Consider the following 57,671-nt stretch of genomic DNA (forward strand, 5'->3'; position numbering starts at 1 on the left):
TCAGGCCGGTCGGCAGGTAGTCGCGCAGGTACAGCGCCAGCAACAGGTTGGCGCTCCACAGGCCCAGGCCAATCCAGGCGGCCACGCTGATCCAGCGCAGCTGCGGCCAATCGAGGCGCCGCGCCAGGAGGGCGAACGCGGGCGTCGTGACGCAGACGGCGATCAGGTACAGCGCCAGCCAGTGTTCGCCCGCGTGTGCTTGCAGCGCCAGGTTGCCGTCGATCAGGCGCAGCAGCCAGCTGGTGAAGGGCACGAGGATGGCGGCAAACCACAGCAAGCCGCTCCAGGCCAGCAGGGGGCGCGCCACCAGGGCCAGCAGCTCGTCGCCGCCGCGCGCGCGCAGCGCAAGGAAACGGGCGCTGGCAAAGGCGGCGGCGCCCAGCAGCAGGGCGCTGAGGAAGGAGCCGCCGAACAGGTTGGCCGGATGCTGATCCCAGGTCCAGCTGGCGCGGCTGAGCAATATCATGCCGGCCAGGACCTGCACGGCCAGCAGCAGGGCGCGCGGCGCATGCCATTGCTCGCGCCGCGCCAGCACCGCCAGCAGGGCTGCCACTGCCAGCGCGCTGACGGTGAGCAGGTTCAGTTGTGTGATGCTATCGGTGCGCAGCAGGATTTCGCTCCAGATGCCGCCCAGCAACCATGTCGTGGCGGCCGTCAGGAACAGCACGGACAGGCTGCTCATGAACTCAGGATGCAAGTGGCTGGCGTGCCTGCGGAAATTGTAGGCCATTACCAGCGCGGCGGCGGCCAGCAGCACGCAGCCGAGCCAGATGTTGGCCTGCAAGGCCGTCGTCGTGTCGAGTCCCTGCATGGCACCAAGGAAGGCAAGCCAGGCGGCCGCCTGCACCAGCAGGCCGAAGGCCCAGGCCAGGGTCTGGCGCTGGCGCAAGCCGACCCAGACGATGCCCGCGCCTTCCAGCGCCCAGGCGGCGGACGTCCAGCGGCCGTCGAGGGCGAACGGGATGGCCAGGGTGCCGAAGACGATGCCCAGCGCGAGGAAGGCTTCGGCCAGCAGTTTGAAACCTGCGCGGCGCCACAGCGCCACGGCCAGTCCCGTGTAGCACAGGCCGGCAAGCAGCGCGGAAAATGCCAGGCCAAAGTCAAAGTGCCGGACGAGGCCGTATTGCAGGCCCATCGCCGCCAGCGGCGTACCGAAGACCAGGGTGCCATCCACGTAGTGCTTGAGGCGCGGCACCTGGCGCGCGCAGTAGGCGATCGCGATGCCGATATAGAACAGCACGAACAGGATCAAGAACAGTTGCGTCGACAGGTAGTGCTCGGGCGAGTAGCGCAGCAGGCCCCAGGTGGTGGCGACGACAAAGGTAAAGCCAAAGCTCAGCACATTCAGGACGCGCCAGGCGCGTTTCAGGGCGATGGCGAAGACGCCCGCGTTGAGCAGCGCGTAATAGCTGAACAGGCCGATATGGTTGCCGCTGCCCGTCGACACGAGCAGGGGCACGGCAAAGCCGCCGACGATGCCGAAGACGGCCAGCCAGACGGCGTTTTGCAGCACGGCCAGCAAACACGTGAACGCCGTCAGCACGAACAGCACGGCAAACGCCAGGCCGGCCGGGATCAGTTCATACAGGCGGAAGGCGCCAAACGTCACCAGCATCAATATCGCCAGCGCCGTGCCCTGCAGCGGCAGGCTGATGCCTGGACGGCTGAGGCGGATGCGCCAGGCCCAGGCCAGCAGGGCAATATCGGCCAGCGCGATGCCGGCCAGGCGCAGCTCGATGGGCAGCGTGACCTGGGCCGACACGTATTTGAGCAGGAAGCTGACGCCGAGGAAGAGGATCAGCAAGCCCAGCTTGGCGACCAGGTTGCCCGTGAATAGCCAGTTTTTCGCCTTGGCAACGAGGCCGTCCGGGTGCGCGATCCAGGACGGGGTATTCGGGACGGCAGGGGCGGGTCTGGCGGGGGGCGGCGGAGCCGGTTTCGGCGCCACGGGGGCTTCTGCTGCGGAGGCTGTTGCCGGCACTGCTGCCGGCGCGACCTGCGCCACCTCGGCCACCTTGATCGCGGCTGCTTGCGGCACGGAGGCGGGCGTCGGCAAAGGCATCGGCGCCGCCACTGTTACTGGCGCCGCGCTGGCGGGCACGGCGGGTGCAACGGGCACGACGGGCGTAGCCGCAGGCGCTTCGCCCTGGCCTTCCAGCGTCCGCAGGCGCTGCTGGATGCCGTCGACTTCCTTGCGCAGGCGCGCAGTCAGCAATTCCAGATCCGCCACCTTGCGGCGGTACTGCAGCACCAGCACGAAGGCGGTAATCAGCAAGCCAAGGATGAACAGCGTGATCAATCCAAACATGGGGCAGCTTTCCTGAAAGGGCAGGGCGAAGGCGCCCGATGTATGCGCACATTACCTTATTATCAAGAAACAAGCGATTTCTGTTGTGTCAGGGCAAGTGCCAGGAAGTGTGTTCGGCGGCAAGGCAAGCATGGGGCCGGAGCGGGCTTTTCATATTGATGCCAAGCAAGATGTCGACATTCAGATTGTCGTGCGCAAGATAGTGCTGTATTTTAGCAATTCCTTAATTGCCAGTTCCCCATGCCATGAGTCAAAGCAGCCAGTTCTCCTTATTGTCGCAGCGCCGTTTCGGGCCCTTCTTCTGGACCCAGTTCTTTGGCGCCTTCAACGACAATCTGTTCAAGACGGCCTTGATGGTGATCCTCGCCTACGATGCGCTGAGCTGGACCACGCTCGACCCGTCCACCATCACCAACCTGATTCCCGGCCTGTTCATCCTGCCCTACGTCGTGTTTTCAGCCACGGCGGGCCAGCTGGCCGACAAGTTCGAAAAGGCGGGCCTGGCCCGTTTCGTGAAATGGATGGAACTGGCCATCATGGCCGTGGCCGCCGCTGGCTGGATGACGCATACCCTGTGGCTGCTGGTGGCCGCCGTCGTGGGCATGGGCGTGCATTCGACCCTGTTCGGCCCCGTCAAGTATGCCTACCTGCCGCAGCAGCTCAAACCCGAGGAACTGGTTGGCGGCAATGGCCTGATCGAGATGGGCACCTTTGTCGGCATTTTATTGGGCGAAATCCTCGGCGCCGTGTTGATCGTGCACAAGCCGCTGGGCGTGGAACTGGTGGCGGGCGCGACGATTGCCGTGGCCGTCTTCGGCCTTATCGCCAGCTACCGCGTGCCGCGCACGCCGGCGCCCGAGCCGGACTTGAAGGTGAGCCTGAATTTCGTCGCCGAATCCTTCCGCAACCTGAATTTTTCGCGCAAGAACCGGCCCGTCTTCCTGGCCATGCTGGGCAACTCGTGGTTCTGGTTCTATGGCGCCCTGATCCTGGCGCAGTTCCCCGTGTATTCGAAGGATTTCCTGCATGGCGACCACAGCGTGTTCGTGCTGCTGCTGACCGTGTTTTCCGTCGGCATCGGCACGGGTTCCTTGCTGTGCGAGCGCCTGTCCGGCCACAAGATCGAGATCGGCCTGGTGCCGTTCGGTTCCATCGGCCTGTCGCTGTTCGGCATCGACCTGTATTTCGCCAGCAATGCGTATGCGAATACGCAAGTGGTCGATGCGCTGGCCTTTGTCAGCCAGGCCGGCGTGCCGCGCATCTTGCTCGATATCGTCATGATCGGCGTCTTCGGCGGCTTTTTCATCGTGCCCCTGTTCGCCCTGATCCAGACGCGCTGCGACCCCAAGCACATTTCGCGCACGATCGCCGGCATGAATATCCTGAACGCCCTGTTCATGGTGGCGGCGGCCGGCGTGGCCATCGGGCTGCTGGGACAAGGCTTTACGATCCCGCAGCTGTTCCTCGTCACGGCCATTCTGAATGCGCTGGTGGCCGCCTACATCTTCTCGCTGGTGCCGGAATTCCTCATGCGTTTCCTCGCGTGGATACTGATACAGACCGTGCACCGCGTGAAAGTCGTCGATGGCGAGCGCATCCCGACGGAAGGGGCGGCCGTGCTGGTGTGCAACCACGTCAGCTATGTGGACGCCATCGTCATCATGGCGGCCAGTCCCCGTCCCATCCGTTTCGTCATGGATCACCGCATCTTCAAGATGCCGCTGATGGGCTGGATTTTCCGCACGGCCAAGGCGATTCCCATCGCGCCGGCCAAGGAAGATCCTTTCCTCATGGAAAAGGCCTTCATTGATATCGCGCAAGCGCTGCACGAAGGCGAACTGGTGTGCATCTTCCCCGAAGGCAAGCTGACGCGCACGGGTCAGATCAGCGAATTCAAGGGCGGCATCGCGAAGATCGTCGAGCGCAGCAAGGTGCCCGTGATTCCGCTGGCGTTGCGCGGCTTGTGGGGGCATCTGTTGAGCCATCGCAATGGCCATTTGTTCGAGCGCGCCTTCAAGGCGGGCTTGCGCTCGCGCCTGTCGCTGGCCGTGGGCATGCCCGTGGCGCCCGAGGCCGCCACGCCGGAACTGTTGCAGCAAAAGGTGCAGGAATTGCGCGGCAAGTGGAAATAGACGTTATTCCTTTTGCCTAGCGTCGCCTGTCCGCCGCGCGAGGCGCTGTTCCAGCAGGGCGGCGATGGCGGCGAAGTCCACCGGTTTCGTCAGGTGATGGTCGAAACCGGCTTGTTCCGTGCGTGAGCGCGCCTCTCCCCAGCCCGTCAGGGCGATCAGCAGCACCTCGCGCCCCTGCGCACGCTGGCGTATCTGGCGCGCCGCCTCATAACCATCCATGTCCGGCATGCCCAGGTCCATCACGACCAGTTGCGGCCACGACTTGTCGACGGCCGCCAGGGCTTGCGCGCCGCCATACGCGACACTGGCGGCATAGCCCTCGAGCTGGAACAGGCTTTGCAAGGCATCGGCGGCATCGAGGTTGTCGTCCACCACCAGCACTTGCACGGGTTGGCCAGCGCCGCTGGGTGTCTCGCTGCGGGCCGCCGCCGGCGTGGCCGGGGCGGCTGCCTGGGCGTCGCCGGCGCTGGCCGGCAAGGTGACGATGAAGCGGCTGCCGCGGCCGGGGCCGTCGCTGTACGCTTCGATGTTGCCGCCATGCATCTCGGTAAATTGGCGCGCCAGGCTCAGGCCGATGCCCAGGCCGCTGGCCATCTGGCCTTCTACCGTGCGCCCCTGTTCAAACATGGAAAAGATGCGCGGGATGGCGTCCGGCTCGATGCCGATGCCATTGTCTTCGACCGTCACCTGCAGCAAGCCTTGCGCCAGGCGCGCCGTCATGTGGATGTGGCCGCCCTCCGGCGTGAACTTCACGGCATTCGACACGATATTGGCAAAGATCTGCACCACCCTGGCATAGTCGGCGTGCAAGGTCACGGCATGCGGCGGCAACGCCTGCGTGATGCTGATGTGCCGGCTGTCGGCCGCGGGCTGGCACAGTTCGATCACATGGTCGAGTACTTGCTGTAAATCAATGTTTTCTCGCTGCAGCAGTACCTTGCCGCTGGTGATGCGCGCCACGTTGAGCAAGTCATCCACCAGCCGCGTCAGGTGCGTTACCTGGCGCTCGATCACGCCGCTGACCTTGCTGACCTGCTCCGATGCGGGATACAGGTGCTTGAGCAGGGCCACCGAGGTCTTGATGGGCGCCAGCGGATTGCGCAGTTCATGCCCGAGGCTGGCAAGGAATTCGTCCTTGCGCCGCTGCGTCTCGCGCACCTGGTACTGGCGCTGGCGTGCGCGCAGCATGGCGTGGGCCGAGGTGATCAGGGTCAATATGTGTACGGGGCGTTCCAGCAGGGTCAGGTTGCCCAGGGTGGCGACGGCTTGCCGCAAAGGCAGGGAATCGAGGCCCGCGTGCGTCAGCAGGATGATCGGCAAATCGGACCAGTCCGGTTGCTGGCGGGCGTAGGCGTCAAGCACGGCGTACACGCCTGCAGGCAAGGATTCGTCCACCGTCAGTACGCCGCCGGCGCCCAGCGCCAGCTGTTCGGCCAGTTCGCCGGCGGAGCGGCAGGCGTGGCTGGCGATGGCCTCGCCGGCGAGCACCCTGGCGGCCAGGGCGGCGTCCTGGCCGCCAGGCGCGTAGATCAGGATACGCTGCTCCATGGCAACTCCTAGGGGAAGGGCGTGCCGCCGATGGTGGGCAAGCCCGACAGGATGCCGTGAAAGCCGGCCAGGGCCGGGCCGATGCGGATGCCCTGCGGGCTGATCTCGAAGCGGCGGATGCTGCGCTCGTGCGCGCTGCCGCGTTTCTTGAAGACGGAAATGGCTTGCCGCACCTCGCCTTCCGTTTCGTAATAGCGCAGCATGATGACGCCGTCGGCCAGGTAGCTGGCATCGGCCGAGGTCGTCATCGAGGTGCCCAGCATGTTTTGCTGCACGCCGACGAGCAGGGTGGCCACGCCCCGCTGGCCCAGGTAATTGAGCAGTTCATGCAGATAGGTGCTCTGGAAGCGCTCGTCGGGCACGGCATGCATGTAGCCGTTCAGGCTATCGATGACGATGACCTGGGCGCCCCGTTCTGCCGCGTCGACCACGGCCTGGGCGAATTCTCCCGGTGTCAGCTCGGCCGGATCGACTTGCTGCACACTCAACAGGCCGGAATCGAGCGCCGGCTGCAGGCGCATGCCCACGTTGTCGGCCCGGTTCAGCAGCTTGCTGCGCGCTTCCTCGAACAGGAACATGGCGCACGGTTCGCCGCGCGTTATGGCCGCGTGCACGAATTGCGCCGCCAGGGTGGACTTGCCGCTGCCGGCCGGGCCGGAAATGAGCGTGCTCATGCCTTCTTCCAGGCCGCCCCCTGTCATGGTGTCGAGTTCGGGCACGCCGCTCGACAGGCGCCGATGGTCGCCGTCGCGGCGCGTGTCGGCCGCCACCAGGCGGGGAAAGACGACCAGACCGTCATGGGCAATCTTGTAGTCGTGCGTGCCGCTGCGAAACGGCACACCCCGGTATTTCACCACCCGCACGCGGCGCCGGTCATTGCCGTAGGCCTGGTTTTGCAGCTCCAGCGAAATCACGCAGTGGGCCACGCTACGCACCTGCAAGCCGTCGTCCAGCGCGGAACGGTCGTCGATCAGCAGGGTGGTGCAGTGCCGGCTGGCCAGGTATTGTTTCAACGCGACGACCTGGCGCCGGTAGCGCAGGGGGTTTTCCGCCAGCAACTGCAGTTCGGACAGCGAATCGAGCACGAGGCGGACAGGGCGGTGCTTTTCGATGGCGGCGAGGATGCGCTGGTTGGTCGAGGCCAGTTCGATTTCCGACGGGTGGAAGATGGTGTACTGGCGCTCGGGGTCGAGGATATCGTCGCCGGGCGCCACTTCTTCGATGGCGATGCCGGCCAGGTCCCAGCCATGCGACAGGGCCGCACCGCGCAGTTCGATTTCCGATTCGGCCAGGGTGATATACAGCACGGGCACGCCGCTGCGCGCGCCTTCGGCCAGGAATTGCAGCGCCAGGGTGGTCTTGCCCGTGCCCGGTTCGCCTTCGACCAGGTACAGGCGGTCGGCCAGCAAGCCGCCTGTGAGAATGGTGTCGAGGCCGGCAACGCCCGTCGACAGCAGCGGCGGCGCGTCCGGGCCGCTCGCGCCATCGTGCTGCCCTGTGTTTCGCGCCTGTGCCGTCATCGTTGCGCCCCCGCTTTGCCACGCCGTGATCACTATACTAGCGCGTCCGGCGCGGCATGTCTTTTCGATACCATTGGTAAATATTCATCGTGGCCGGGCGGGGGCGCGCAAGGCAGTGTTGCGTACGCGATCACGGTCTCAGCAAAAAACGCATTACCCTGCTACAGTAATCATTCAATCCAACTTTCCCGCTTTGCCGTTTTGCCGCCGCCCGCCCGCTTCCCGTTCGAATTGGCGGGCGTGCCGACGCTGTTGCTGCCTTCATTTCATTGCCTCATTGATAATTCAATTCGCTTGATAGTTACTATGTTTCAATTGTAACGATGCTTGACGATTTTAGAATGATCGTTCATTCTTTGATCTGCGTTAATAAATTTAGTCATTTCTAACGACACTAGCCAGCTTCTTTTTCAGAAAGTCCAAGATGCAACCAACATTTTCCTTGACGTCGCCGCGTACGAGCGGCGCTATTGCCGTTCTGTGCGCCACTGTAATCATGGCCGGCTGCAGTAAAAAACAGGAAGCACCTCACGCGCAGCAAGCGCCACAGGTGGTCGTGTTTACTGTTAATCCGGCCGCGTTGCCGATGAGCGCTGAATTGCCCGGCCGTACGAATGCCTACCAGGTCGCCGATGTGCGCCCGCAAGTCGGCGGCTTGATCCAGAAGCGCCTGTTCGTCGAAGGCAGCGATGTGAAAGCGGGCACGGCCCTGTATCAGATCGACCCCGCCACCTACCAGGCTGCCTATAATTCGGCCAAGGCCGCGCTGTCGAAAGCCAAGGCCAACCTGCTGACGGCCGGTCCGAAAGCCTCGCGCTACAAGGAACTGGTCGCCATCGAAGGCGTGAGCCGCCAGGAATACGACGATGCCGTCGCTGCGTTCGAGCAAGCCAAGGCAGACGTCGAGTCCGCCACTGCGGCGCTGGAAACGGCGAACATCAACCTGAAATACAGCACCGTGACGGCGCCGATCAGCGGCCGCACCAGCCGCTCGACCGTGACGGCCGGCGCGCTGGTCACGGCAGGCCAGGCCGACGCGCTGACCACCGTGCAGCAACTCGATCCCATCTATGTCGACGTGACCCAGTCGAGCACGGACCTGTTGCGCCTGAAGCGCCAGATGGCCGACGGCTCGCTGAAAAAAGTGGGCGAAGGCCAGGCCAAGGTCGACCTGATCTTGCCGGATGGCAGCAAGTACAGCGAACCGGGCAAGCTGCAGTTCGCTGGCGTGACGGTCGATCCGACCACCGGCAACGTGATCTTGCGCGCGCTGTTCCCGAACCCGAAAGGCGAATTGCTGCCAGGCATGTACGTACGTGCCCAGCTGGAAACGGGCGTCGATGAAAAAGCCATCACCGTGCCGCAAGTGGGCGTGACGCGCAACCAGAAGGGCCAGGCAACCGCCTTGATCCTGAACAAGGAAAACAAGGTCGAGCAACGCGTGCTGACCACCAGCGGCACCGTCGGCACCAACTGGCTGGTGACGTCCGGCTTGGCCGCAGGCGATCGCGTGATCGTGGAAGGCTTGCAAAAAGTCAAGCCAGGCGCACCAGCCGTTGCCGTACCGGCCAAGGCCGCTGATGCGCCTGCCGCTGCCGCCTCTGCCGCAGCATCGGCTGCCAGCGCCCACTAATTCAGGAGAATATTAATGGCCCGTTTTTTCATTGACCGCCCGATTTTTGCCTGGGTGGTCGCGATCGTCATCATGCTTGCCGGCGTGATTTCGATCCTCAGCCTGCCGATCGCGCAGTACCCGAGCATTGCTCCGCCGTCGATTTCGATCAGCGGCTCCTATCCTGGCGCCTCCGCCAAGACCGTGGAAGACGCCGTTACCCAGGTCATCGAACAAAAGATGAAGGGTATCGACGGCTTGCGCTACATGGCCTCGTCGAGCGATGCCACTGGCGGCATCAGCATCACGCTGACGTTTACCAGCGGCACCAATCCCGACATCGCCCAGGTGCAGGTACAGAACAAGCTGCAGCTGGCCACGCCACTGCTGCCGACGGCTGTCACGCAGCAAGGCTTGGTCGTGTCGAAAGCGACGAAGAACTTCCTGATGGTGTTCGGCTTCATTTCCGAAAACGGCAAGATGGACCAGACCGACTTGAGCGACTATGTGGCCGCCAACGTCGTCGATCCGCTGAGCCGCGTGCCCGGCGTGGGCGACGTGACACTGTTCGGTTCGCAGTACGCCATGCGTATCTGGCTCAATCCGGCCAAGCTGCAAAGCTTTAACCTGACCCCGGCGGACGTGATCACGGCCGTGCAGGCGCAGAATGCGGAAGTGTCGGCCGGTGAGCTGGGCGGCACGCCGTCCATCAAGGGCCAGCAGCTGAACGCGACCGTGTCGGCGCAAAGCCGTCTGCAAACGGTGGAGCAGTTTGGCGCCATCTTGCTGAAAACCACGACCAACGGCGCCATGGTGTACCTGAAGGACGTGGCCAGCATGGAACTGGGCCGCGAGAACTACAATACCGTGGCCCGCTACAACGGCCATGCGGCAACCGGCGTGGCGATCAAGCTGGCGACGGGCGCCAATGCGCTCGATACGGCCAATGCGGCGAAAGCCATGCTGGGCAACCTGAGCAAGCAATTCCCTGAAGGCATGAGCTACCAGGTGGCGTTCGACACGACCCCGTTCGTGAAACTGTCCATCGAAGAAGTGGTCAAAACCCTGGTCGAAGCGGTGATCCTGGTCTTCCTGGTGATGTATCTGTTCCTGCAGAACTTCCGCGCTACCCTGATCCCGACCATGGCCGTGCCGGTCGTGCTGCTCGGTACCTTCGGCATCCTGAATGCATTCGGTTACTCGATCAATACCCTCACCATGTTCGCCATGGTGCTGGCCATCGGTTTGCTGGTCGATGATGCGATCGTGGTGGTGGAAAACGTCGAGCGCGTGATGAGCGAAGAGGGCTTGTCGCCGCTGGAAGCGACGCGCAAGTCCATGACCCAGATCACGGGCGCGCTGGTCGGTATCGCCATGGTGCTGTCGGCCGTGTTCGTGCCAATGGCCTTCTTTGGCGGTTCGACGGGCGTGATTTACCGCCAGTTCTCGATCACGATCGTCTCGTCGATGGTGCTGTCCGTCGTCGTCGCGCTGGTGTTTACGCCAGCCTTGTGCGCCACCTTGCTGAAACCGGTCGAAAAGGGCCATCACGCGACCAACAAGGGCTTCTTCGGCTGGTTCAACCGCAGCTTCGATAGCAGCAGCAACAAGTACCAGGGCATGGTTGGCGCCATGATTACGCACCGCGCCCGCTCGATGCTGCTGTATGTGCTGTTGCTGGCCGGCCTGGTATTCATCTTCATGCGCTTGCCAACGTCGTTCCTGCCGGAAGAAGACCAGGGCATCCTGTTTACGCAGATTCAATTGCCGACGGGCGCCACGCAAGAGCGCACCCTGAAAGTGATCGAGCAGGTCGAAGACCACTTCATGAACAGCGAGAAAGATAACGTCGCTTCCGTGTTTGCCGTGGCCGGTTTCAGCTTCGGCGGTAACGGCCAGAATACGGGTATCGCCTTCGTGCGCCTGAAAGACTGGTCGCTGCGCAAGGACGTGGCGCAAAAAGCGCCGGCCGTGGCCGGTCGCGCCATGGGCAAGTTGTTGCAGATCAAGGATGCGATGGTGTTTACGTTTGCACCGCCTGCCGTGCTGGAACTGGGTAACGCCACCGGTTTCGACATGCAGCTGCAGGATATCGGCGGTGTCGGCCATGACGCCCTGATGGCGGCGCGTAACCAGTTGCTGGGCATGGCGTCGCAGAATCCGGCCATGGTGGGCGTGCGCCCGAACGGCCAGGAAGATACGCCGCAGTACAAGATCGACATCGACCAGCAGAAAGCGACCGCGCTGGGCCTGCAGATCTCGGAAATCAACCGCGTGCTGAGCGTTGGCTGGGGTAGTTCGTATGTGAACGACTTCCTCGACCGTGGCCGCGTGAAGAAAGTGTTCATCCAGGGTGACGCCAGTTCGCGCATGCTGCCGGAAGACTTGAACAAGTGGTTCGTGCGCAATACCGCTGGCCAGATGGTGCCGTTCTCGGCCTTCGCTACCGGCAAGTGGATTTACGCGTCGCCACGCCTGGAACGCTACAACGGCTTGCCGTCGGTAGAGATCCTGGGTACGCCGGCGCCGGGCCAAAGCACGGGCGCCGCCATGAATGCGATGGAAGAAATGGTCGCCAAGCTGCCGCCAGGCATCGGTTTCAGCTGGACCGGCGTGTCGCTGGAAGAGCGCGAATCCGGTTCGCAGACGCCGCAGCTGTACGCGCTGTCGCTGCTGATCGTGTTCCTGTGCCTGGCCGCGCTGTATGAAAGCTGGTCGATTCCATTCTCCGTGCTGCTGGTGGTACCGCTGGGCGTGATTGGCGCCGTGCTGGGCACCTGGTTCTTCGGCCTGTCGAATGACGTGTACTTCCAGGTGGGCTTGCTCACGGTGGTGGGCCTGTCGGCGAAGAATGCGATTCTGATCGTCGAATTCGCCAAGGAAATGCAGGAATCGGGCATGTCGCTGCTGGACGCGACCTTGCATGCGGTGCGTCTGCGCCTGCGTCCGATCCTGATGACCTCGATTGCCTTCGGCCTGGGCGTGTTGCCACTGGCTATTTCCAGCGGCGCCGGTTCCGGCAGCCAGAACGCCATCGGTATCGGCGTGCTGGGCGGTATGTTGACGGCCACGTTCCTCGGTATCTTCTTCGTGCCGGTGTTCTTCGTGCTGGTGCGCGGCTTCTTCTCGAAGCCGGACGCGCCCGCCACGCCGGCGACGCCTGGCTCGCCAGCCGTCACGCTTTCCAAGGATGCACATTAATATGAAAAAAACGCTACTCTCCATGGCGGCACTGGCCTTGCTGGCCGGTTGCAGCCTGGCTCCCACGTATGAGCGTCCGGCAGCGCCGGCGCCCACGGCGTGGCCGACGGGCCCTTCCTACAAGGCCGACACGGCCGCCGCCGACGCCAAGCCGGTGGCGGACGTCGCCTGGCGCGAGTTCTTTGCCGATGCGCGCCTGCGCCAGGTACTGGAACTGGCGCTGGCCAACAACCGCGACCTGCGCGTCTCGATCCTCAACATCGAGAAGGCGCGCGCCACCTACGGCATCGAACGCGCCGCGCTGATCCCGACCCTGTCGGCGTCCGGCGGCCAGACGGCCAGCCGCGTGCCGAAGAACGCCAGCGCCAACGGCGAAGCGTCCATCAACCGCCAGTACACGGCGAACCTGGGCGTGTCGGCTTACGAGCTGGACTTCTTCGGCCGCGTGCGCAGCCTGTCCGACAGTGCGCTGGAGCAATACCTGGGCACGGAAGAAGCCCGCCGCGCACAGCAGATCAGCCTGGTGGCCGAAGTGGCCAGCACCTATCTGAACCTGGTGGCGGACCAGCAGCGCCTGCGCGTGGCGCAGGACACCCTGAAGAGCCAGCAGTCGTCGTATGACCTGGCCGTGCGCCGCTTCAGTGCCGGTGCGACTTCCGGCCTGGACAAGTACGATGCCCAGACCAGCGTCGAGTCGGCCCGTTCCGACGTGGCCGTTTACACGAGCCAGGTTGCGCTGGATCAAAACGCGCTCGTCCTGCTGGTGGGCGGCCCCGTGCCGGCCGACCTGCTGCCGCAAGGCGAGTTCGGCGCCGTGACGGCCCTGGCGGACATTCCGTCCGGCGTGCCGTCGGACGTGCTGCAACGCCGTCCCGACGTGCTGGCGGCGGAGCGCACCTTGCGCGCTGCCAACGCGAACATCGGCGCGGCGCGCGCGGCGTTCTTCCCGCGCATTTCGCTGACGGCCACGGCCGGCTCGCTGAGCGACAACCTGTCGGGCCTGTTCAAGGCGGGCAGCGGCACGTGGAGTTTCATTCCGCAGATCAGCTTGCCGATCTTCGATGGCGGCGTGAACCGCGCCAACCTCGATATCGCCAAGGTGCAGCGTGAAATTTCCGTGGCGCAATACGAAAAGGCGATCCAGGTCGCCTTCCGCGAAGTGTCCGATGCGCTGGCCCAGCGCGGCACCATCGACGAGCGCCTGCAATCGCAGATTTCGCTGGTCGAGGCGTCGACAAAGAGCTACACCATCCATGACGCGCGCTACAAGCAGGGCGCCGAGTCCTACCTGAACGCCCTGGTGGCCCAGCGCGCGCTGTACACGGCGCAGCAAAGCCTGATCACGGCGCGCCTGGCCAAATCGACCAACCTGGTGACCTTGTACAAGGTGCTGGGCGGCGGTTGGCAGCCTGAGCAGACAGCCGTCGCGGCGGCTGGCGGCGTCCAATAATCACGGGGACGCCGACGCCGGCCTTGCCCGCAAGGGCAGGGCCGGCGCGCTACTGGAAAATCATGAACCAAGTTGAAAAGAAGCATCCGGATCCCGAGCGCGCCAACACGCGGCGCAAGCAGGTGCTCGATGCGGCCGAAAGCTGTTTCAGCCGCCGCGGCTTCCACGGCGCCAGCATGGCCGAGATCTCGAAAGCGGCCGGCATGAGCGCGGGCCATATCTATAATTATTTTGACAGCAAGGATGCGATCATCGCCGCCTTCGTCATGCAGAATACGGAGCGGGTGTCGAACCTGATGCAGGACCTGGCGCAGCGCGAAGACCCGCTGCAGGCCGTGATCGACAATGCGGGCGAGCATGTGCTCGAAGCGCTGGACCCGAAAACGTGGATGATGCCGCTGGAAATTTTTGCCGAAGCATCGCGCAATCCGGCGATCGCCGACATGCTGCAATGCTCGGACCAGCGCTCGCGCCAGTTGTTTCTCTCCATCATCCGCGATGCGCGCATCAAGCGCGGCTTGCCGGCCGATGAAGAGATGCTGGAAGGCCGCCTGAATGCCCTCGTCGCCATTTACCAGGGCTTGCCCGTGCGCTTCATTCACAATCCGGACGTGAAAGTCGAGCCGCTGATCGCAGGCTTCCGCATCGTCCTGACGGCGCTGCTGCTGAACGAATAGGCCGCTTGCCAGGGCCATGCAAAAAAGTTTGCGCAGTTCGATATGAATCATGCGCAAAGCATGGCAAAAACCTAAAAGCCTCTGCTATAATTCCCACCTCGTCGGGGCGTAGCGCAGCCTGGTAGCGTACATGCATGGGGTGCATGGGGTCGGAAGTTCGAATCTTCTCGCCCCGACCATTAGATTCAAGGAGTTACAGCGCAAGCTGTATAGAAACCCAGTACTGTATATTATACGTTTGTATAATATCGGTGCTGGGTTTTTCCGTTTACGTGCCGTATGATTTCTCATCGCTGCATTTCGACGGCTGCTATCGGCTGCAGATTCAATCGGTCAACGCAACACACTGTTCAAATCGTTGAGCCGGTGTTTGGTAGTGTAGCGTCTTCCTGGGGCGCTCGTTGAGTCGTCTGGCTACCGCATCGAGTTGCTCTTGTGAATAAGTAGAAATATCCAGCCCCTTGGGGAAATACTGGCGCAACAGGCCATTGGTATTTTCATTTGAACCGCGCTGCCATGGATTCTGTGGATCGCAGAAGTAGACCTGGATATCGGTGGCCAATGTAAAGCGTTTATGCCCGGCGAGCTCGCTGCCACGATCCCAGGTCAGTGACTTATATAGTTCCTGAGGCAGCCTGCGGGCATTGTCGATCAATGCGTTGACCACCGTTTCGGTATTCTTGGCCGCGACCTTGATCAGCATGACATAGCGCGTCTGGCGCTCAACCAACGTCACGATCTGGCTGTTGTGGCTGCCGCAGAGCAGGTCGCCCTCCCAATGCCCGGGCACTGCTCGATCCGCTGCCGTCGCTGGACGCTCGCTGATCGGCACGGCGTCGACAATTCTGCCGTGGTTGTCCGTCTTTTGGGTGTGATGACGAGAGCGGCGCATGGCACGCGTCCGGCGCAAGTGCTCCAGTAACTCCTTCTTTAGGGCGCCTCGGGCCTGGATATAGAGGCTGCGGTAAATGGTTTCGTGCGACACGTGATACTCCTCGTGGCTCGTGAACAGCTGCTTGAGCCAACCAGCAATCTGCTCCGGCGACCACTGCAATTGGAGCTTGCTGGCAACCATGTTGGCCAGCATGCGGTTCTTCGTCAGCTTACAAGGTTTGGGGCGCCGCGTCTGATCCCAAGCATGCTGATCCGCCTGAGTTGCACGATATGCTTCGCGGCCACCATTGCGCTTGAGTTCCCTGCTGATGGTCGATGGTGCGCGTCCGAGGCGTCTGGCAAGTGCGCGAATGGATACGCCGGTAACGATGGCACGCGATACCTCCTCGCGCTCGGCCAGCGTCAGCGCCAGTCTGGAACGGCATCGCTGCGCTGGCTGTATGCCACCAGATTCAGCCAGAATCCGCTGTATCGACGAGTGATTCCGATTAAACAGCTGGGCTATCATCTGCAGAGAGTCGCCTTGCTTCCAGCGTTCCCACATCAAGGCCTTCTGCGTCTCGGTGTAATAAATGCGTGGTTTCTGTTTCATCTTCAACACTCCTGTAACCTAGGAATTTAGGTTAGAGTGTTGCGACCACCGATTGAATCCGCAGCCATAAGCAGACATTACGACTTTGAACGCAATAGCACCTTCTTCTCACAAAAAGATGCAGTCATTTACCTATAGAGTTGAACTGACCGTTGATAGCGCAGCCTCAGGTCAGACTGAAATCGTAGTGCTATCAGTTGCGGAGGTTCGGACCTTCGTTGCGAAGTCGCTTGTGCCCAATTCCGTACTCATCGTGAGCCATCTAAAGCACAACGCGGACTACGGAAATTTCATCATTTTCCTGAATGCGATCGGGCTGGCATACGTACGGGTACTTGAGCATCGAGGATTTCACGCGGCTAGGCTACAAGCGACAGTATCCGGTACAACAGTTCAGTTTATTGAAGACGGTGATACGTTCGACGTGGACGAAAACTCTACGATTCCGCGCGCTTCTGCAATCGAAGCGTTGAATCATTGGCTTGCGACTGGTGAACGATTTCCGGGTGTTTACTGGGTCGATGAATAATTTATCGGGGAAGGGCCGCTTTGGGGAAGCAGCCATCCAGTGCTGACGGAGGATGGCTGCCAATTGGGAAAGTCTAGTTTTACTCAAGCCAGGGTAATGCCATCGGAATCTCGGAAACATCCGCAATCACTTCCTTGATGTAGATATCCGTTGTCTTGCCTGACGTGTGCACCAGGCGCTTTTGAATGTCGCTGCGGTTCTTGCCGTGCCGCATCGGTGGCCGCCAAGGCCCTGATATCGCGGAATGCCACGTCATTCTGCGTGCCAATGCGCTCCTTTGCGCGATCCCACATCGAACCAGGGCCTGAGCGGGTGTAGGCGCCGTCCTTTTGCGTCGGAAACACGAACTGGCTGATCAGCCCATACTTGATTTTCAATCCACGGGCGCGCGAGATCACTTCGGCAATCTCGGGCGTGACGATAATGTCGACGGCCTTGCCGTTGCTTTTTTGTGTCTTGCTTGGCTTGATCCTGATCCGCTCATCCTCGATCTGAGATTCGTTCAGCATGCGGATATCGATGCCGCGCACCCACAGCAAGTAGGACATATCGATGATGCACGCGAACATCGGGCCGCTGGCCGTCGGGATGCTCAAGCCCGTGCCCTTGCGTTCCTTGCTCATCATGCTGGCTTCGCGTATCGCCTGCACTTGCGCATGCGTGGCCAGCACCTCGCGCCGTCCGGTCCTGTAGTTGGACATGTCGAGTTGCTCGATAGGTAGTCCAGGCGCAGGCCCGGTTCAGCGACGATGAACTTGAACAGTTTAAGCATTCACAGTCCTCCGAGTCGACTCCCAGACACCATGCAGGACTGCCCTTGCGTTCTTTTATTGATGCAGAATTGATATATCCCAAGTTCTTGAACCAATAAGCCGGCAACAATCGCATTTCCTGGCCACATCTTGTCGCAGGCATGACGCGAGGTCCCCGTCGTCAGCGCCGCTATTCACAATGTTCTGCGTATTTCGATGTGTATCGTCGCTTAACGGGAGTCGGTATGCTGGAGCTTCAACCGAAAGATATGCGCGGTTACTTTATGCTGCCCCAGGCGCCTGAAGGGGCTGGCTATTACGTTTATGGAAATGTGGGCGGCCGGCTCAATACCGGCCACCTTGCCCAGTATGCCCACCCCAACCTTATGACTCTTATTCTGTGCATTGAACGTGAGTGGCAAGCTATTGACGAGCGCAAGTTTGGCATCGGTAATATCAGTGTCGCTGGCGGCACCGAATATGATGGCCATGCCACGCACCAGAAGGGGCTTGAAATGGATATTCGGCCGGTCCGGAACGATAAACTGACAGGGCAGGGAGCGCGCTTGACGCGGTTTGATCCTGCCTATGATCGTGATGCAACAACCAGCTTGATCCGGTTATTCGCGCGGCACATGATGGTCCGCGTCATTTACTTTAATGACACGGAAGTGCAAAAGGTGATCGGGGGCGGACGAGTTCGGTCGGCGATGCGGCATGACGATCACTTTCATGTCGAGATCAGGAGGTATGCGTGAATTGCCGCAGAGCGGGGATTCTTGCAGCATGCGCGCTGATTTCGTTGGCACGGTCCGCCGAGATAGACCTGAAAATGGCGGAAGCCAAGGCTCTCAGCGGCCGCTACCAGGTGTACGGCGGCAGTCTTGCCGAGATGCTGCCGCCGACACCAAACGACCGCCATGTCTCATTCCGGTTCAAGGGGCAGGCTGCCCGCGACCTGTTCAATGGTATCGGGCCTGACGTGCGGCGCGAGCTTGCCTGTAGCGGCGACCCTGATTTCCGCGAGCGGCGCAGGGGGCATCTTCTTTGCGTCCACAACAAGGACAACGGTTACGCGTGCCTGCTTGGGCTCGATCTGCGTACTGGCAAAAGTGAGGCTGGTGGAATTTGCTAGTCGCGCTTGCAATCCAGTGACTTGCCTGGCTTGCCAACGGCAGGCCGGGCATCGCTGCAAGCTGCAGCGACATGGCTGCTCCGCTAGCCAGTCCGCGTTTTCGCCATTCTGTCCCCCGATTTTCGTTCCCTGTCGCGTAGTCAACCTGGCAATACGGCTTTGGCCTATGATGTGCTGGCACATGCACGTGTGAAGTTTCCCTTCATTCATCAACCATGAGGTGTCCATGATTCGCTATGTCCTGCCTGTCCTGTTGTTCGCCAGCGCACTGCCGGCGCACGCCCAAGCTCCTGTCAATGACACGCCGCTGATCGAGCGGGCCAAGCTGTTTGGCAATCCCAGCAAGTCCGGCGGGCGCATCAGCCCGGATGGCAAGTGGCTGTCGTGGATCGCGCCGCGCGACGGCGTGCTCAATGTGTGGGTGGCGCCGGCCAGCAATCCGGCGCAGGCGCGTCCGCTGACGGAAGAAAAGGTGCGGCCCATCCGCAGCAGCTTCTGGTCGCCCGATTCGAAAACCCTGCTGTTCATCCAGGACAAGGGCGGCGATGAAAACTTCCTGCTGTACGGCGTGAATGTCGTGAGCGGCAAGCAGGTCGGTTACACGCCGTTCGAGAAGACCCGCGTGCGCGTGATCCAGATCAGCAGCAAGGTGAAGGACCGCATTTTGATCGGCATCAATAACCGCGATGCGCGCTGGCACGACGTGTACAGCCTGGACCTGGCCAGCGGCAAGCTGACCCTGGTGCTGCAGAACGATGGCTATGGCGGCTATGTGGCCGATGAGCTGCTCAACGTGCGCATCGCCAGCAAGGCGCGCGCCGATGGCGGCATGCAGTATTTCCGCATCACGGACGGCAAGGCCGAGAGCACGCCGCTGGCCGAGGTCGGCCTGGAAGATGCGCAGACGACGTCGCCGCTGGGCTTTACGGTCGACGGCAAGACCTTGTACTGGACCGATTCGCGTGGCCGCAATACTTCGGCGCTGCTGGCGCAGGACGTGGCCAGCGGCAAGACCACGGTGGTGGCGCAAGACCCGCGCGCCGATATTTCCGATGCCCTGTACGACACGCGCACAGGCAAGGTGCAGGCGTATTCCGTCGACTATCTGCAGCACGAATACCTGCCGCTGACGGATGACCTGAAGGCCGACCTGGCCTTCCTGAAGAAGCATGCCAAGGGCCAGTTCAACGTGACGTCGCGCACGGACGCCGATGACAAATGGCTGGTGGGTGTCGATGCCGTCACGGCGCCGGCATCGAGCTGGCTGTACGACCGCAAGAGCAAAAAGCTCACGCAGCTGTACGTGACGCGGCCCGAGCTGGAAGGCGCGCCATTGGTGCCCATGTATCCGCAGCAAATCAAGGCGCGCGACGGCCTGACCCTGGTGTCCTATCTGACCTTGCCGCAGGCATCGAAGGCGGGGGCTGGCGGCGTGCCGTCGCAGGCGGTGCCGATGGTCCTGCTGGTGCATGGCGGCCCGTGGGCGCGCGATACCTATGGCTATAACAGCTACCATCAATGGCTGGCCAACCGCGGCTATGCGGTGCTGTCCGTGAATTACCGGGGCTCGACGGGCTTCGGCAAGCAATTCATCTCGGCCGGCGACCTGCAGTGGGGCCGCAAGATGCATGACGACTTGCTCGACGCCGTGCAATGGGCGGTGAAGAGCGGCGTGACGACGGCCGACAAGGTGGCCATCATGGGCGGCTCGTATGGCGGCTACGCCACCCTGGCCGGCATGGCGTTCACGCCGACGACGTTTGCCTGCGGCGTCGACATCGTCGGCCCGTCGAACCTGTTCACCCTGCTGCAAACCATTCCGCCGTACTGGGAAGCGGGCAAGCAGCAGTTCTACAAGCGCATGGGCGACCCGACCACGGAAGAGGGCAAGGCGCTGCTGAAGGAACGCTCGCCGCTGAACTTTGCGCAAAATATCCAGCGCCCGCTGCTGATTGGCCAGGGCGCGAACGACCCGCGCGTCAACGTGGCTGAATCGGACCAGATCGTGGCGGCCATGGCGGCGAAGAATATCCCCGTCACGTACGTGCTGTTCCCTGACGAAGGGCATGGCTTTGCCCGGCCCGTGAACAACATCGCCTTCAATGCGGTGACGGAAAACTTCCTGGGACAATGCCTGGCGGGCCGCGCCGAGCCGATCGGCGCCACGCTGAAGGCGTCCACCGCGCAGGTCAAGCATGGCGCCGGGTTTGCGCCGGGGCTGGAAGAGGCGATGCGGTAGGCGGAGAATGCCGCGTGGCAGGCACACACAGGCGGCCGGGACGGATGTCCTTGGCCGCCTGTGTGCCGCCGAGTGCGGTGGTGACGGCGTTCATGTCAAAAACTGTGTAAAAGCAGCAATGCTTCCATTAGAATAAATCATTGCTTCAATCACACAGCCCATGAAATGGAATGCCTGCAATGATGAATGTATTGACCCTGGAACACTTTGCCGCGCGCGTCAACGACACGTTTATCGCGGTCGGCGACGGGAATGCCGCTTTCATCCTGAAGGAGGCGCGCCCGTTGCCGTCGGCCACGCTGGAAGGCCTGTTGCGGGCGCCGTTCAGCTTGTTATTCCATAACAGTTCCCCCATCCTCTTCAGCCAGAAAATCTTTCAGCTGCAGCATGATGCGTTTGGCGAGGTGGGTATCTTCCTGGTGCCGGTGGCGCGTGACAACCACGGCTTTCTGTATCAGGCCGTGTTCAACTGAGTATGCCGCTGATGCGGGGCAGGCAGGGCCAGGCGGGAGTCCGATGGCGCCGCCTGCCCGGGGCGTTCAAGCCTCAATCAAACGCGGGAAACTCGCCTTGCAGGGCGATGCAGAAATTTACCGCCAGCAGGGGCTGCCGGTTTTCATGCGCCTGGCCGCCACCCGCGCTGCCGATGGTCAGTGGCGACAAGGTGACGTTCGGCGTTGCCGCGGGCACGAACGCGTTCGTGCCCGTGATGCTGGTCAGGCCATCGCCATTTTGCGGCACGTTGCGCTGCAGGGTGGCATTGGTCTGGCGGCTCAAGGTCAGTTGATGGGTGTGGTTGGGAATCTCCGTGATATTCAGCTGGACGGTATTGCTGCCGAACGTTTCGCCCATCACACGCTGCGTCAAGCCTGGCCCCTGGCCCTGGCTGCAGGGCGCGCGTCCGGTGAAGTTGGGCAACTGGAAGGTGTTGACCCCATCGCCGCCATATTGCGTGCCGATTAATGAAAACAGGGCGCTGAATTGCCTGATCTGCAGGGTGGCGCCATTACAGCTTGCCCACCCGGCAGGTGTGAAATTGAAGCCAAAGACTTGTATTTCGCCAAGATATGGTGATGTCACGGTAGGTTCTCCTGATCGATTTTATGGGCTGCGCTTGCGTGCTGGCTGTTATTGTTGGGATGGGTAAATACCTGCCCATGCGATGCAAAACGAGGCGGTCAGGGTAGGCATGGTGTTGTCATGCGGCAAGCTGCTGCCGGCAGTCCCCGTTGCTGCAGGCGCCATGTCATAGGTCGTGAGGCCAGCCAGGCTGCTCGTGTACATCTTGTCGTTATTGACCGGTGCCGCCAGCTGTGCGCTGGTCCCTGGCGTGTTGCTCGTCGCCAGTGTGCTGATCGCACTGAAGACGTGCGTATGCGCAGGCATCTGGGTCGGCAGCAAGGTCACCGTTTCGCTGCCCCCCTTCTGCCCCATGACCCGGGGTGTCAGGCTAGGGCCGGTGCCCTGATGCAAGGGCACCTGGCCGCGCAGGTCGGGTACACCGAATGTATTGACGCCGTCGCCGCCATAGGTGGTGCCCAGCAGGGTATATAGCACCTCGTTATTGGCGATGGACTTCAGGCTGCCGTCGCAGGCAAACCAGCCTTGCGGTATGCGGGGAAAGGAAAACAGGCGGATCTCGCCGACATAAGGTGTAGTCATGACTTTGCTCCGTGGGAAGTGGCTGGCATGTTAGTTGCGCGATGGGAAGACGCCGTTCAGGGCGATATTGAAATTGAGTACCTGGAAGGGCTGCATATTGTTATGCGGCAGGCTGCCGCCTGTCTGGGCCAGGACCAGGTTGTTCAAGGGCACTTGCGGGCCTGCCGTGCCATAGATGGCTTCCGTGCCGCTGCCGCCATACAGGGTGTTGGTCGGATTCTTGGTGGTGCCTGGCGTGGTCAGCGCATTGGCCGCGTGCGTATGCGGTGGAATCTGACTCAGTGTCAAAGTGATAGCTTCCGCGCCGTTACGGGCGCCGACCTGGTAGGGGACGGGTTGCCAGGAAGCGTCCACCGAACTGCCCGAGCCGACAGGGGTGCTGCCTTGTAGATTTGGCAATGCAAAGTTGGTCGTGCCGTTCCCCCCGTAAAAGGTACCCAACAGGGCAAACAGTGCCTGATTCTGCGTAATTGGCAGCAATTGCCCGTTACATGCTGCAAATCCACGCGGTGCAAACGCAAATCCGCTCATCATGATTTGTCCCAAATACACTTCAGCCATCATCGTTCTCCCGCTGTTGGAATGTTATTGAATGTTAAAGGAATAATATTTTCCATTTGCAATCAATATTGTTTTTTGAAAAACCCTTTTTGTTATAGTTACTTTATTGAAATCTCGAGGTAGCATACGTTGTCGTATGGCAAGCGTCAACATCTGTTGGCCCTCTGGAAGAGCCCTGAATGGGGATCGCTTGCAGCCTGAATCCATGGTTCTTTTTGTCCAAAAAACTCTGTATTGGAGAAATCATGTTGCGTATTTGCAACGATATCGTCGCCCGTCCGGCACATTTTTTGTTCCTTGCTTTTGTCGCAGGAATTCGAGGGCCGGCAGCGGCTCGCCGGGTAGACCTGGCATCAGCGTTTGGCCGTTTCCTGCATTGCTGCGTTACGCTATGCTTGCTGATGCTGGCGCTTGGCGCAGGCCCGGCGCAGGCAGCCAACGGCGATCCGAGCACGAAATGTATTCCCAATCAGAGGAGTTTTACCGTCGCATCAGGCGACTCCTATGTCATCGATTTGTCGCTGTGTAGCTCATTTGGCCTGACGGACAATGGCGCGACTGCCTTGCACGGCACGATTACTGGTCTCGTCAATAACGGTACCGGTATTGCGACCTATATCAATAATGGCGACGGAGCGCTGTCCGACAGCTTTGTCCTGTGGGATGAAGACAGCAAGGCGGTGACTTTTACGGTGACCGTCCTGCCCCCTGCGGCTGCCTTCACCGTGACACCGGGCAGCATATCGGCGCCCGTGATCGGCGTGGCGTACAGCCAGGCGATGTCGTCGACCGGCGGTGTCGCGCCTTACAACTACGCGCTGGTCTCTGGTGCGTTGCCACCTGGCATCACTGTGTCGTCGACCGGCGTGATTTCCGGCACCGTGACGGCGACCGGCGCCTATGTGTTCGGCATCAAGGTGACCGACTCGACCTCAGGCACGCCGCTGACCGTCACCAAGAATTACTCCGTGTCGATCGCCGTGCCCACCCTGTCCATCACGCCCACGGTGCTGGCGGCAGGCGGATTGTCGGTGCCCTACAGCCAGCAGATGTCGACCGCGAACGGCACCGGGCCCTTTGCGTATGTGGTGGAATCGGGCAGCCTGCCGGCGGGCCTCACCCTGTCGGGCAGCGGCTTGCTCTCGGGCACGCCCGGTGCCTTGGGCACCTACAACTTTGTGATGAAATCGACGGACAGCACGGGCGGCAATGGACCATACAACACGTCCAGAAGCTATTCCCTGGTGATCAACGCCCAGCCGCCGCCTACGATCACCGGTGTGTCGCCTGCGCTCGGTCCGGTTAGCGGCGGCACGGCCGTCACCATTACCGGTACCGGCTTTACCGGCGCAACGGCGCTCAAATTCGGCAGCAACAATGGCCTCAGCGTTACCGTGCTCAATTCCACGACCATCACCGCCACGTCGCCAGCCGGCACCGGTGTCGTGAACGTATTCGTCACGACGCCAGGCGGCACCAACGCCGCCGATCCGTCAAACCAGTTCACCTATGTTCCGGCACCAGCGATCACCAGTATTTCGCCGACGGCGGGCCCAGGCGGTGGCGGCACCACGGTCACCATCAACGGCTCGAACTTTACCGGCGCGACGGCGGTGACCTTCGGCGCGACGGCGGCGACCGGCTACACGGTCAACAGCGCCACGCAGATCACGGCGACGGCGCCAGCCGGCACGGGCACGGTGGATGTGCGCGTCACGACAGCCGGCGGCACCAGCGCCACCAGCGCGAACGACCAGTACACCTTTGTGGCGTTGCCGACAGTGACGAGCATTTCGCCCACTGCGGGGCCGGCAGGCGGCGGCGCCACGGTCGTCATCAGTGGCACGAACTTTTCCACCACGACGGCGGTGACCTTCGGCGCCACGGCGGCGACCGGCTACACGGTCAACAGCGCCACGCAGATCACGGCGACGGCGCCAGCCGGCACGGGCACGGTGGACGTGCGCGTCACGACGGTCGGCGGTACCAGCGCCACCAGCGCTGCGGACCAATTCACCTACGTGGCAGCACCGGTGGTGAGCAGCATTTCGCCCACGGCCGGTCCCGTCGTGGGGGGGAGCACGGTCACCATCAGCGGCACGAATTTCAGTGGCGCGACGGCGGTGCGATTCGGCGCTACTGCCGCCATCGGCTTTACGGTCAACAGCGCCACGCAGATCACGGCGACGGCGCCAGCCGGCACGGGCACGGTGGATGTGCGCGTGACCACGTCGGGCGGCACCAGCGCCACCAGCGCGGCCGATCAATTTACCTACGTGGCGGTGCCGACGGTGACGAGCCTGTCGCCTACTGCTGGCCCCATCGCAGGCGGTAGCACGGTCACCGTCAGCGGCACGAATTTCAGTGGCGCGACGGCGGTGACGTTCGGTGGCACGGCAGCCATCGGCTTTACCGTCAACAGCGCCACGCAGATCACGGCCACGGCGCCAGCCGGTTCCGGCACGGTGGACGTGCGCATCACCTCCATCGGCGGTACCAGCGCCACCAGCGCGGCGGACCAATTTACGTACGTGGCAGTACCGGTGGTGAGCAGCATTTCGCCCACGGCCGGCCCGGCTGCCGGCGGCACCACGGTCACCATCAGCGGCACGAATTTCAGTGGCGCGACGGCGGTGACCTTCGGCGCCACGGCAGCGACGGGCTTTACGGTCAATAGCGCCACGCAGATCACGGCGACGGCGCCAGCCGGCGCGGGCACGGTGGACGTGCGCATCACCACCGTCGGCGGCACCAGCGCCACCAGCGCGGCGGACCAATTTACGTACGTGGCGGCACCGGTGGTGAGCAGTATTTCGCCCACCTCCGGCCCGGCTGCTGGCGGTACCACGGTCACCATCAGCGGCACGAATCTCAGTGGCGCGACGGCGGTGACGTTCGGTGGAGCGGCCGCCTCCGGCTTTACCGTCAACAGCGCCACGCAGATCACGGCGACGGCGCCAGCCGGCACGGGCACGGTGGACGTGCGCATCACCACCGCCGGTGGCACGAGCGCCACCAGCGTGAATGACCAGTTCACGTATGTGGGTGCACCGGTGGTGAGCAGCATTTCGCCCACGGCCGGTCCCGCCGCGGGGGGGAGCACGGTCACCATCAGCGGCACGAATTTCAGTGGCGCGACGGCGGTGACGTTCGGCGGCACGGCAGCGGCGGGCTTTACCGTCAACAGCGCCACGCAGATCACGGCGACGGCGCCAGCCGGCACGGGCACGGTGGACGTGCGCGTCACCACCATCGGCGGCACGAGCGCCACCAGCGCGGCGGACCAATTTACGTACGTGGCAGCATCGGCGGTGAGCAGCATTTCGCCCACCTCCGGCCCGGTCACTGGCGGCACCTCGGTCACTGTCAGCGGCACGAATTTCAGTGGCGCGACGGCGGTGACGTTCGGCGGCACGGCAGCGGTGGGCTTTACGGTCAACAGCGCCACGCAGATCACGGCGACGGCGCCAGCCGGCACGGGCACGGTGGACGTGCGCATCACCACCACCGGTGGCACCAGCGCCACCAGCGCGAACGACCAGTTCACGTATGTGGGGGCGCCGGTGGTGAGCGGTATTTCCCCGGCCTCCGGTCCAACGACGGGCGGCAGCAGTGTCGTTATCAGCGGCGCGGGCCTTGGCGGCGCGACGGCAGTGACGTTTGGCGGTGCGGCGGCGACGAGTTTCACCGTCAATAGCGCCACGCAGATCACGGCCACGGCGCCAGCTGGTGCCGGCACGGTGGACGTGCGCGTCACCACTGTCGGTGGCACGAGCGCCACCAGCGCGGCGGACCAGTTCACGTATGTGGTGGCGCCGGCAGTCAGCGGCATTTCACCTGCCTTCGGCCCCATCGCCGGCGGCACCAGCGTGGTCATCACCGGTACCGGCTTTACAGGTGCCACGGCAGTGCGATTCGGCGGCGCCAATGCCGGCAGCTTTGTCGTCAACGGCGCCACGCAGATCACGGCCACGAGTCCATCGGGCAGCCTGGGCGTGGTGGACGTGAAGGTGACCACGGTTGGCGGCACCAGCGCCAGCGGCGCGGCGGACCAATTTACGTATATCCCGACCGGTGTCATCACGTTTGCGACACCGACCGCGGCATCCGTTCCATTGGGCAATAACTTCAGCAATGCGGCGACCTCCAGCCTGACGGGCGGCAGTTATGGCGCCTTGAGCTATACCAGCTCGAACGCGGGCGTGGCGACTGTCAGCGGCACCGGCGTCATCACTCCGGTCAGCGCCGGCACCAGCACCATCACCGCGACGCAAGCCGCGGTCGCCGGGGTGAATGCCCAGGCAACGCAAACGTATACCTTGACCGTGACCTCGGCCATCGGCGTCACCCCGGCCAGCTTGCCGGGGGCAACCGTTGCCACCGCGTACAGCCAGCAACTGACGGCCAGCGGCGGTGTCGGTCCGTACACGTTCGCGATAACGGGCAGCCTGCCTGCCGGCATGAGCTCGAACGCCAGCGGCGTCTTGAGCGGCACGCCCACGGCGGCTGGCGATTTTGCGCTGGTGGTGCAAGTGACGGATTCGCGTCAATTCACGGGGACGAAGAGCTACACACTGTCCGTCGCTTCGGCGGTTCTGGCGCTGAACCCAGCCAGCTTGCCCAATCCGACGGCGGAAGCAGCCTACAGCACGACCCTGACGGGGACGGGCGGCACGGCGCCGTACAGCTATGCCGTGGTGGGCACCTTGCCCGTGGGCCTGAGCCTGAATACGGCTACGGGCGTACTGTCCGGCACGACGAATGCGGCGGGCAGTTTCCCGTTCAGCATCAAGGTCACCGACAGCAGCACGGGCGTGGGGGCACCATTCAGCCTCAGCAAAAACTACACGCTGACGGTAGCTGCGCCCACCCTGACCCTGACGCCGGCCAGTTTGGCGGCGATCCGCGCGGGCGACGCGTATAGCCAGCCATTCACGGCGGCCGGCGGTGTTGCGCCTTACGTGTACTCCCTGAGCAGCGGCGCCTTGCCGGCCGGCCTGGCGCTCGATGCGGCGACCGGCATCGTCAGCGGCACGCCGACCGTGGCGGGCAGCTTCGCCTTCACCTTGCAGGCGAAGGACGCGCACCAGTTCACGGTGCAGCAAGCGCTGACCCTGCAGGTGAACCAGGCGCCGCCACCGGTGCCCAATGAAACGGCGACCACCTCGGCCAACCAGGAAGTGAGCCTGACCATCGCTTCCACGGATGGCAGCCCGATCACGGACGTGACCATCGTCACGCCGCCGCAGCACGGGCGCGTTACGGTGGTCTCGAGCGGTGCCTCGGCGCGCATGGCGCGCGCCGTCGCCGGTGCGAGTTTCAAGGTGACGTATGTGCCGAATGCCAACTACTTCGGTCCGGACAGCTTCAGCTACACGGCGACGGGTCCAGGCGGCACCTCCGCGCCGGCCACGGTCAGCGTGACGGTGGCGCCGCAACCGGTGCCGGTGCCTGTCGCCAAGACGGCGACGGTATTGGCCGGCACGCCGGTGACCCTGCAGGTGACGCAGGGCGCCACCGGCGGCCCGTTCACGGCCGTGGCCATCACTACGCAGCCGGCCAGCGGCACGGCAGTCGTCAATGGCATGGACATCGTCTACACGCCGGGCATCAACACCAGCGGCGACATCAGCATCGGCTACACCGTGTCGAACGTGTTCGGCACCTCGGCACCGGTGAAAGCGACCATCAGCGTCAATCCGATGCCGCAGGTGGCCAGCCAGAGCGCCACGGTGGTGGCCGGCCTGACGGTGACGGTCGACCTGACGGCGGGCGCCACGGGCGGCCCGTTCACGGCGGCCAATGTGCTGAGCGTGGCGCCGGCCGAGGCGGGCAAGGTGGTGGTGCGCGACGTGGGCACGGCCGGCAAGCCGTCGTACCAGCTGAGCTTTGCAGCTTCGGGCAAGTTTGCCGGCGCGGCCGTCGTCAGCTACACCCTGAGCAATGCCTTTGCCACCTCGAAGCCGGGCGTGGTCAACGTGACCGTGACGGCGCGGCGCGACCCGTCGCTCGATCCGGAAGTGATCGGCTTGCAAGCGGCGCAAGCCGATGCGGCGCGGCGCTTCGCCACGGCGCAGCTGTCGAACTTCACGCAGCGCCTGGAAAGCCTGCATGGCGATGGCTGGGGACGGTCGAACTTTGGCCTGAGCCTGACGCCGCCGAACGACAGCGGCAATCCGACGGCAGCGCTGGCGCGCTGGCAAGAGCAGGAAGCGGACCGCGTGTTCGGCACGGCCGTGAAACCGTTCATGCGCAAGGCGTCCCTGCGCCAGCCCGATGCCGGTTTCAGCAGCGATAAGGCGGTGGGCGGCACGGATGTCAGCCAGGCAACGAATGGCTTGCCGGACATGCCGCAGAAGCCGGACACGCAGAAACAGGCGCTGTCGCTGTGGCTCGGTGGCGCGGTCGATTTCGGCCAGCACTATGTGAATGGCCGCGACACGGGCTTCCGCTTCCGCACGAATGGCGTGAGCGTGGGCGGCGATTACCGTTTGAGCGACCTGGCGACCCTGGGCGTGGGTGCCGGTTTCAGCCATGACCGCAGCGACGTGGGCCAGAACGGCAGCCGCAGCACGGCCGACAGCGCCGTGGCGGCCGTGTATGGCAGCCTGCGTCCGAGCAAGGGCGTCTTCCTTGACGGCGTGCTCGGCTATGGCACCCTGCAATACGACGCGTCGCGCTACTTGACCGATGGCAGTGGTTTCGCCACGGGCGAACGCGACGGCAAGCAAGTGTTCGGCGCGTTGGTGGGCGGTATCGAGATGCGCCAGGAAACCTGGATGTGGTCGCCGTATGGCCGCGTGGAACTGATGTCGGCCAAGCTCGATCCGTACACGGAGAAGGCGGCGGGCATCAACGCCCTGAGCTACTTCAAGCAGACGGTGCGTTCGCGCATCGGCGCGCTGGGTGTGCGGGCCGAGGGTATCTATGTCGGTGGTTTGGGCACGTGGTTCCCGCGCGCGCGGCTCGAGTACCGCCACCAGTTCCAGGGCGCCGATGATGCGCGCCTGGCGTATGCCGACCTGGTGGCCGACGGTCCCGTGTACGTGATCCGTACAGTGCCGCAGCAGACGGGCAACTGGACGGCGGGCCTGGGCGTCAAGCTGCTGCTGTCGAACGGCATGACCATCACTCTGGACTACAACAGCAATCTGAATATCGATAGCGGACGTACCCAGTCGGTGATGTTCGGTATCGCCATGCCGCTCAAGTAATCAGTCAGCCTTCAGGCTAGCCCTGATCGCCGGCCCGGAGTCCATCCGGTCCGGCGATTTTTTTTGTCACAGCGACCAAGGATGGTCTTCTGCGCCGGCGACGATGCCGCCCAGCACGGACTGGTCGCGTTCCGCGTGGCTCTGGCGCAGGAATACGGGCAGGTCGGCAGCCAGGCGGGCGAAACGGGCATCGCGGCACAGGGGGCCAGCGCCCAGCGCCCGCGTGGCCAGGTGCAAGACCAGGGTGGCGGCATCTTCCGTTGCCAGGCGCAGGCGCAGGGCCAGTCCCATGGCGTCGCGTTGCGGGTGCAGGTCGATGTCGGCGGCGCCTTCGCGCAGCAGGGCGCCGGTGGCGCGCAAGACGCAATCGATTTGTCCCAGCTGCGCCAGGCGGACGGGGTCGGGGGCGGCGTGTTGCGCGCGCGCATGCAGGTGGCTGGCGACGGCGCAGGCCGCGCCATACCAGGCGGCCGCGATGCCCGCACTGCCATGCCAGTAGCCGGGCCGCTGCAGATAGGCACCCGGCGCGCCCACGGGAAAGGCGCGCGCGGCAGAAAAAGTCACGTCGACGCTGGCGCAGGCATGCATGCCAACGGCTTGCCAGCCTTCGTCCGTGACGTGCACGCCGGGCTGCGACAGGGTCACCGAGGCCAGGCAAGCCTGGCCAGCGTCGTTCCAGCAGCTGACCAAAGCATGGCTGAGGCCCTTCGCCCCGGCACACCAGGCCTTGCGTCCGTCGAGCACATGGCGGCCCTCGGCCGTTTGCCGCAAGCGGACGCGCGCGCCCGGCAGGTCCGCGCACCAGACGCCCCAGCTGCTGCCGGCCGGCATGCCGGAGCCGCCGATTTCCGCCAGGATGGCGAGCGCATCGGTATGGCCTTCATACAGCTTGAGCAGGGAGAGGTCGACGGCGGCGATGGCGGCCAGCATTTGCCAGCGCTGCAGGGTGGCGCCGTGGCCGGGCAGGGGCAGCTGGTCCAGTCCCGCGTCGCGCAAGCGCCGCAAGCCTTCGATGGGGTGGAAAGCGCTGTCCTGGGGCTGCAGCAGGGCGTCCAGTGCAGCGTGGGAGGGCAGGGGAAAGGCATGGTGTGACATGGCAAGCTCCTGTTTTTCTACAGGATAGCTTTTTATTTTTGCAATGTCTGTTTGATTTTACACAGACTCCTGCTCACGCTTGCGAGTCCATGAAGCGGCGGGCGAGAAGATGCACCGTGGCAAGTGCAGGGCCGGGCGGCCCTGCAGCTGATCACGCGCTTATTTTTTCACGTAGTGCACGTCCAGGACATACACGCCCTTTTCCGGGTCCAGCACCACCGAGTACAGGTCGTTGCCGCGCAAGGACAGGCCGCCGGGGACGCTCAGCGCCGCGTGCATGCCCTCATCCCACATGCACGATTCGCCATTGTCCACCTTGACGCACCATTGCTGTTTGCCATCGCGCAATACATATTGCACGGTGGCGCCGCTGCGCTGGAAGGTATAGGCCGGCACCGACGAGGTGAACTTGTCGACGCGCAAGTTCGTTGCCGCGGCATTTTCCGCCAGCTTGATCGGCATGTCGGCTGTACCGTCCGGCTTGCCGGTGATTTTCGCGCTCATGCCGTCCGTCGCGACCACGGGGCCGGTGCAATCGGCCTTGAAGTAGGTTTCGCCGGTCGGCGTCAGTTCCAACGAACCGCTGTCGTCGCTCTTGAGCGCGACGACGAGCACTTGCCGGTCGTGATCGTCGCACGCCGATTGCCACGTGCCAAGATATGCGGCCAGTGGCGAGGTGGAACCGGAATCGCCGGCAAGCTGCTGCGCCGAACTACCCCCACCGCCGCCACCGCAGCCGGTCAGGAGTGCCGCGGCCGAGCCGACCAATACTGCCAATAATTTTTTCATTCAGAGTCCTTTTTATCCGGCAGCGGTGCGTGCCGTCAACGCGGCCTGATTATAGGATTATTAATAGGAAGGAATTCTCACCGAATCTATCGCTGACTTGATTTGGATCATGTCGCGGCAATGCGCTGAAATGGTTTGCGGGAATGAAGGGAGGATGTGGTGTAACTGGTGCGCATTGCGCCGCTCACGCGACGCAATGGCTGATTGCTGACTGATTTATTGTTTTACATAGTGCATATCGAGCACATAAGCACCGTCTTTTTGCATCACGGTAAACAATTCATTACCGCGCAAATAAAAGCCGCCGTTGTCACTTACTGCCTGTTGTATGCCGGTATCCGGGATGTCCGTGGTGTCGCCACTGCCATCGGTGATGCGCCAATTGGGTTTGCCATTGACCAGCACCGTGGTGACGGCCGGGCCCGTAATCTGGATGGTGTGGGCTGGCAGCGACGATACGACCTTGTCGATGCGGATGTCCGTGGCAGGGCTGTCCGCCGTCAGTTTGAGCTGGATATTGCCTGCGCCATCCGGCGTCGCGGTAATCTTTTCACTCGTGGTTTCCGTAAATTGCACGGGGCCGCTGCAATCGGCAGTGCTGAAGGTTTCATCGTAGGTCGATATTTCCAGGGCGCCGCTGCCATCGTTCTTGAGGGCGACGACGAGGCGCTGGCGGAAAGAGTCGTTACATGCGGGAGTCCAGGTGCCAACATAGGCGGCCAGGGCGGGAGGAGGCGGAGGTGCGACCACCACTGGAGGGGGCGCTACCACCACTGGCGGGACCGCTACGTCTGCATTGCCGTTAGCACTACCATTAGCACTACTGTTTCCGCCGCCACCGCAACCAGTCAATACCACTGTGCCCGATACCATTAATAAAGCCAATACTTTTTTCATCCGTGATTCCTGTAAATCTTCAACCGGCTGGAAGCGTGCCGTATACGCGGCGATATTATAAAGTACATGCGTATCTTATTTTTGTGAAATTTGAAATTGGCCGCAATGCCGGTATTGAAAATGGTCATCGGATAAATTCCGGCAGGAGCGGTAGAACATTCTCCTGGTGCTGATGCGGCGGGAAATAAAGGAAGGTAATCTGAAGTGCGGCCATTCAATGGCACCGAGGAGAAACAGGCGGGTGCCGCGCCGAATCCGGCGCGAGGCAGGTATTGAGTTGGCCGTTTATAAAATTCGTGCCGGCGCCTGAATCTGGCGCCGGCCGCCGCCGGAAAGGTCCGGCTTAAAACTCTTCCCAGTCATCGCCTGCCGGCGCCTTGGCTGGCGCATGCTGTGCTGCTTGCGGCTTGGCAACACTCAGGCGTTTGGCTGGCGCGGCGGTCTTGGGCGTCACGGCGCGCGGCGCTGCTGGCGCTGCAGCCGGCGTTGCTGTCGACGTTGCCTGGCGCGCCTGCTCGCCCAGCTTGAACACGCTGACCACCTCGGCCAGATGGCTGGCCTGGTCTTGCAGGCTTTCGGCGGCCGCCGCCGCTTCCTCGACGAGGGCCGCGTTTTGCTGCGTCACGCCATCCATCTGCGCCAGCGCCTGGTTGACCTGGGCGATGCCGTCGCTTTGCTCGGTGGTGGCGACGCTGATGTCGGCCATGATGGCGGTGACCTTGCGCACGCTGTCGACCACTTGCTCCATGGTGGCGCCCGCTTCATCGACGAGCTTGCTGCCGGCGGCCACCTTGCCCACGGAATCGTCGATCAGCAGCTTGATTTCCTTGGCCGCCGCGGCGGAGCGCTGCGCCAGGTTGCGCACTTCCGTGGCGACGACGGCGAAACCGCGCCCCTGTTCGCCCGCGCGCGCCGCTTCCACGGCCGCGTTCAGCGCCAGGATATTCGTCTGGAAGGCGATGCCGTCGATGACGCTGATGATGTCGACGATCTTGTTTGACGAGTCATTGATCGACGTCATGGTTTCTATGACTTTGCCGACCACTTCGCCGCTCTTCTGTGCCACACTCGATGCGGAAGCAGCCAGTTGATTCGCCTGGCGCGCATGGTCGGCATTTTCCTTGACGGTGCCCGTCAGTTCTTCCACGGAGGCGGCCGTTTCTTCCAGCGAGCTGGCTTGCTGTTCCGTGCGGGCCGACAGGTCGTTATTGCCTTGCGCAATTTCCGCGCTGGCGCGTGCCACGTTGTCGGCACTGGCTTGCACTTGCAGCAGCACGGCGTGGATCTTTTCCACGAAGGCGTTGAAACCCTTGCCGATGACGGCCAGCTCGTCGGTGCCCTTGACTTCCAGCTTGACGCGCAGGTCGGCGTCGCCGCTGGACAGGTCCGTCATGGTGCGGCCCAGGGTGCGCAGGGGGCGTGTCAGCTGGTTGACGACGAGAATCAAAATGCCGGCCGTGGCTGCCGCGCACAGCAGGGCGACGATCAGCGTGTAGACCATCAGGTCGCGCGCCGAGGCGGTGGCCACGCTTTTCGGGAAATTCAATTCCACGCTCCACGGCGCGATGTCGGGGTGGATCTGCAGCGGCTGCAGTAAATGGATGTAGCCCTTGTCATCCTCGTATTCATACGCCTGGCCCTGGCGCACCTTTTCCAGGCCGGCGGCCGGCACGTCGTCCGCCTTCTTGCCCAGCCGTGCAGGCTCGGGGTGGCTGGCGTACAGGCCGCCGTTCGAGATCAGGGCCAGCTTGCCGCCCTCGATCACTTTCAGGTCGGCGAGGATTTTCGCCAGGCGCGTGAGCATGAAGTCGGCGCTGGCCGTGCCCTTGAAGCTGCCGTCGATCATGATGGGCGCCACCAGCGAAGCCATCAGCACATCCTTGCCGTCCACGGGGTAGATATATGGTTCCGTAAAGTAAGTCTTGCCGGTGCGCTTGGGCACGTCGTACCAGTCGTTGGCGCCCGCTTTCGGGTCGAAGACGATGGGCTCGACTTGCAGCTTGCCGCCGGCCCCACGCGTCCAGTAGGGCATGAAGCGGCCGCTGGCGTCGTAGTTCGGTTTCTGGTTGGCAAACTCCGCATCCTTGCCGTCGAGTGCGTTCGGCTCCCACGTCACGGCCGAGCCCAGCAAGTCTTCCGAGCTGGTCAACGTCGCCTTGGTCAGTTCATTGATCTGGTCGCGCTGCAGGGGCAAATTCGCGCCCTTGGTGCCGCGCATGGCGCCGGCCAGGCTGGACACGCTCGACAGGTTGCTGGCGATGCGCGCCTGCAGCGCACCGGCCACTTCGCGTGCCGACGTGCGCGCCAGGTCCAGCGCGGCTGCTTCGGCGCTGGCGCTGCTCTTGTAGCCGATCACGGCCGCCGTGACGCCGAGGCTGAGGACGGCGAGCGCGGTGGCGGCGACGCAGATTTTACTGTTCAGTGATAGTTGCATGAGGCTGTTCCTTGATGGGGAGGGGTATCGGTGTCTCGGGCGTCGCGGGTAGCGCGCCTAGAAAGTCTTGCTGACGGCCAGCACGAAGGTGGCCGCGGCCGGGTTCGAGGTGTCGAACTGGCCGGCCGCATTCGGGATGCCCAGCGTGTAATGGTCATAGGCGTCGGTGGCGCCCCAGGCGCGCGTCACGGCGCCGCTCAGGCTCCAGCCGCCGTCGAAGGCCCGCGTGACGCCCACCTTGGCATCGCGCCAGTTCCACATGGCATTGCCCGTGCCCGCCACGCGGCCATTGCCGGCGTGCAGGTTCAAGGTCCAGGCATTGCCCAGGTCGACATTCGCGCCCACGTCCAGGTAGCCCGTGCCGCGCGCATGCGTGATGCCGAAGAAGTCGCGCGTGACGGTATGGTTGTATTTGGCGTACAGCATGCGGTAGGTCAGGCCCAGCGACAGTTCGCCGTAGTCGTACCTGACGCCTGTGGCGCGGTACACGGCGCCGGGATACTTGTAGTAATACGCGAGCACGCTGTAGCCCAGCTCGCCCACCGCGCCGCCGTAGCCGCCGTACAGGTCCCATTCGACGCTTGCATCCTGGATATAGCGGTCGCTGACGGTGGAAGCCCAGGTGCCCAGCGACCAGCCGCTCGGGTGCGCGTAGTCGACGCCCGCCTGCAGGGCCGGCTTGCCCCATGTCTGGCGGAAGCCGCGCGAAATGTATTGCGAAGTGAGGCTGGCATTGGCGCTGAAGGTGGCGCCAGTGTTGTCCGTGGTCTGGGCTCGCACGGGCAGGGCGGCCGCCAGCAGGAAGGCGCAGCCCAGCAAGGATGATCCGGGGAAATGGTGGTGCGATGGCATGGCAGTCAGCTCCGTATTTGCCGGCAGCGGCCGTCCAGGCGCGTTGCCCTGATGGTTGCAATAAAAATGCGGAATGGACTTTTGTGAAGGCAAGGCGAGGCCGTTTGCATGTTCGCCTGAACATGCACACATTCTCACCAAACGTAACTGAAAGGATAGGGGCTAGGGCTAGTGGAAGTCAATAAAGTTGCGCTACGGAAATCGTAAGTTGTTGTTTCCTGGCACTTTTTCATGCTCCTGTCACATTTCCGGCCTGCCCCGGCTGGCTGCCTGTTGCAAGCTGGCCAGCAAGCCTGGCAGGGCCGCATGCAAGGCTTGCAGGCTGTCGGCGTCCAGCCCGGCCTGCATTTCCACCCGGCCCGAGGGCTGGCCCCAGACGACCTGTGCGCTGAGCCGGGCGCCGGCGTCGAGTCCCGTGACGCTGACCAGCAGCGCGACTTCTTCCGGGGCATCCTCGGGCACGTCCGCGAGCAGGCAGGAAATGCCGAAATGATAATCCTGGAAGGCGCTCGCCGTGCCGCTGGAAAAGGCGAAGACGGAAGCGAGCACCTGCGGCGCGGCGGCCGCAAGCGATGGCAGGGCGGCGCGAAACAGGGGCAGCAAGTCGTTTTCCAGCTGCAGTACCAGCGGATGAGTGTGGCTAAGGACGGTCATGGGCGGACGAAAGGAGTGGCGGCGCGCGATGGTAGCAGTTTTTGCGGCCGCCATGCTCCTGTACTGGTCCTACCAGTGGCCTCAATCGTCATCGCTGGTGACGCGCGTGCGCACGAAATCGATGTGGCCTTGCATGGCCGTGCGCGCCTCTTCGGGCTGGCTGGCGCAGATGGCCTCGCACAGGGTGCGGTGCTGCGACAGCAGTTGCAGCGAAGTGGCCTCGTCCTGCTGGCGCAAGCCCGTGCCATTGATGGTGATATGTTCGCGCAGCATGCCGATGATGCTGGTGTGCAAGTGCAGGAACATGGTGTTGTGCGACGCTTGCGCGATGACTTCATGCAGGCGCGCATCGGCCTGCGCCTCGCCGTGCTTGTCGTCGCTGGCGCGCGCCTGCTCCAGCTCGGCCAGCAGGGCCATGATCTGCGCGCGCTCGTCCACGCTGGCCCGCTGCGCCGCAAAGTAGGCCGTCGCCCCTTCCAGCACGCGGCGAAATTCCAGGATGTCGTCGCGCAGGGCGGGGTGGTCGGCCACCAGCTGGCTCCACGGCGACGCCATGCCCGTGCGCAGCTGATCCGTCACGAACACGCCGGCGCCGCGCCGGCTGCGCACCAGGCCCCGCGCCGCCAGCCGCTGCACCGCTTCGCGCACGGTGTTGCGCGAGACGGCATATTGCTGCGCCAGCAGGCGTTCGGCCGGCAATTGCGCGCCCGCCGGCAAGCTGCCGTCCAGCAGGGCGGTTTCCAGCCTGCGCATCACCATCTCGACCCTGCCCCGCGTTTGCATGCCTGTCGCCATCGATGTCTTCCGGTGTTGTTTTAAAGTGGTCCGAGCAATTTGAAGTGGCTTGCGGAAGCTGGAATTATGCGTGAACCAGTCATTCTTAACAACACACAGCGGCGCCGCAGCAACACACAGAGCGCCGGGGAGACACATTCATGCAGCCAGATCCGCGCCAGCCACGCCGCTATCCACCCGCACCGCTCCAGGTGTACCTGTTCGCCACCTGCCTGGTCGACCTGTTCGTGCCGCAGGCGGGGCTCGACGCGGTGCGCCTGCTGGAGCGGGAAGGCTTGCTGGTGCATTATCCGCGCGGCCAGAGTTGCTGCGGCCAGCCCGCCTACAGCAGCGGCAACCCGGAGCAGGCGCGCGCCGTGGCCCGCGCCCAGCTCGACCTGTTTGCGCAGCCATGGCCCGTAATCGTGCCGTCCGGCTCCTGCGCCGGCATGATGCGCCACCACTGGCCGCAGTTGTTCCAGGACGACCCCGTCGCCGGTCCCCAGGCGCGGGAACTGGCCGAGCGCGTGTATGAACTGAGCGAATTTCTCGTCTGCGTGCTGCAACTCGACCTGGCGGGCCTGGCCGGCGCAGGGCCGGCGCAGGAAAGCGTGGTGCTGCACACCTCGTGCGGCGCGCGCCGCGAAATGGGCACGCGGGTGCACGGCGTGGCCCTGGTTGACGCCTTGCCCGGCGTGACGCGCATCGAACACCAGCGCGAATCGGAATGCTGCGGCTTCGGCGGCACGTTTTCACTGAAGCACCCGGATATTTCCGGCGCCATGGTCAGCGACAAGATCGCCTCGGCCTGCGCCACGGGCTGCGACCGGCTCGTCTCGGCCGACTGCGGCTGCCTGCTCAATATCGGCCACGCCGCGCAGCACCAGGGCGCGCCGCTGCCCGTCGAGCACCTGGCCAGCTTTTTGTGGCGCCGCACGGGAGGCGAAGCATGAGCGCCGCCTTGAGCGCCCGCGAACGCATGCTGGGACGCTTGCGCGCCGCCGCGCCGTCCACGCCCGAGGCGGTGGACGTCATCGATACGGCCATCGACCAGCACTACCTGGCGCGCCGCGCACAAGCGCCGCTGTCGCCACGGGGCAGGACCGCCGCCATGCAGGCAGCCCTGCAGGCCGCGCATGCCGATGTCGATTGCGTGCGCGGCGACGCCTGGCCCGCCCTGCTGGCGCAGCGCCTCGGTGCGCATGGCGTGCGCCGCCTGCTGATGGATGCCGATAGCAGGGAGGGACTGGCCTTGCGGGCCGCCTTGCCGGACGGCGTCGAGGTGCTCTCTTTCGAGCGTCCGCTGGCGCAGTGGAAGGGCGAGTTGTTCGACACCGTCGACGCGGGTTTTACCGTCGCCCGTTCCGGCATCGCCGCCACGGGCACGCTGGTCATCGCGCCCGACGCGGCCACGCCGCGCACGGTGTCGCTGGCGCCGCCGCTGCACATTTGCCTCGTGTATGCGAGCACCCTGCATGCGGACTTGCATGCGGCGGCGCGCGCCGAGCGCTGGGTGGACGGCATGCCATCGAACCTGGTGCTGGTGTCGGGTCCCTCGAAAACGTCCGACATCCAGCAAACCCTCGCCTATGGCGCGCATGGCCCGCGCTGGCTGTGGGTGCTGATCGTCGATGACTTGCCAGCCCGTGAAGGAGGCCAGCCATGAACGCCAAGCCACTGCAATTCGTCAAGCCGGCGGACTTTCATGCGCGCGCCCGCGCCGCGCTGGACGACCCGAAGCTGCGCCAGAGCTTTCGCGGTGCCATGGATTTTTTGCAGGACAAGCGCACGGCGCAGTTCCCCGACGGCGACGAGCTGGAACGCCTGCGCGACCTCGGCGAAGCCGTGCGCCGGCACGCGCTGGCGCGCCTGCCCGACTTGCTGGTGCAGCTGGAAGACAAGCTGACGGCGGCCGGCGTGCAGGTGCACTGGGCCGAGGATGGCGAGCAGGCCAACGCCATCATCCACGCCATCGCGCAAAAGGCCAGGGCGACGCGCTTCATCAAGGGCAAGTCGATGGCCAGCGAGGAAATCGAGCTCAATCACTACCTGGAAGCGCGCGGCATGACCTGCCTGGAGTCGGACATGGGCGAGTACATCGTGCAGCTGGCCGGCGAAAAGCCGTCGCACATCGTCATGCCGGCCATTCACAAGACCAAGGCCGACATCGCCGGCCTGTTCGCCGAGCACATTCCCGACGCGCCCTACACGGAAGACGTCGACAGCCTGATCCGGACGGGGCGGCGCGCGCTGCGCCAGGCCTTCGTCGAGGCCGATATCGGGCTGTCGGGCGTGAACTTCGCGGCGGCCGACACGGGCACCCTGTGGCTGGTGGAAAACGAGGGCAATGGCCGGCTGACGACGTCCGTGCCGGACGTGCACATCGCCATCATGGGCATGGAAAAAGTGGTGGCCAAGCTCGAACATATCGTGCCGCTGGCCAGCTTGCTGACGCGTTCGGCCACGGGGCAGGCCATCACTACGTATTTCAACCTGATTTCCGGCCCGCGCCGCGCCGGTGAACAGGATGGACCGCGCGAAGTGCACCTGGTCTTGCTCGACAACGGCCGCAGCCAGGCCTACGCCGACGAGCAGCTGCGCGCCACCCTGCAATGCATACGCTGCGGCGCCTGCATGAACCACTGCCCCGTCTACACGCGCATCGGCGGCCACGCCTACGGCACCACGTATCCGGGGCCGATCGGCAAGATCATCTCGCCCCACTTGCTGGGACTAGCTGCGACGGCCGACCTGGCCACCGCATCGAGCCTGTGCGGCGCCTGCGGCGAAGTGTGCCCCGTGCGCATCCCGATCCCGCAACTGCTGGTGCGCCTGCGCACGGAGGCCAATCGCAATCCCGGCGAGCAGGTGGCGCATCCGCTGCGCGGCCAGGGGGCCAAGTTCAGCCGCGGCGAAAGCCTGGTCTGGCGTTTCTGGAGCGGCGCCTTCGCACGCCCGATCAGTTATCGCCTGTTCCGCTGGGCCGCCACCCGGCTGCGCGCACTGACGCCGGGCAAGCAGCTGGGCTGGACGCAGCATCGCAAGCCGTTGACGCCGGCGCCGCGCAGCCTGGCCGACCTGCTCAACGCGCGCGGGCAGGAGGAGTAAGCCGGCCCCCGCAGCACCGAAGCACCCCAAAAAACACGCTACACACAATTACATCAAAAGCCGTTTTTTCAATCAACCCGCATCCACCGGAGGAGACCCGACATGCAAACCTGGACCCAACTTTATACACCGCTCGGCAGCCTGTGGCTGTCGTCCCTGGCGGCAGCCATTCCCATCATTTTCTTCTTCATCGCCCTGGCCGCGCTGCGCATCAAGGGCCATGTGGCGGCCGCCGTCACCCTGGCGCTGGCGCTGGCGGTGGCGATTTTTGCGTACGGCATGCCCGTGCCGCAGGCGCTGGCGGCGGCCGGCTATGGTTTTGCGTATGGCTTGTGGCCGATCGCCTGGATCATCGTCACGGCCGTCTTCCTGTACAAGATCGTCGTGAAAACGGGGCAGATCGAGATCATCCGCGCCTCGGTGCTGTCGGTCACGGACGACCAGCGCCTGCAGGTGCTGTTGATCGGCTTTGCCTTCGGCGCCTTCCTGGAAGGGGCGGCCGGTTTCGGCGCGCCCGTGGCGATCACCTCGGCCCTGCTGGTGGGCCTGGGCTTCAACCCGCTGTATGCGGCGGGCCTGTGCCTGATCGCCAATACGGCGCCCGTGGCCTTTGGCGCCATGGGCATCCCCATCATCGTGGCGGGCCAGGTGACGGGCATCGACCCGTTCCTGATCGGCGCGATGGCGGGCCGCCAGTTGCCGCTGCTGTCGCTGGCCGTGCCTTTCTGGCTGGTCTTCATGATGGATGGCGTGCGCGGCGTGCGCGAAGTGTGGCCGGCCGCCCTGGTGACGGGCGCCAGCTTTGCCGTCACCCAGTATTTCACGTCGAACCATATCGGGCCGGAGCTGCCGGACATCACCTCGGCCCTCGTCAGCCTGGTGTCGCTGACCCTGTTCCTGAAAGTGTGGCAGCCGAAGAATGCCAAGGTGGTCAACGCCGTCGGTGGCGGCGCCGCCGCGCTGTCCGGTTTTGGCGGCGGGGCAGGCAATGCGGACTTGCGCGGCAGCGGCAGCCGCGCCGCCTCGCCCTACACCTTGGCGCAGACGGCGCGCGCCTGGGCGCCGTTCGGCCTGCTGACGGCCATCGTCACCGTCTGGAGCCTGCCCGGCTTCAAGTCCCTGTTCGCCGCCGGCGGCGCGTTGTCCAGCCTGGTCGTCAAGATCCACGTGCCTTACCTCGATAAACTGGTGATCAAGACGATGCCCATCGTGGCGGAGCCGAAAGCGTATGACGCCGTCTTCAAGCTCGACCTGCTGTCGGCCGTGGGCACGGCGATCTTGCTGACGGCCGTACTGTCGATGTGGATGCTGCGCATGAAGCCGCGCGATGGCATCAAGGCCTTCGTTGAAACGCTCGTGGAATTGCGCCGTCCCGTACTGTCGATCGGCCTGGTGCTGGCGTTTGCCTTCGTGGCCAACTATTCGGGCATGTCGTCCACCCTGGCCCTGCTGCTGGCCGGCAGCGGTGCCGCCTTCCCGTTCTTCTCGCCGTTCCTGGGCTGGCTGGGGGTGTTCCTGACGGGGTCCGATACGTCGTCGAATGCCTTGTTCTGCTCCCTGCAAAACACGACGGCGCACCAGATCGGCGTGTCCGACACCTTGCTGGTGGCGGCCAATACGACGGGCGGCGTGACGGGCAAGATGATCTCTCCCCAGTCGATCGCCGTCGCCTGCGCCGCGACTGGCCTGGTGGGCAAGGAATCGGACCTGTTCCGCTTTACCTTGAAGCACAGTCTGTTGTTTGCCGTCATCATCGGCATCATCACCATGCTGCAGGCGTACGTGTTCACGGGCATGATCCCGCATTGAGCGATCCGTAGAAATACGTAGTAAAACTAGATGAATTGATAGTAAAACGTGCAGATGGTCATGAAAATGACCTGATGCACTGCAACATCACGACGCTTCCCGGCGTCGTGCCGGGCGGCCGTGTGTTGCCGCATACCCATCCCGTGCTCAAGCGCGAGGCGAGCAGGATGGGTCTGGCGATGGTCTTGCTGGTACTGCTTGCTTCCGGTTCAGTACATTAACGGCTCAGGCCGCTCATCCAGGTGGGCTGCGGGTTGGCACGGGCCAGTTCGCGCATGCGGTATTCCAGATCGTAGCGGTCGGTCGATTCAGCCAGGTAGGCTTCTTCATAAGCGCGTTCGCGGCGGTCGCTGCTTTGGTTCAGCCAGGCACCGACGCGCTTGGCGGCGTGGACGAGGGTGGCGACGATATTGCTGTTTTGCGTGGTGTGGTAAGTAAATGCGGTAGACATGGCAGACTCCTTGAGTGGCGTGCCGCGTTGTGCTGCACTGCAATATAAGTATAGCGATTCCAAGTTATAAGGCTACTTTTGATTTCAAATGTCAGCTATTCATTTTTCAGATAATGGTCGCGAAAGCTGCGCAATACGGGGCTTTAAGGCATAATGCCGGCGCAGGATCGTAGTTTTACTACAAGACGTTTTTGTCCTGGATGTTGTTTTCAGACGCAGCCCGCAGGCGTGCCGCGCCCACAAGACATCGTTCTGACGAGAAACGGTCGGCCGCACGCGCGAGATGCCATGCCTGCCCCGTATCGCTGATGGTAGTCATGGCCCACGCTGATATCTGCGTGGCGCTTGCGCGTCCTGGTGCTGCCCGGGTGGAAACGCTTCCATGCCTGGCGCGATCAACTTGGAATTGAAAAATGGAGAAGGTATGGAATATGTAAAGCAAGGCCAGGGCGTACCGTCCGCACGGGCCGGCACGCAAAACAATACAGGCGCCCTGATCATTGTCACGGTGCTGTTTTTCATGTGGGGATTGCTGACCTCGCTCAATGATGTGCTGATTCCCCATCTGCGCTCGATCTACACCTTGACGTATGTCCAGGCGATGCTGGTGCAGTTCTGCTTCTTCGGCGCCTACGCCATCGTTTCGCTGCCGGCCGGCATGCTGATCAAGAAAATCGGCTATCAGCGCGGCGTCGTCGCCGGTTTGCTGATCGCGGCCGCCGGCTGCGCCATGTTTTACCCGGCGTCCACCGGCAGCTATGCGCTGTTCCTCTTGTCCTTCTTCATCCTGGCGGCCGGCATCACCGTGCTGCAGGTGGCGGCCAATCCGTACGTGACGGAACTGGGCGACCCGCAGACGGCGTCGAGCCGCCTGACCCTGACGCAGGCGTTCAACGCGCTGGGCACCACCGTGGCGCCTGCGCTGGGCGGCATGCTGATCTTGTCGGGCACCGTGCTGACGGTGCAGCAGTTCGACCTGCTGCCGGCGGCCGAGCAACTGGCTTACCGCGCCAAGGAAGCCGCTTCCGTGCAAGGCCCGTACCTGGTGCTGGCCGCCACCCTGGTAATCCTGGCCGTGCTGTTCGCGCTGGCGAAATTGCCGAAGATTTCGCATGCCGACGATGCGGCCGCCGTGGCGCAGGATGGCCACAAGGTGTCGATCTGGTCGCACCGCCACCTGGTGCTGGGCGCGCTGGCCATCTTCCTGTATGTGGGCGGTGAGGTGAGCATCGGCAGCTTCCTGATCAACTTCCTGGGCGAGAGCCATATCGCGGGCCTCAGCCACGCCGACGCCGCGTATTTCGTCAGTTATTACTGGGGTGGCGCCATGCTGGGCCGCTTCGTCGGCTTTGCCGTGATGCGCTATGTCAGCCCGGGCAAGACCCTGGCCTTCAACGCCGCCGTCGTCATCGCGCTGATCCTCGTCGCCGTGTTCTCCAGCGGTCACACGGCCATGTGGGCATTGATCGCCGTGGGCCTGTTCAACTCCATCATGTTCCCGACCATCTTCAGCATGGCGCTGAACAAGCTGGGCGCGCAAACGGGTCAAGGTTCGGGCATCCTGTGCATGGCCATCGTCGGCGGCGCCATCGTGCCGTTCATCCAGGGCTTCCTGGCCGACCACATCAACCTGCAGCTGTCCTTCCTCGTGCCGGCCCTGTGCTACACCTTCATTCTGTACTTCGGCTGGAAGTACGCCAGCATGTACAAGGACGACGCCGCCAAATAAGCAAGGTGGCGCGATCAATCAAAAGGGTGGCCTCGGCCACCCTTTTTTTATGTCAGTGCGCGAACTGCGTACCCAGCACGTCCTGGCACACTTCGAGCCAGGCGCGCGCCGCGTGCGACAGGTAGCGCCCGCTCCAGATGTGCGCCACCTGCCACGCCACCTCCGGCTCGACGATGCGCACCGCTTCCAACGGTTCGCCGGCCAGGCGGTGGATGAACGGCTCGGGCAGCAGGGCCACGCCCAAGCCGGCCGAGGCCATCGCCACCAGCCAGTCCCACTGCCCGCTCTGGGCCGCAATCGTCGGCGTGAAGCCCGCTTGCGCGAAATGCTGGCGCAGGCTGCGCGTGAGCGCGAAATCATCCTTTAATAACACCAGCGGCAAGTCGGCCAGCGCCTTGAAGGGCAGCGTCGTGCGTTTTTTTTGGAACGTGCCCGGCTCGGCCAGGGCCCAGATCGGGTAGTTGGCCACTTCCACGGCCACGAGATCGAGCTCCGGGTCGGCCGGCAGCACCGTCATGCCGATTTCCAGCTCGCCCCCCGCCACCTTGCGCTCGATCTGCTGGCCCGTGTCTTCCTGCAGGGTCAGGCTGATGTGCGGATACCGCGCGCGGAAGGCTTTCAATACGGGCGTGAACAGCACGTTGATCATGGGCGGGATGCCGACCGTCAGGCTGCCGCGCTGCAAGGCCTGCGTGTCGCGCACTTCCAGCGTCAGCTGGCGCATATTGGCCAGCATTTCCTGGCCGTGCTGGTAGACGATGCGGCCCGTGTCCGTCAGGGTCAGCTTGCGCCCGTCGCGCACGAGCAATTGTGCGCCCACCTCGTCTTCCAGCTGGCGCACCATCTTGCTGATGGTGGACTGGGTCAGGTGCAGCGATTCCGCCGCCTGCGTAAAGCTCGACAGGCGCACGGTTTCGACGAAATAGCGCAGGGAACGGATATCCAAGAGGGGCTCGGCGTTGGCAGGGCATGAAAATATCGACTGGATATGACGAAATTAATTCATGCCATGCATGTAAGCGGGATTTTATACTGAATCCACTTATGGGGTTGGTGTATGACAGCCATCCAGTTTGAGAATATTAAGAATATCAGGAGCATCACGATGTACGAGGACCGTATCCGCCACCCAGGCTTGCTCAGCAAAATCATGAGCGCCGATGAGGCAGCCAAATTGTTCCACAACGGCATGCGTGTCGGCATGAGCGGCTTTACCCGTGCCGGCGACGCCAAGGCCCTGCCGCGCGCGCTGGCCGAGCGCGCCCTGCAAGACCCGTTGAGCCTGACCCTGATCACGGGCGCTTCGCTGGGCAATGGCAGCGATGGCCTGATGGCTGAAGCGGGCGTGCTGGCGCGCCGCATGCCGTTCCAGGTCGACCCTGTGCTGCGCGGCAAGATCAACAACGGTGAAGTCATGTTCATCGACCAGCATCTGTCGGAAACGGCCGAGCAGTTGCGCTCGGGCAACCTGGCGGCCGTCGATATCGCCGTCATCGAGGCCACCGCCATCACGGCGGCCGGCGCCATCATCCCGACCATGTCGGTGGGCAACTCCGCCGCGTTCGCCCAGCAGGCCACGCAGGTCATCATCGAGATCAACCTGTCCACGCCGCTGGCGCTGGAAGGCTTGCACGACATTTACATTCCGCAAACCCTGCCGGGGCGCGAACCGATACCCCTCACGCGCGTGGACCAGCGCCTGGGCAGCACGGCCATCGCCATCGACCCGGCCCGCATCGCCGCCATCGTCATCACGGACAGTCCCGACAGCCCGTCGAATGCCTTGCCGCCGGATGCGGAAACGCAGGCGATCGCCGGCCACGTGATTGCTTTTCTCGAAGGCGAAGTGGCGGCCGGACGCATGGGCCCGGAATTGCTGCCCCTGCAGGCAGGCATCGGCACCATCGCCAACGCCGTGCTGCATGGCCTGATCGGCTCGCCTTTCCGCAATATGACGATGTATTCGGAAGTGCTGCAGGACAGCGCCATCGAGTTGCTCGACTCGGGCCAGCTGGCGTTTGCCTCGGCCTCGTCGATCACCCTGTCGGCCGCCGTGCATCAAAAGCTGATGGACAATATCGACCATTACCGGTCAAAAATCGTGCTGCGCCCGCAAGAGATCAGCAACCACCCGGAAATCGTGCGCCGCCTGGGCATCATCGCCCTGAACACGGCGCTCGAGTTCGATATCTACGGCAACGTCAATTCCACGCATGTGTGCGGTACGCACATGATGAACGGCATCGGCGGCTCGGGCGACTTTGCGCGCAATGGGCAAGTGTCGATGTTCGTGTCGAAATCGGCGGCCAAGGGCGGGCGCATTTCCAGCGTCGTGCCGATGGTCTCGCATGTGGACCATACGGAGCATGACGTCGACGTACTGGTGACGGAGTGGGGCTATGCGGACTTGCGCGGCCTGGCGCCGCGCGAACGGGCGCCGCTGATCATCGAACGCTGCACGCACCCAGACTACCGCGCGCAACTGCGTGCCTATTACGACGCGGCATGCCAGCGCGGCGGCCACACGCCGCACATGCTGGAGCAGGCGCTGTCGTGGCACACGCGCTACCAGGAAACGCAGAGCATGCTGGCAGCGTAGCAGACTTCGCTAACCTCAAGACAGGCAGGGCAGGGCGGTGCATACCGCGCCTGCCTTTTTCTATTGTTCAGTACATATGCAGCGCCTTGGCGCCCAGGCCCAGCAGGGCAAACGTGGTGGTGGCCTGTATGCCCATGAACCACAGGAAGTGGGTGTGCATGTGCTTGCGGATGTCGCCCAGTTCCGTGCGCAAGGCGTGGCAGTCGCCGCGCAAGTCGCCGCGAAACTGCGTCAGGTCGGCGCGCAGCAGCTGCGATTCGCTGCGCAGCTCCGTGCGTACATTGTCGAGGCCGTCGCCAAGACGCTGTTCCAGGGTCTTGAACCATAGCCGGTCGTGTTCCCGGTCCGTTTCCAGTTTTGTCAGCCGCGCTTCCATGCGTACAGCATTGTGCGCGCCTTGCTGTTTGTCAAGCCGGTCCGTGGCATAGGCTTCGTTCATCTCGCCCTCCTTCGCGCGAGCCGCGCTGCACCAGCGCAGGCGGCTTCACTCCACTGTCCGCCTTTTCTGTCGGGACGGTTTGCGCTGGATCAAACGTCAGGAAGCCGGTGCAAAGCGCAGACGGATGCCTGCCGTGACGACGGCCAGCAAGTCGTCGATATGCGCGTTCATTTCCGGGTGCGGCGTCCACGGGTCGCCCGCATCCATGACGATGCGCAGCGACACGAGGCCGTGCAGCGATTGCCAGAAGACTTGCGTCATCGTGTGCAGCGCCGGCTCGTCCTGGCGCACCTGGCCCGCTTGCGCCAGTTCGGTAAACAGGTGCAGCGCGTAGGCGTATGGATCCTGCTCGATATTGCCGTGTTCGACCTCGACGGCGTCGATTTCCGCGTGCGGCCGCAATTCCATGAAGATCAGCGAATACTCGTCCGGATGCTCGAAGCCGTACTCGATGTAGGCGCGGCCGACCAGGGCGATGCGCTGCCACGGATCATCGCTGGTGGCGCACGCCGTGCGCATGGCGCGCACCAGTTCCAGCAAATCCTTGTCCATGGCCTGCGCGATCAGGGTGGCCTTGTCGCGGAACAGGGCGTACACGACGGTGGTGGAAAAACCGGCCGCCTCGGCTACCTTGCGGATGGAGACGGCGCGCGCGCCGCCCTTCTTGATGAGATCTTTGACGACGTCGATGATGTGCTCGCGCCGCGCCTGAGCCTCGCGTAACTTTCTTTCCTGGATGTTAGTTAACTTCTTGTCCACGACTCTTTCCTGGCGACTCTATGAAAGCAAGAATTATAGGGGGGCGACCGGGCGCCAATGTGTCAGCCGCTGTTACAAAGCAGTTTTTTGTCCGGTAGATGCAACAGCTGACCGATTTTTCGCGCTTTTGCCCGGCACTTTTCCATCGATGCCCCGGATTGGTGCATAAAACGCCGGGCCAGGCTTTGCGAACGGTGCCAAAGGGCGGAAAATAGCGGGATAGCTTACACTGCGTTTTTTAGCGCAACGGCGCCAGCCCACGAGGCAACGCCGGAACACTTACATTCGGACGGGATCATTACATGACCATTAAAATCAGCCAGAACTTCGACTCGGGCGCCATCGACGTGGTGAGCGCCACCAGTGCCGGCGCCATCGACCTGAACTTGCGCAAGGATAGCCACGCCGACATCCACCAGTGGTTCCACTTCCGCCTGCAGGGCGCGCGCGGCCAGGCATGCACGATGCGCTTCCTGAACGCGGGCCAGGCCACCTATCCGGCCGGCTATGAAGACTACCAGGCCGTGGCCAGCTACGACAGCGAAAACTGGTTCCGCGTGCCGACCTCGTTCGACGGCCAGGTCATGACGATTTCGCACACGCCGGAACTCGACAGCGTGTACTACGCGTATTTCGAGCCGTATTCGTGGGAACGCCATTTGCGCCTGCTCGGTGAAGTGGCCGAGCATCCGCTGGCGCGCGTGTCCGACCTGGGCAGCACGGTCGACGGCCGCGACATGAACATGGTGACCATCGGCAATCCGCAGGCGGAAAAGAAAATCTGGGTCATCGCGCGCCAGCATCCGGGCGAATCGATGGCCGGATGGTTCGTCGAAGGCTTGATCGACTCGCTGCTCGACGACGCCAACCCGATCGCGCGCAAGCTCTTGCAGCGCGCCGTGTTCCACATCGTGCCGAACATGAACCCGGACGGCTCCATCCGCGGCAACCTGCGCACGAATGCGGCAGGCGCCAACCTGAACCGTGAATGGATGACGCCATCGCTGGAGTCCAGCCCGGAAGTGCTGTGCGTGAAAAACAAGATCCACGAAACGGGCGTCGACATGTTCTTCGACATCCACGGCGATGAAGCGCTGCCGTACAACTTTGTGGCCGGCAATGAAATGCTGGAAAACTTCACGCCGGCGCAAGCGGCGCACCAGAAAGCCTTCATCGAGCGCTACAAGCAGGCCAGCCCCGACTTCCAGGACAAGTTCGGCTATGCGGCCAGCAAGTACAAGTCGGACATGCTGACCCTGGCATCGAAGTACGTCGGCCACCACTTCGGCTGCCTGGCGCTGACCCTGGAAATGCCGTTCAAGGAAAACGCCGACTTGCCGGATCCGGCCGTCGGCTGGAATGGTGCGCGCAGCGCGGCCCTGGGCGCGGCCATGCTGCAGCCTATCCTGCTGTCGCTGGATTGAACGGCGTTGTTCATGGGTATCGAGATCGAGCGTAAATTTCTGCTTGCCGGCGACGCCTGGCGGGGCCTGGGCCAGTCGGTCCTGCTGCGCCAGGGGTATTTGTCGTCTGCGCGCGAGCGCGTGGTGCGCGTGCGCATCGAAGGCGAGCAGGCGATGCTGACCATCAAGGGGGCGAACGTGGGCGCGACGCGCGGCGAGTGGGAGTATCCGATTCCGCTGGCCGACGCGGCCGAACTGCTCGACAGCCTGTGCGAACAGCCGCTGATCGAAAAGGTTCGCCACCGCATCGAACACGCGGGCATGGTGTGGGAAGTCGACGAGTTCCTGGGTGCCAATGCGGGCCTGGTGGTGGCGGAGATCGAACTGGCCTCGGAAGACCAGCCGTTCGAGAAGCCCGACTGGGTCGGCGCGGAAGTGTCGGGCGATGCGCGCTACTACAACGCCAACCTGATCCGCCATCCGTTTTCACAGTGGTAATGTTGGCCACAGAAATTGGAAAATCACGGCATTCATCGTCAGATTGAATGCCGCGTGCGCCGCCATCGCTGGCCATAGCGAAGCATGGCGGCGCCGTAACCATGCGAACAGGCAGGCTGTCGCAAACATCAGCGTCACCCACACCGCCGCCGAGGCCGCATTCAGCGACAGGCCGGCAGCCGTCATGCTCAAGCCATGATGGCACAGGTGTGCCAGGCCGAACAGTCCTGCTTCCACGCAGGTGCTGCTGCGCACGGACAGTTTTTCCTCCAGCGCCTTTTGCAGCACGCCCCGAAAGAAGATTTCCTCGCCGATCGGGCTGAAGATGCAAGCCGGCACGGTGATCATCAGGTGCAGCATCCAGATGCTCAGCCCCGCCGTGGGCGCCGTGCGGCGAAAGCTGGCCGCTATGCTGACAAACCAGTTGTCCGGCGTGGCGCCATACAGCAGCATGCCCAGGGCAAAGCACAGGAGCGCGGCTGCCGCGCCGCAGATCAAGGCCAGCGCATACGGCGCCTTGCCGGAGGGCGCTTGCAGGCCGATGCTGCGGCGCCCGTGCGGCGACAGCAAGATCCATGGCAAGGCCGCCATCACGCAAAAACTCAGCGGCAGCATCCAGAACAAACCCAACGGACCCAGCGTGCCCATGACGCGCATGGCGATGAATGCGCTCGCCAGTAACATTGCCAGCATGGGAAACGATAGCGCCAGCAATGCTGGCCGCAGGGGAGAGAGCGAGACTGGGCTGGAAGGCATCGGCGGTCGGGGCGAAAAAAAGGCCGGAAGAAAACTTCCGGCCCCATGCTGCATCAATTAATGAAAATGCTCGGTACCTTGCGGCGTATCTTCCGGCATTTCCGCATGCGCCAGCTCGCCCACCGGGTCGGCAAACAGGGGCGCGCCGCAATCGTCGCAGTATTCGCCGACAAAACGTTCCGCGTGGCGCTTGATCTGCGTCACGCCGGCGGCGTTCAGATGCTCGATAATTTCATCGACGGGCGTCTTTTGCTTGTCCAGCGCGGCGATGCCGACCTGGATCAGGCCTTCGATCGGCGTACCATCCTCGTCTTCCTGGCCGTACAAAGGCCAGACGATGCCGTAGATGACGTCCGGCGCCTGGCGCAGGGTGAAGGCGATGCGGTACTCGTCCACCTGGCCATCGGCCGCTTCCTCGCCGAAACCGGCGATGACGGCGCGCAGTTCCGACGGCTCGATGGCCAGCGTGTGCGTCAGGTAGTGCACGGCGGCGCGCACGGAGACGGGGCGTATCAGCTTGTCCGCTTCGCGGCAGGCCACGTAGTATGCTTCCGGCAGCAGCAGTTCCAGGCCGCAGCCCGGCAGCAGGCGGGCAATCGTCGGCGTCGCCTGCGTGCGCCATTGTTCCAGCGCGGCGCTGCGCTCCTTGATGAAGTCGGGCTGGCTGGCCGGCGTCTGCCAGCGGAACAGGGGGGCGCCGCTTGGGGCTACCACGGCCACCAGCAGGTAGCGCGTATCGGCCAGGAAGGGCGCCGTTTCCGCCTCTTTGCTCGAGGGCTTGACGGCCGTGCCTTTCAGGGCGGCCAGTGCCAGCTTCTGCGTCTTGGCATAGGTTTCGACGTGGCTGCGCGGTAACTGGTCGATCGAATACAGGGTCGGCGCCATGGCCATCTTCGTGCCGTCGGCCAGCAGGTGGGCAGCGAAATGCGCGGACAATACGCCGTGCGCGTCGCCGGCCATGGGGCCGGAGGCGATGGAAAAGCGCGTCCACGCGAGGATGGGCACGGCCACCAGCAGGGCGTCGTAGCGCACGTCTTCATGCGTGACGACGGTCGATTCGCTGACGGCTTCAACGCAGTCCATCAGCACGTCGTAGGCGTTCAAGTCTTCCTTGAACAGGCTGCCCAGGGTGTTGTCGATGGTGTCCTGGTGGCCGGTTTTGAGTAATTTCTGGAGCTGCGTATCCAGGCTGTGTTCCCAGGACCGCTCTTCGAGACGGCTGGCTGCCTGTACGATCGCCTGGGCAAAGGTGACCAGGCGCTGGCTGTCGGCAGTCAGTTTATGGGATGAATCTTTGGAAGGACGACGCATAGCGGGATAAGAGTCTCGGAAAGTGAAAAAAATGGATCAGTCAAACAATGATAAACCCTTATAACCGTATTGTAGAGGATTCAGCCGCACGCAATACGTAAGCTGTCCTTAGATCATGCCAATAGTCTGAATTTCAAGGAAAAACGGGGTGCCGGGACGAAAAAAAGCGCCGGTCGGAACCGGCGCTTTTATCTTACCTCACAGCTGGGCTGATTACTCGGCCAGCAGTTGACGCAGCACGAATGGCAGGATACCGCCATGCTTGTAGTAATCGACTTCGATCGGCGTATCGATGCGCAGCAGGACTTTGACTTCCTGGCTGGAGCCGTCGGCGCGGTGGATCACCAGGGTAGCCAGTTGCTGTGGCTTGATTTCGCCTTCGAGGCCTTTCAGGTCGAAGGTTTCCTTGCCGGTGATACCCAGCGTTTGCACGCTGTCGTCGCCGATGAATTGCAGCGGCAGCACGCCCATGCCCACCAGGTTCGAGCGGTGAATACGCTCGAACGAACGGGTGATCACGGCTTTCACGCCCAGCAGCTGGGTGCCCTTGGCTGCCCAGTCGCGCGACGAGCCCGTGCCGTACTCTTCGCCGCCGAAGACCATGGTTGGCGTGCCTTCAGCAACATATTTCATCGCTGCGTCGTAGATCGACATTTCTTCGCCGGAAGGCTGGTGGATCGTGATGCCGCCTTCGACTGCCGAACCGTCCGCTTTCGCAGGGATCATGCGGTTCTTGATGCGCACGTTGGCGAACGTGCCGCGCATCATGATTTCATGGTTGCCGCGACGCGAGCCGTAGGAGTTGAAGTCCGCTTTCAGGACGCCGTTTTCCTTCAGCCACTTGCCTGCAGGACCGTTTTCCTGGATCGAGCCGGCTGGCGAGATGTGGTCGGTGGTGATGGAATCGCCGAACACGCCCAGTGCGCGCGCGCCTTCGATGCCGGTGGCCACTGCCGCTGGCGTCATCGAGAAGTTGTCGAAGAACGGCGGTTCCGCGATGTAGGTCGATTTCGGCCAGTTGTAGACTTGACCGGACACAGTGGTGACTTTCTCCCACAGCTTGCCTGGTGCGCCCTTGACGTCCGCGTAGTTGTCCTTGAACACCTTGGCGTTCATGGCGAACTTCATCATGGCCGAGACTTCAGCCGAGGTCGGCCAGATGTCGCCCAGGTAGATGTCCTTGCCGCCCTTGCCCTTGCCGACCGGTTCCGTCATCAGGTCGCGCGTCATGTTGCCGGCGATGGCGTAAGCGACGACCAGCGGTGGCGAAGCGAGGAAGTTCGAGCGGATGTTCGGGTGAATACGCGCTTCGAAGTTACGGTTGCCCGACAGCACGGCCGACGCGACGATGTCGTGCGTGGCGATGGCGGCGTTCAACTCGGGCGTCAGATCGCCCGCATTGCCGATACAGGTGGTGCAGCCGTAGGCGGTCACGCCGAAGCCCAGTTTTTCCAGGTATGGCAGCAGGCCGGCGGCCGTCAGGTACTCGGTCACGACGCGCGAGCCAGGGGCCAGCGAGGTCTTGATGTGCGGAGCGACTTTCAGGCCGGCTTCCACGGCTTTCTTGGCCAGCAGGCCGGCAGCCAGCATCACGCTCGGGTTCGAGGTGTTGGTGCACGAGGTGATCGCGGCGATCAGCACGTCGCCGTTCGACACTTTTACGCCGTTCGTCGTTTCGTACACGGCAGCCAGGTCGGCCGGATTCTTGTTGAAGCCGTTTTCCGTCGTTGGCTTGGCGAACAGCTCGGCGAAGTTCGCCTTGACGTTGCCGATTTCGATACGGTCTTGCGGGCGTTTCGGGCCGGCCAGCGACGGAGCGACCGACGCCAGGTTCAGTTCCACCACGCGGGTGTAGTCGATGTCGCCCGCTTTTGGCACGCCGAACAGGTTTTGCGCCTTGAAGTAGCCTTCGAACGCGGCGATCTCAGCCTTGCTGCGGCCGGTGCCCTTGAAGTAATCGATGGTGGCTTCGTCGACAGGGAAGAAGCCCATGGTCGCGCCGTATTCCGGGGCCATGTTGGCGATCGTCGCGCGGTCGGTCAAGGTCAGCGATTCCGTGCCTTCGCCGAAGAATTCGACGAACTTGCCGACGACTTTTTCTTTGCGCAGCAATTCGGTGATGGTCAGCACCAGGTCGGTGGCGGTACAGCCTTCGCGCAGCGCGCCCGACAGGTTCACGCCGATGACGTCTGGCGTCAGGAAGTAGACCGGTTGGCCCAGCATGCCGGCTTCCGCCTCGATGCCGCCCACGCCCCAGCCGACCACGCCGATGCCGTTGATCATGGTGGTGTGCGAGTCGGTGCCGACCAGGGTGTCAGGGTAGTACACGTCGCCGGCTTTCTTGCCTGCGTGGTGCACGCCGCGTGCCAGGTATTCCAGGTTGACCTGGTGGACGATGCCGAAGCCTGGTGGCACGACGCCGAAGGTGTCGAAGGCTTGCATGCCCCATTTCATGAACTGGTAGCGCTCGTTGTTGCGCGAGAATTCCAGTTTCATGTTCAGGTCCAGCGCTTTCTTTTCGCGGTAATGATCGATGGTCACCGAGTGGTCGACCACCAGGTCAACCGGCACCAGCGGTTCGATTTTCTTCGCGTTGATGCCCATCTTGGCGGCCACGTTGCGCATCGCTGCCAGGTCGGCCAGCAGCGGCACGCCGGTGAAGTCTTGCAGCACGACGCGCGCCACTACGAACGGGATCTCGTCGGTGCGCTCGGCGGTCGGGCCCCAGCTCGCCAATTGCTTGACGTGTTCTTCGGTGACTTTTTTGCCGTCGCAGTTGCGCAATACCGATTCGAGCACGATACGAATCGACACTGGCAGGCGGGAGACATTGATGCCCAGGCTTTTTTCCAGCGCAGGCAGGGAGTACAGCTTGCCCTTCTTGCTATCCGAAATATTAAAGTCCTTGAGCGTGTTCAGAGTGTTGCGGGACATGACCTCTCCTTGTTGGGTATCGTCTATTTATTGATTATTCAAATTACAAAACATGACTGAGCCCCCGAAGAGGCCCTTGCTGCTCACATCAGCCGCCGGTCGCCGGCAGCACGCCCAGCGATGGCGCGGCTTCCACCACTGCCGCAGGCTTGGCTTGCTCCGCATCCTTGCATTCATTGGCCAGCTGGCGGCCCTGCTTGGAATCGAGCAGCATGCCTTTGGCCGGGATGCCGATCCAGACGAGACCATACAGACGGTTCTCGAAGCGGTTGGCGCCGGTGGTGGTGCCCACGCGGCTCAGGCGGTGCAGGCGCTTCTTCCAGCGCAGGGCGATGTGTTTGTCGTCAGTCGCATTGGTGTAGATGGTAATTTTATTACCAAGTTCACAATTGAAATCGGTGGAAGCGGAGCCGGCGGTATCCGGCTCATCGGATTCTTCCTTGTCGACCACCGACATGGCGAGCGGATGCGCTTCCTTGGCGGCAGCTTTGGCCTTGGTGGCCTTGGCTTTCGGCTTGGCCTTGACGGCCTTGGCTTTTGCCGGCTCCTTGGTATCCGTGGCGGCGAAGCTGGCCGGTGCCAGCGTGAGGGTCATGGCGCCCAGCGCGACGCTGCAGGCAATGGCTAATTTGGAGAGGGACATCGTGTAATTCCTGTCAGTTTTCAGTGGTGCTGGAAGAGGGGGCGTTGAGTAATGCAGCGGCCGCCTCGGGCAGGCCGAGGCCTGCCAGTTTGGCGCGTTGCAAAACGGTCCAATAATATCGGTAGCTGGCGCGGTCGTGCAAGCGGCCATTTTGCGCAATTGGTCCCCAGTTGGCGCGCAGCGCTTCATTGAGGATATTGCTGGCTTCGTTGACTTCGGACAGGCGCGGCGTGAAGGCCTTGATGATGGGCTTGATCTGGTCCGGGTGGATGCTCCACATGCGCGTGTAGCCGAACTCGGCTGTCGCGCGCTGGGCGTCATTCGCCACCACGGCCGAATCGCGCACGTCCGTCGTCACGTTATGCGACGGCACCTTGCCGTGCGCGTGGCAGGCGGCGGCCACTTCCAGCTTGGCGCGCACCACCAGCGGATGCGTGAACTGGCCCGGCGTGCGCATGGCGGCGGCGGGAATGGCGCCGTAGTGGGCCGAAACGAAATCCATGATGCCGAAGGACAGGCATTCGACCTGGGGCAGGGCGGCGATCGCATAGGCGTCGCGCAGCGCGCCATGCGTCTCGATCAGGATATGCACGGGCAGGTTGTCGCGGCCGGCGCGGCGCGCGTGCAGGTTGATCAGGTCGATGGCCAGCATGGCATCCTGCACGCCGCCCACCTTCGGCACGGCGATATAGGCCAGGCGGGACGCGGCGCCGCAGATGATTTCCACGTCGCGCGCGAAAAACGGGCTGTCGACGTCGTGCACGCGCACGCCGATGCGGTTGAACTGGTTCTCGTCGCTGGCCAGCAGGCCGGCGATCATGTGGGCGTGGGATTCTTCGTTGCAGGCGCTGGCGCCGTCTTCGCAGTCGAACGTGATGTCGAACAGGGGGCCAAGCTCTTGTTGCAAAGCAATCGATTTACGCATCAGCTTTTCAGAGCCGGCGTAGTGGTCGCAAGCGGCGAGCAACAGCGGCTGGCGTTTGCCTTGGAATAAAACCTCGGAAGGGTGCATGCTTAAGGCATTTCTGCAGGTAAAAACTACTTGAGAAAACAGCCGCGCCGCGAATGTCGCGGGCGGCCTTCTTGGCGGGCGGCGCTCAGGCCGCGCCGCCAATACTGGACTTAGGCCAGCAGGTGTTTCACGCCTTCGCGCTCTTCGGTCAGTTCTTTCAGGGTCAGGTTGATGCGCTCTTGCGAGAATGCATCGATTTCCAGACCTTGAACGATGGTGTACTCACCGTTGTCGGTGGTGACCGGGAAGCCGAACACGGTGCCTTCAGGAATGCCATACGAGCCATCCGAAGGAACGCCCATGGTAGTCCACTTGCCGGCGGTGCCCAGCATCCAATCATGGATGTGGTCGATGGCGGCGTTCGCTGCCGACGCTGCCGACGACAGGCCGCGCGCTTCGATGATGGCCGCGCCGCGCTTGCCGACGGTTGGCAGAAAGGTGTTGGCGTTCCATTCCTGGTCGTTGATCAGGTCCTTGACAGCCTTGCCGTTCACGGTGGCGAAACGGTAGTCGGCGTACATCGTTGGCGAGTGGTTGCCCCAGACGGTCAGCTTCTCGATGTCTTTCACGGCGGTGCCGGTCTTGGCAGCGACTTGCGACAGCGCGCGGTTGTGGTCCAGGCGCAGCATGGCGGTGAAGTTTTTCGCCGGCAGCGATGGCGCCGATTTCATGGCGATGTAGGCGTTGGTGTTGGCAGGG

Annotated in this window: 44 protein-coding genes, 1 tRNA gene and 1 pseudogene (2 of these 46 only partly in view); 20 read left to right on the forward strand and 26 right to left on the reverse strand. The window is 63.2% G+C overall.

Annotation, left to right across the window (positions count from 1 at the left end; genetic code table 11):
- Positions 1–2,308, reverse strand: partial view of a DUF2339 domain-containing protein gene (locus CLU94_RS20885; RefSeq protein WP_099667031.1) — the 5' portion only. It extends 917 nt beyond the left edge of the window; the window shows 2,308 of its 3,225 coding nt (coding positions 1–2,308); the start codon lies at positions 2,306–2,308; its stop codon lies off the left edge, out of view.
- 245 nt (positions 2,309–2,553) lie between these two features.
- On the opposite strand from CLU94_RS20885, the gene CLU94_RS20890 reads away from it, so the two are divergent.
- Positions 2,554–4,440 (forward strand): MFS transporter, encoded by a 1,887-nt coding sequence (locus tag CLU94_RS20890; RefSeq protein ID WP_099667032.1) that lies wholly within the window; start codon positions 2,554–2,556, stop codon positions 4,438–4,440.
- A 3-nt stretch (positions 4,441–4,443) separates the two neighbouring features.
- On the opposite strand, the gene CLU94_RS20895 is transcribed toward CLU94_RS20890, so the two are convergent.
- Both CLU94_RS20895 and CLU94_RS20900 read right to left on the reverse strand, forming a co-directional pair.
- The gene (locus CLU94_RS20895; RefSeq protein ID WP_099667033.1) at positions 4,444–5,988 is read right to left on the reverse strand and encodes a hybrid sensor histidine kinase/response regulator; all 1,545 of its coding nucleotides are present in this window, start codon (positions 5,986–5,988) and stop codon (positions 4,444–4,446) included.
- An 8-nt stretch (positions 5,989–5,996) separates the two neighbouring features.
- Entirely contained in the window at positions 5,997–7,508 is a 1,512-nt protein-coding gene (locus tag CLU94_RS20900) for an ATPase domain-containing protein (RefSeq protein WP_099667034.1), read from the reverse strand.
- Between the two features lie 424 nt (positions 7,509–7,932).
- On the opposite strand from CLU94_RS20900, the gene CLU94_RS20905 reads away from it, so the two are divergent.
- The 5 genes from CLU94_RS20905 (at position 7,933) to CLU94_RS20925 (ending at position 14,627) form a co-directional block, all read left to right on the forward strand.
- Complete coding sequence (locus CLU94_RS20905) at positions 7,933–9,141, forward strand: efflux RND transporter periplasmic adaptor subunit (protein ID WP_099667035.1); 1,209 nt, start codon at positions 7,933–7,935, stop codon at positions 9,139–9,141.
- A gap of 15 nt (positions 9,142–9,156) precedes the next feature.
- Positions 9,157–12,321 carry an efflux RND transporter permease subunit gene (locus CLU94_RS20910; protein WP_099667036.1) on the forward strand — a complete coding sequence of 1,055 codons (3,165 nt, stop codon included), beginning with the start codon at positions 9,157–9,159 and terminating at the stop codon, positions 12,319–12,321.
- Between the two features lies 1 nt (position 12,322).
- Positions 12,323–13,771, forward strand: a complete 1,449-nt coding sequence (gene adeC / locus CLU94_RS20915; RefSeq protein ID WP_099667037.1) for an AdeC/AdeK/OprM family multidrug efflux complex outer membrane factor — start codon at positions 12,323–12,325, stop codon at positions 13,769–13,771.
- Positions 13,772–13,833: 62 nt separating this feature from the next.
- On the forward strand, positions 13,834–14,448 hold the full coding sequence (locus CLU94_RS20920; protein ID WP_099667038.1) for a TetR/AcrR family transcriptional regulator: 615 nt from the start codon (positions 13,834–13,836) through the stop codon (positions 14,446–14,448).
- A 102-nt stretch (positions 14,449–14,550) separates the two neighbouring features.
- Positions 14,551–14,627: transfer RNA gene (locus tag CLU94_RS20925), tRNA-Pro, on the forward strand.
- Positions 14,628–14,773: 146 nt separating this feature from the next.
- Here CLU94_RS20925 and CLU94_RS20930 read toward each other — a convergent pair.
- Positions 14,774–15,934, reverse strand: coding sequence for an IS30 family transposase (locus tag CLU94_RS20930; protein ID WP_099667039.1), 1,161 nt, complete (start codon positions 15,932–15,934; stop codon positions 14,774–14,776).
- Positions 15,935–16,052: 118 nt separating this feature from the next.
- On the opposite strand from CLU94_RS20930, the gene CLU94_RS20935 reads away from it, so the two are divergent.
- The gene (locus CLU94_RS20935; protein WP_099667040.1) at positions 16,053–16,463 is read left to right on the forward strand and encodes a hypothetical protein; all 411 of its coding nucleotides are present in this window, start codon (positions 16,053–16,055) and stop codon (positions 16,461–16,463) included.
- 83 nt (positions 16,464–16,546) lie between these two features.
- On the opposite strand, the gene CLU94_RS20940 is transcribed toward CLU94_RS20935, so the two are convergent.
- Positions 16,547–17,164 carry a hypothetical protein gene (locus CLU94_RS20940; RefSeq protein WP_099667041.1) on the reverse strand — a complete coding sequence of 206 codons (618 nt, stop codon included), beginning with the start codon at positions 17,162–17,164 and terminating at the stop codon, positions 16,547–16,549.
- A gap of 296 nt (positions 17,165–17,460) precedes the next feature.
- Between CLU94_RS20940 and CLU94_RS20945 the strand changes: the two genes are divergently transcribed.
- The 4 genes from CLU94_RS20945 (at position 17,461) to CLU94_RS20960 (ending at position 21,062) form a co-directional block, all read left to right on the forward strand.
- Positions 17,461–17,973 (forward strand): penicillin-insensitive murein endopeptidase, encoded by a 513-nt coding sequence (locus CLU94_RS20945; RefSeq protein ID WP_180278719.1) that lies wholly within the window; start codon positions 17,461–17,463, stop codon positions 17,971–17,973.
- Entirely contained in the window at positions 17,970–18,350 is a 381-nt protein-coding gene (locus tag CLU94_RS28125; protein ID WP_143451494.1) for a hypothetical protein, read from the forward strand. The genes CLU94_RS20945 and CLU94_RS28125 overlap by 4 nt, the downstream gene beginning before the upstream one ends.
- A gap of 226 nt (positions 18,351–18,576) precedes the next feature.
- Complete coding sequence (locus CLU94_RS20955) at positions 18,577–20,589, forward strand: S9 family peptidase (protein WP_099667044.1); 2,013 nt, start codon at positions 18,577–18,579, stop codon at positions 20,587–20,589.
- Positions 20,590–20,768: 179 nt separating this feature from the next.
- Positions 20,769–21,062 (forward strand): DUF6916 family protein, encoded by a 294-nt coding sequence (locus CLU94_RS20960; RefSeq protein ID WP_257218898.1) that lies wholly within the window; start codon positions 20,769–20,771, stop codon positions 21,060–21,062.
- Positions 21,063–21,135: 73 nt separating this feature from the next.
- On the opposite strand, the gene CLU94_RS20965 is transcribed toward CLU94_RS20960, so the two are convergent.
- The 4 genes and pseudogenes from CLU94_RS20965 to CLU94_RS28745 all read right to left on the reverse strand — a co-directional run.
- Positions 21,136–21,669 (reverse strand): phage tail protein, encoded by a 534-nt coding sequence (locus tag CLU94_RS20965; RefSeq protein ID WP_099667045.1) that lies wholly within the window; start codon positions 21,667–21,669, stop codon positions 21,136–21,138.
- A gap of 48 nt (positions 21,670–21,717) precedes the next feature.
- Positions 21,718–22,251 carry a phage tail protein gene (locus CLU94_RS20970; RefSeq protein WP_099667046.1) on the reverse strand — a complete coding sequence of 178 codons (534 nt, stop codon included), beginning with the start codon at positions 22,249–22,251 and terminating at the stop codon, positions 21,718–21,720.
- 30 nt (positions 22,252–22,281) lie between these two features.
- On the reverse strand, positions 22,282–22,539 hold the full coding sequence (locus CLU94_RS28740; RefSeq protein ID WP_257219084.1) for a phage tail protein: 258 nt from the start codon (positions 22,537–22,539) through the stop codon (positions 22,282–22,284).
- 144 nt (positions 22,540–22,683) lie between these two features.
- Positions 22,684–22,815 (reverse strand): annotated as a pseudogene (locus CLU94_RS28745) (phage tail protein); the annotation flags it as partial.
- A 560-nt stretch (positions 22,816–23,375) separates the two neighbouring features.
- Between CLU94_RS28745 and CLU94_RS20980 the strand changes: the two are divergent.
- On the forward strand, positions 23,376–30,026 hold the full coding sequence (locus tag CLU94_RS20980; RefSeq protein ID WP_180278720.1) for an IPT/TIG domain-containing protein: 6,651 nt from the start codon (positions 23,376–23,378) through the stop codon (positions 30,024–30,026).
- 66 nt (positions 30,027–30,092) lie between these two features.
- Here CLU94_RS20980 and CLU94_RS20985 read toward each other — a convergent pair whose 3' ends face one another.
- The 7 genes from CLU94_RS20985 to CLU94_RS21015 form a co-directional block, all read right to left on the reverse strand.
- A complete protein-coding gene (locus tag CLU94_RS20985) occupies positions 30,093–31,121 on the reverse strand; it encodes an acyl-CoA dehydrogenase (RefSeq protein ID WP_099667048.1) in 1,029 nt (342 codons plus the stop codon).
- A 159-nt stretch (positions 31,122–31,280) separates the two neighbouring features.
- Positions 31,281–31,910 (reverse strand): hypothetical protein, encoded by a 630-nt coding sequence (locus CLU94_RS20990; protein WP_099667049.1) that lies wholly within the window; start codon positions 31,908–31,910, stop codon positions 31,281–31,283.
- A gap of 216 nt (positions 31,911–32,126) precedes the next feature.
- Positions 32,127–32,807 carry a hypothetical protein gene (locus CLU94_RS28130; protein WP_143451496.1) on the reverse strand — a complete coding sequence of 227 codons (681 nt, stop codon included), beginning with the start codon at positions 32,805–32,807 and terminating at the stop codon, positions 32,127–32,129.
- Between the two features lie 343 nt (positions 32,808–33,150).
- Positions 33,151–35,241 carry a methyl-accepting chemotaxis protein gene (locus CLU94_RS21000; RefSeq protein ID WP_099667051.1) on the reverse strand — a complete coding sequence of 697 codons (2,091 nt, stop codon included), beginning with the start codon at positions 35,239–35,241 and terminating at the stop codon, positions 33,151–33,153.
- 57 nt (positions 35,242–35,298) lie between these two features.
- Positions 35,299–36,093 carry a TorF family putative porin gene (locus CLU94_RS21005; protein ID WP_180278721.1) on the reverse strand — a complete coding sequence of 265 codons (795 nt, stop codon included), beginning with the start codon at positions 36,091–36,093 and terminating at the stop codon, positions 35,299–35,301.
- Positions 36,094–36,333: 240 nt separating this feature from the next.
- The gene (locus CLU94_RS21010; RefSeq protein ID WP_143451497.1) at positions 36,334–36,747 is read right to left on the reverse strand and encodes a hypothetical protein; all 414 of its coding nucleotides are present in this window, start codon (positions 36,745–36,747) and stop codon (positions 36,334–36,336) included.
- An 81-nt stretch (positions 36,748–36,828) separates the two neighbouring features.
- Positions 36,829–37,530, reverse strand: a complete 702-nt coding sequence (locus CLU94_RS21015; RefSeq protein WP_257218899.1) for a FadR/GntR family transcriptional regulator — start codon at positions 37,528–37,530, stop codon at positions 36,829–36,831.
- 152 nt (positions 37,531–37,682) lie between these two features.
- On the opposite strand from CLU94_RS21015, the gene CLU94_RS21020 reads away from it, so the two are divergent.
- The 4 genes from CLU94_RS21020 (at position 37,683) to CLU94_RS21035 (ending at position 42,438) form a co-directional block, all read left to right on the forward strand.
- On the forward strand, positions 37,683–38,474 hold the full coding sequence (locus CLU94_RS21020) for a (Fe-S)-binding protein (protein WP_099667054.1): 792 nt from the start codon (positions 37,683–37,685) through the stop codon (positions 38,472–38,474).
- Positions 38,471–39,187 carry a LutC/YkgG family protein gene (locus CLU94_RS21025; RefSeq protein ID WP_099667055.1) on the forward strand — a complete coding sequence of 239 codons (717 nt, stop codon included), beginning with the start codon at positions 38,471–38,473 and terminating at the stop codon, positions 39,185–39,187. The genes CLU94_RS21020 and CLU94_RS21025 overlap by 4 nt, the downstream gene beginning before the upstream one ends.
- Entirely contained in the window at positions 39,184–40,629 is a 1,446-nt protein-coding gene (locus tag CLU94_RS21030; RefSeq protein ID WP_099667056.1) for a LutB/LldF family L-lactate oxidation iron-sulfur protein, read from the forward strand. The genes CLU94_RS21025 and CLU94_RS21030 overlap by 4 nt, the downstream gene beginning before the upstream one ends.
- A gap of 102 nt (positions 40,630–40,731) precedes the next feature.
- Entirely contained in the window at positions 40,732–42,438 is a 1,707-nt protein-coding gene (locus CLU94_RS21035) for a lactate permease LctP family transporter (RefSeq protein ID WP_099667057.1), read from the forward strand.
- A 217-nt stretch (positions 42,439–42,655) separates the two neighbouring features.
- Here the strand turns inward: CLU94_RS21035 and CLU94_RS21040 are convergent, their stop codons facing one another.
- Positions 42,656–42,889: a DUF3563 family protein gene (locus CLU94_RS21040; protein ID WP_077407407.1), complete on the reverse strand. Its 234-nt coding sequence runs from the start codon at positions 42,887–42,889 to the stop codon at positions 42,656–42,658.
- Positions 42,890–43,313: 424 nt separating this feature from the next.
- Between CLU94_RS21040 and fucP the strand changes: the two genes are divergently transcribed.
- Positions 43,314–44,618, forward strand: a complete 1,305-nt coding sequence (gene fucP / locus CLU94_RS21045) for an L-fucose:H+ symporter permease (RefSeq protein WP_092607048.1) — start codon at positions 43,314–43,316, stop codon at positions 44,616–44,618.
- Between the two features lie 52 nt (positions 44,619–44,670).
- Here the strand turns inward: fucP and CLU94_RS21050 are convergent, their stop codons facing one another.
- Positions 44,671–45,564, reverse strand: coding sequence for a LysR substrate-binding domain-containing protein (locus tag CLU94_RS21050; RefSeq protein WP_099667058.1), 894 nt, complete (start codon positions 45,562–45,564; stop codon positions 44,671–44,673).
- Between the two features lie 159 nt (positions 45,565–45,723).
- On the opposite strand from CLU94_RS21050, the gene CLU94_RS21055 reads away from it, so the two are divergent.
- Positions 45,724–47,217 carry an acetyl-CoA hydrolase/transferase family protein gene (locus CLU94_RS21055; RefSeq protein WP_099667059.1) on the forward strand — a complete coding sequence of 498 codons (1,494 nt, stop codon included), beginning with the start codon at positions 45,724–45,726 and terminating at the stop codon, positions 47,215–47,217.
- Positions 47,218–47,284: 67 nt separating this feature from the next.
- Here the strand turns inward: CLU94_RS21055 and CLU94_RS21060 are convergent, their stop codons facing one another.
- Complete coding sequence (locus CLU94_RS21060; protein WP_099667060.1) at positions 47,285–47,656, reverse strand: hypothetical protein; 372 nt, start codon at positions 47,654–47,656, stop codon at positions 47,285–47,287.
- A 96-nt stretch (positions 47,657–47,752) separates the two neighbouring features.
- Positions 47,753–48,415: a TetR/AcrR family transcriptional regulator gene (locus CLU94_RS21065; protein WP_099667061.1), complete on the reverse strand. Its 663-nt coding sequence runs from the start codon at positions 48,413–48,415 to the stop codon at positions 47,753–47,755.
- Between the two features lie 302 nt (positions 48,416–48,717).
- On the opposite strand from CLU94_RS21065, the gene CLU94_RS21070 reads away from it, so the two are divergent.
- Together CLU94_RS21070 and CLU94_RS21075 are read left to right on the forward strand one after the other, a co-directional pair.
- Positions 48,718–49,839, forward strand: a complete 1,122-nt coding sequence (locus CLU94_RS21070; protein WP_099667062.1) for a M14 family metallopeptidase — start codon at positions 48,718–48,720, stop codon at positions 49,837–49,839.
- 12 nt (positions 49,840–49,851) lie between these two features.
- Entirely contained in the window at positions 49,852–50,316 is a 465-nt protein-coding gene (locus CLU94_RS21075) for a CYTH domain-containing protein (protein WP_099668422.1), read from the forward strand.
- On the opposite strand, the gene CLU94_RS21080 is transcribed toward CLU94_RS21075, so the two are convergent.
- The 6 genes from CLU94_RS21080 to CLU94_RS21105 all read right to left on the reverse strand — a co-directional run.
- Positions 50,305–51,009 carry a CPBP family intramembrane glutamic endopeptidase gene (locus CLU94_RS21080; protein WP_180278723.1) on the reverse strand — a complete coding sequence of 235 codons (705 nt, stop codon included), beginning with the start codon at positions 51,007–51,009 and terminating at the stop codon, positions 50,305–50,307. The two genes, CLU94_RS21075 and CLU94_RS21080, sit on opposite strands and share 12 nt — an antisense overlap.
- Before the next feature lie 120 nt (positions 51,010–51,129).
- Positions 51,130–52,383 carry a DUF2863 family protein gene (locus tag CLU94_RS21085; protein ID WP_099667064.1) on the reverse strand — a complete coding sequence of 418 codons (1,254 nt, stop codon included), beginning with the start codon at positions 52,381–52,383 and terminating at the stop codon, positions 51,130–51,132.
- A 213-nt stretch (positions 52,384–52,596) separates the two neighbouring features.
- The gene (gene acnA, locus CLU94_RS21090) at positions 52,597–55,317 is read right to left on the reverse strand and encodes an aconitate hydratase AcnA (RefSeq protein WP_099667065.1); all 2,721 of its coding nucleotides are present in this window, start codon (positions 55,315–55,317) and stop codon (positions 52,597–52,599) included.
- Positions 55,318–55,405: 88 nt separating this feature from the next.
- Positions 55,406–55,960: a hypothetical protein gene (locus CLU94_RS21095; protein WP_099667066.1), complete on the reverse strand. Its 555-nt coding sequence runs from the start codon at positions 55,958–55,960 to the stop codon at positions 55,406–55,408.
- A 13-nt stretch (positions 55,961–55,973) separates the two neighbouring features.
- On the reverse strand, positions 55,974–56,972 hold the full coding sequence (locus CLU94_RS21100; protein WP_099667067.1) for an HpcH/HpaI aldolase/citrate lyase family protein: 999 nt from the start codon (positions 56,970–56,972) through the stop codon (positions 55,974–55,976).
- A 110-nt stretch (positions 56,973–57,082) separates the two neighbouring features.
- On the reverse strand, positions 57,083–57,671 hold the 3' portion of the coding sequence (locus CLU94_RS21105; RefSeq protein ID WP_034789110.1) for a malate dehydrogenase. Its footprint extends 401 nt past the window's final position; only the last 589 of its 990 coding nucleotides appear in the window; the start codon falls outside the window, past its right edge; its stop codon occupies positions 57,083–57,085.

It is taken from the genome of Janthinobacterium sp. 13, assembly GCF_002749695.1.
Classification (GTDB): domain Bacteria; phylum Pseudomonadota; class Gammaproteobacteria; order Burkholderiales; family Burkholderiaceae_D; genus Janthinobacterium; species Janthinobacterium kumbetense.

Coding starts and splice junctions, on each gene's coding strand:
- CLU94_RS20890 (WP_099667032.1), top strand. CDS start 2,554: ATGAGTCAAAGCAGCCAGTTCTCCTTATTGTCGCAGCGCCGTTTCGGG.
- CLU94_RS20895 (WP_099667033.1), bottom strand. CDS start 5,988: ATGGAGCAGCGTATCCTGATCTACGCGCCTGGCGGCCAGGACGCCGCC.
- CLU94_RS20900 (WP_099667034.1), bottom strand. CDS start 7,508: ATGACGGCACAGGCGCGAAACACAGGGCAGCACGATGGCGCGAGCGGC.
- CLU94_RS20905 (WP_099667035.1), top strand. CDS start 7,933: ATGCAACCAACATTTTCCTTGACGTCGCCGCGTACGAGCGGCGCTATT.
- CLU94_RS20910 (WP_099667036.1), top strand. CDS start 9,157: ATGGCCCGTTTTTTCATTGACCGCCCGATTTTTGCCTGGGTGGTCGCG.
- adeC (WP_099667037.1), top strand. CDS start 12,323: ATGAAAAAAACGCTACTCTCCATGGCGGCACTGGCCTTGCTGGCCGGT.
- CLU94_RS20920 (WP_099667038.1), top strand. CDS start 13,834: ATGAACCAAGTTGAAAAGAAGCATCCGGATCCCGAGCGCGCCAACACG.
- CLU94_RS20930 (WP_099667039.1), bottom strand. CDS start 15,934: ATGAAACAGAAACCACGCATTTATTACACCGAGACGCAGAAGGCCTTG.
- CLU94_RS20935 (WP_099667040.1), top strand. CDS start 16,053: ATGCAGTCATTTACCTATAGAGTTGAACTGACCGTTGATAGCGCAGCC.
- CLU94_RS20940 (WP_099667041.1), bottom strand. CDS start 17,164: ATGTCCAACTACAGGACCGGACGGCGCGAGGTGCTGGCCACGCATGCG.
- CLU94_RS20945 (WP_180278719.1), top strand. CDS start 17,461: ATGCTGGAGCTTCAACCGAAAGATATGCGCGGTTACTTTATGCTGCCC.
- CLU94_RS20955 (WP_099667044.1), top strand. CDS start 18,577: ATGATTCGCTATGTCCTGCCTGTCCTGTTGTTCGCCAGCGCACTGCCG.
- CLU94_RS20960 (WP_257218898.1), top strand. CDS start 20,769: ATGATGAATGTATTGACCCTGGAACACTTTGCCGCGCGCGTCAACGAC.
- CLU94_RS20970 (WP_099667046.1), bottom strand. CDS start 22,251: ATGACTACACCTTATGTCGGCGAGATCCGCCTGTTTTCCTTTCCCCGC.
- CLU94_RS20985 (WP_099667048.1), bottom strand. CDS start 31,121: ATGTCACACCATGCCTTTCCCCTGCCCTCCCACGCTGCACTGGACGCC.
- CLU94_RS20990 (WP_099667049.1), bottom strand. CDS start 31,910: ATGAAAAAATTATTGGCAGTATTGGTCGGCTCGGCCGCGGCACTCCTG.
- CLU94_RS28130 (WP_143451496.1), bottom strand. CDS start 32,807: ATGAAAAAAGTATTGGCTTTATTAATGGTATCGGGCACAGTGGTATTG.
- CLU94_RS21000 (WP_099667051.1), bottom strand. CDS start 35,241: ATGCAACTATCACTGAACAGTAAAATCTGCGTCGCCGCCACCGCGCTC.
- CLU94_RS21005 (WP_180278721.1), bottom strand. CDS start 36,093: ATGCCATCGCACCACCATTTCCCCGGATCATCCTTGCTGGGCTGCGCC.
- CLU94_RS21010 (WP_143451497.1), bottom strand. CDS start 36,747: ATGACCGTCCTTAGCCACACTCATCCGCTGGTACTGCAGCTGGAAAAC.
- CLU94_RS21015 (WP_257218899.1), bottom strand. CDS start 37,530: ATGCAAACGCGGGGCAGGGTCGAGATGGTGATGCGCAGGCTGGAAACC.
- CLU94_RS21020 (WP_099667054.1), top strand. CDS start 37,683: ATGCAGCCAGATCCGCGCCAGCCACGCCGCTATCCACCCGCACCGCTC.
- CLU94_RS21025 (WP_099667055.1), top strand. CDS start 38,471: ATGAGCGCCGCCTTGAGCGCCCGCGAACGCATGCTGGGACGCTTGCGC.
- CLU94_RS21030 (WP_099667056.1), top strand. CDS start 39,184: ATGAACGCCAAGCCACTGCAATTCGTCAAGCCGGCGGACTTTCATGCG.
- CLU94_RS21035 (WP_099667057.1), top strand. CDS start 40,732: ATGCAAACCTGGACCCAACTTTATACACCGCTCGGCAGCCTGTGGCTG.
- CLU94_RS21040 (WP_077407407.1), bottom strand. CDS start 42,889: ATGTCTACCGCATTTACTTACCACACCACGCAAAACAGCAATATCGTC.
- fucP (WP_092607048.1), top strand. CDS start 43,314: ATGGAATATGTAAAGCAAGGCCAGGGCGTACCGTCCGCACGGGCCGGC.
- CLU94_RS21055 (WP_099667059.1), top strand. CDS start 45,724: ATGTACGAGGACCGTATCCGCCACCCAGGCTTGCTCAGCAAAATCATG.
- CLU94_RS21060 (WP_099667060.1), bottom strand. CDS start 47,656: ATGAACGAAGCCTATGCCACGGACCGGCTTGACAAACAGCAAGGCGCG.
- CLU94_RS21070 (WP_099667062.1), top strand. CDS start 48,718: ATGACCATTAAAATCAGCCAGAACTTCGACTCGGGCGCCATCGACGTG.
- CLU94_RS21075 (WP_099668422.1), top strand. CDS start 49,852: ATGGGTATCGAGATCGAGCGTAAATTTCTGCTTGCCGGCGACGCCTGG.
- CLU94_RS21080 (WP_180278723.1), bottom strand. CDS start 51,009: ATGCTGGCAATGTTACTGGCGAGCGCATTCATCGCCATGCGCGTCATG.
- CLU94_RS21085 (WP_099667064.1), bottom strand. CDS start 52,383: ATGCGTCGTCCTTCCAAAGATTCATCCCATAAACTGACTGCCGACAGC.
- acnA (WP_099667065.1), bottom strand. CDS start 55,317: ATGTCCCGCAACACTCTGAACACGCTCAAGGACTTTAATATTTCGGAT.
- CLU94_RS21095 (WP_099667066.1), bottom strand. CDS start 55,960: ATGTCCCTCTCCAAATTAGCCATTGCCTGCAGCGTCGCGCTGGGCGCC.
- CLU94_RS21100 (WP_099667067.1), bottom strand. CDS start 56,972: ATGCACCCTTCCGAGGTTTTATTCCAAGGCAAACGCCAGCCGCTGTTG.